We start from the raw sequence: 55,947 nt of genomic DNA on the forward strand, positions 1-55,947 counted from the left end.
GGTCCACCACCGAAGCCCCCACGCGAGCGCGACGACGGCCGCGACGATGCCGACGATGATGACCAAGCGCCGCCGCGAGGGCTTGCCTTGAGTAGCCGAATTGGAATCGCCGCCTTGTGTGGGCGCTGCAACTGCCATGTTTTCTCCGGAGATTCGTGAGCGCGCGCGAAAGGCGGCCCGATGAAAGCGGCGCACGCGATGCGAAGAGGCACGCTGTTGCGCTCGCCAAACTAGACGATGTCGTCTAGTATGCACGAATGTAGACGCGAGCGTCTAGTTTGATCAGATCATGGACACAAGATGACGAAGCAGCGCGACGACCGCGACACCGAAAGCCACGACGCCGGACGCGTCAATGCAGCACGTTCTCCCTTGCAGGCGCGCGGCCGCGCAAGAATCGAGGCCGTCCTGGACGCGACGGCGGAACTGATCGTCGAAAAGGGCTTGCCGGGCGTCACCATGCATGGCGTCGCGCGGCGCGCGCAAACGCCCATCGGCTCGATGTATCACTTCTTTCCGGACCGTGAGAGCCTGTTGAGCGCGCTGTGGGACCGGCACATGGCGGCCACCGGCGAGATCGACGACGAGCTCGGCCAGATCGGTATCGACACGTGGCGCGGGCTGTCGTCCGAGGCGGTGATCGACCGCTTCATGACGCCGTACATCACGTATCTGGAGCAGCACCCCGACTGCCTGATCCTGATGACGGTCATGCCGCACGACGACAACAAAAAGCGTGACGCCGGCACGCTGCGAAAAGTGGTCGATGCGCGCATGCCGCAGGTCAAGCCTGCGGAACGCGCGCTGTACGTGGAGATCTTGCGTGCGCTCGCGAGCGGATCGCTTGCGATCAAGCTGCGGCCCGCAATGGGCGACGTGCAGCTTGCCAAGCGCTATCTGCGTGAGGTGAAGCGGGCGCTGGCCGCGTATCTGGCGTCGGTGGAAGCGTCGGTTCTCAAGTAAAGCGCGACGCTCCCTTTCAATTCGCATAACGACAGACACGAAATCCTTTCGGTCGCTGCAGATACGCAACTCATTCAGATATCCAGGGAGTTCACGCGGTTCAGATAACCGCTCGTTCTATTAACTAAGGCATCCTATCTTGTTAGGCAGCGATCGATTTTCGCGCGTCACTCGTGTAGTCAAATCGTATGTACATCGGGAGAATCGCCATGCGTAAAGTCGCTTGTCACTCGCTGCTTGCCGGACTGTGCATCGCTTTGGTTGCGCCGCTGGCTCACCCTCATTCATACGATAACGACGACGCTCCCTCCGGGCGATGCATCCTTCCTCAAGGCACGGTGTCGCTGGTCGAGAAACAGCTCTATACCGTAGTCAATCTGAGCGATGGCAACGGCGGCATTTTCAAGCCGAATCGCATGTGGGCGGCCGTCGTGGATCGGCAGGGACATCTCTGTTCCGTCATCAAGACCGGAGACGCATGGCCGGGCAGCCGCGCGATTGCGATTGCGAAGGCCTATACCGCGAACGGCTTCAGCAACGACGCGCTCGCGCTATCGACCGCCAATCTGTACGCTCCCACTCAGCCGGGCGGATCGCTGTATGGCCTGAACAATTCGAATCCATTCGATGCGCGCTTTCTCGAGCAGGGCACCGGCATCGGGCGCACGCTCGGAGGCGTCATCACCTTCGGCGGCGGCGTCGCGCTGTATGCGGGCGGCAAGGTGGTCGGCGGCCTGGGCGTGAGCGGCGACAGCGCATGCGCCGATCATGCCATCGCGTACCGCATGCGCAAGCTCGCGGGACTCGGCAGCGTGCCTGCCGGTCAAGGGCCGGGCAATACGGACAACATCGTCTATTCGACGGGCGCATCGCCGATGGGCTTCGAGCATCCGCACTGCTTCCCCACGGACTTGAGCGCGAGCAAGATCGAGTCGGTGCGCTGACTCCAAGGCGCTTGTGGCCGCCCACAGCCGGTAGAATGCCACGCCCGCCGTCATCCGGGCCGCGCCGTGCGCCATCCGCGCACGCCGGCGCCACGGCGGGCATGCGCCCCACGAAGGCAAGCCTTTCGCAGTTCTCTTCGACCGCGAGCCGTAACCATTTCCGGCTCGCGCGTCATCGCACACATCACGACACGACCTCCGAGGAACGCTTCAAATGCTTGCCCGCATCACCCGTCTTTTTCCGCTTTGGGCCGTGGTGGTTTCAGTCGCCGCCTATCTGTCGCCTTCTTCTGTGACCGGCATTGCGCCGCACGTCACGACGCTGCTCACCATCATCATGCTGTCGATGGGCGTCACGCTTTCCATCGACGATTTCCGCCACGTCTTCACGCGCCCCGCCCCGGTCATCGCGGGCATCGTGCTGCATTACCTCGTGATGCCGCTCGCCGCCTGGGTGATTGCGAAGCTGCTGCGCATGCCGCCCGATCTCACGGCGGGCATGGTGCTCGTCGGCAGTGTCGCGAGCGGCACGGCGTCGAACGTAATGATTTACCTCGCACGCGGCGACGTCGCGCTGTCCGTCACGATCAGTGCGTTGTCGACGCTCGTCGGCGTGTTCGCGACGCCGCTGCTCACGCGCCTTTATGTCGATGCGTCGATCGCCGTCGACGTGCACGGCATGCTGATGAGCATTCTTCAGATCGTCGCGCTGCCGATCATCGTCGGGCTGATCGTGAATCGTCTGTTCGGCAAGTTCGTGCGCAAGATCGAGCCCGTGCTGCCGATCATCTCGATGGTGTCGATTCTGCTCATCATCGCGGCGGTGGTCGGCGGGACGCAGAAGAGCATTGCGTCGGTGGGCGCGGTGGTCGCGCTGGGCGTGGTGCTGCATAACGGCATCGGCCTGTTGGGCGGCTATTGGGGCGGCCGTCTGCTCGGTTTCGACGAAGCCGTCTGCCGCACGCTCGCGATCGAAGTGGGCATGCAGAATTCCGGCCTCGCCGCGACGCTCGGCAAGCTGTATTTCACGCCGATCGCCGCGCTGCCCGGCGCGCTGTTCTCCGTGTGGCACAACCTGTCGGGCTCGATGCTGGCGGGCTACTGGGCGGGCCGTCCCGCGAAAGGATCGACGCGCGAGGCGGATGCATCCGGCATCGCGCGGCAGGGCTAGACGGTCAGAGCCGGGCGGATGCGCCCGGCCAGCGCCTCGAGCGCCGCATCGTCGGCGCGCACGCGGCCATGCTGCCTGAGCGGCACATCGCGCCAGCGCGGAATGATGTGAAAGTGGATGTGCGGCACGGTCTGACCGGCCGCCTCTCCGTTGAACTGCGCGATGAGCATGCCATCGGGTTGCAACGCATCGCGCACCGCTGCCGACACGCGCTTCACCTCGCGCATGCATTCGGCGAGCGCGGCATCGGATACCTCGTGGATGGTCGCGGCGGGCTCTTTCGGAATGACGAGCACATGCCCGTCCGATTGCGGCATGACATCCATGAAGGCGAGCGTGTGCTGCGTCTCGCGCAGCTTGATGCACGGCAACTCGCCGCGAAGAATGCGGGCGAAGACGTTGTTCGGGTCGTATTGCATGGGCGGCTCCGTTGATCAGATTGCAGTGTAGAGCGTTCGGCTCGCGGACGATCGCACGGCTTCTCGCGATGACAGGCAAAATACGCGTTCGCACCCGAACGCCGCCTTCATGAACCCTGCCAACCCCGACCGCTCTTTTGCCGCCGCGCGTGAATCGAATTCGCCGCGTTTCCTGCTGTTTCTCGTATGCCTGTTCGCTTCCGCCGGACAGTTCGCCATCGACATCTATGTGCCCGCGCTTCCCGCGATGGCGCGTTACTTCGCCACCTCGCCGCAGGCGATCCAGTCGAGCGTCTCCGGCTACATGGCGGCGTATGCGCTCGGGCAACTCATTTTCGGCCCCGTCGCCGATGCCTATGGCCGCAAGCGCGTGCTCGCGTTCGGGCTGGTGATCTACACGCTCGGCTGCCTGCTTTCGCTCGCCGCGACTAGTCTCGAGACCTTCCTGCTCGCGCGCTGCATGCAGGGCTTCGGCATCGCGACGACCAATCTGCTCGCGAAGACCATCATCACCGATTCCTTCACCGGCCAGGCGCTGATGCACGCGTTCACCTATATGTCGATCGCGTGGGGTCTCGCGCCGATCGTCGCACCGGTGATCGGCGCGCATTTGCAGACGCTGTTCGGCTGGAAGTCGTGCCTCGTGTTCCTGCTGCTTTACTCGATCGTGATGTGGGGCCTCGTCTGGCGCTATCGCGAGACCTTGCCGCGCCCCGTTCATCTCGCGCCGCGCACGTTGCTGACGAACGCGGGGAAGGTGCTGTCGAGCCCGGTGTTCCAGAGCTGTTTTCTCGCGCAAGGCCTCTGCTACAGCATCCTGCTCGTGTTCAATATCGTCGGCCCGTTCATGGTGCAGAACACGCTGCAGAAACCGCCGACTTACTTCGGCTATCTCGCGCTCGGCATCGGCCTGACCTACTTTCTCGGCGGCCTCTCAAACCGCGTGCATGGTCCGCGCTTGCCGAGCGCGGAGCGGCGGCTGCGCATCGGGGCTTGCGGGATGGCGGCGGCATCGCTCGTGATGCTGCTGCTTGCGTTGACCGTCGGCCTGCGCGTATGGACGCTCGCGACGCCCGTGCTCGTGATGGGCTTCTGCGCCGGCGCGATGTATCCGACGCTGATGGCGAAGGGCAATTCGCTGTTCCCGCATATCGCCGGGCTGACGAGCGCGATTCTCGGCTGCGCGCTGCTGCTGGTTTCATCGGCGATGATGGCGCTCGCCGGCTTCGTCTCGGTGCACGTGCTGGCGCCGCTCGCGGTGTTCTTCGTCGCGCTGGCGTTCACCGTCGTATGGATGGTGTCGAAGTTGCTGCGGCATCTGGAGCAGGCGCAAGCGGATGCCGCCGTGCAGCGCGGGGCCTAGATTCAAGGCGTTTTCGTCACCTTCGGCCGGAAGATCGGAAGGAACGCGACGAAGGCGAGCACGTCCAGCAGGGTCCAACCCGCCATGAAGCGGCGCAACAGCTTCAGTTCGGAGCCAGGCGCGGCGCGCGAGCTTAGGCCGCCGCCAGCGCATAGCGCCGGCAGTGCTCCAGATACCCGACTTCGTGACTGCCGACCAGTTCGACAATGCTGCTCCAGAGCCACAACGGCGCATCGATCGAGCGGGTCTTCGCGCGCCGCAATTCGGCGAGCCAGCCGCGACGCGTCGCCTTGTCCATCTGACGCGCGTGCGCCTGACCGACGATGAACCCGAGATAGCGCGCGACTTCCATCGCTTCGGTCTCGCCGATCTGCTCGATTTCCAGCTTGAGGTCTTGCGGCAACAGCTCGCGCAGCACCACGGGCCGTCCCTGCAGCGTCGCGGCCAGCATGCGCTCGCCGAGGTGCGGCGACAAGGCGCGCGCCCCCGCAACGACCCGCTCGGCATGGTCGCGCGGCATCGACACGCCCTGATAACGCGGCGCAGCGGCCTTCACGCCTTCCTTGATGTCGATGAGGCACAGATCGTCGCCCTCGACCACGCCGCCGTCGACATCGAGCAGCACCGCGTAGCGAAGGCGTCCGAGCGAGCTGCATCCCTTGACCCAGAACGCGGCGTCGAGGACGGTGACGTGTCCCGTGTTGGGGCGATGCCGCAGGCTCGTCGCGAGATTCGCGACCGTCGCTTTCTCGAAGAGCGCGTCGATTTCCGCGCGCTCGTCCTTGCTCACCGGCCAGAAGCGGCTGCCGAAGGGAATCGTCGGGCGGGTGTCGTCGAGACGCTCGCGCGCCAGATGCTTCCACGAGCGGCGCACCGCTTCGCGCATCACGACGCGCACCACTTCGGGCTTGCGGCAGTCCTCGGCGGACGCGCGGTCGCGGTCGAACGCCAGCACATAGCCCTGAAACAGCGCTTCGATCATGTTGATGGTCGTGACGCCGGGCAAGGCGGAGCCGCGCGCCGCGGTCGCGAGCGACAGGCCGAGCCGGATCAGATCGTGCACCGGATTGCCGATGACGGTCTGATCCAGATCGCGAATCTGCACTTCGATTCGCCCATGCGCGTCCGCGACCGGCCCCAGATTGCCGGTATGGCAGTCGCCGCAGATCCAGATCGCGGGACCTTCGGGCAGGCTGCGGATGTCGGCCTGTTCGAGCCAGTCGTAAAACTTGGCGGTGTTGCCGCGCACGTAAGCGTGCGTCGAGCGCGCCATTTTGGCGTTGCGCCGCGCAGTCAGGAGTTCCTGTCGTTGGTCGAAACCGGTCAGCTTGGGCCGTGGGGGATTGCGCATGGTGGCGTGTTCTTCATTGGACGTTCGGTTCTAGTCCGATGAACGCACGCCGTGTGCCTGAGTGCGCGGAGGGTAGGCACGCGCTTCGCTGGTCGTGTGAAGTCACATGGGAAGCGCGCTGGAAGTGCTGCACGAAGCCGGCGTGCCGATTTACATGCTGCGGCTCGTCGATCGGCCCAGAGGACCGCCACATCGGCCGCGCGGCCATCGGCGAGCATTGGCGTCACGGGCGAAGCGCCCGAAGCGGCCCTCGCGCGAATCGACATCCGCGCGTGAGCCGCGTCCGTCAATGGAAAAGCTTCACCGCCTGCGTCAGCGTGTTCGTCACGCCCCACGCGAGCGGAATCAGCACATAAAGCCAGAACAGCACCAGCAGTCCCTTGTTCGACGTATTCATTGAAGTCCCCGAGTGTCAGCTGGCAGTCTGCGCCGCCGTGTCCATGTGATGCCTTTCGTTCACGCGCTTGACGAGCAGATTGCAGAAGAAACCGATGACGAGCAGCACCGCCATGATGTGCAGCGTCATCGTGTAGGCATCGGCCTTGGCGACGCCCTGCGCCACTTCGTACGCGCGGATGTAGTTGACGAGCACGGGTCCCGCGATGCCCGCCGCGGCCCATGCGGTCAAGAGCCGTCCATGAATGCCGCCGACGAACGCGGTGCCGAACATGTCCGCGAGATAAGCGGGGATGGTGGCGAAGCCGCCGCCGTACATCGAGAGAATCACGCAGTACGCGGCCACGAAGAGCGCGACATTGCCGGCCCTCGCGAATTGCGGCACGAGATAGTAGAGCACCGCGCCCAGCACGAAGAAGACGAAGTACGTGTTCTTGCGGCCGATCCAGTCCGATGCCGACGCCCACACGAAACGCCCGCCCATGTTGAAGAGCGACAGCAGCCCGACGAAGCCCGCCGCCGCGCCCGCCGTGATCGACGCCTTGAAGCTCTCCTGGATCATCACCGATGCCTGGCCCAGCACGCCGATGCCCGCCGTCACGTTCAGGAACAGCACGAGCCACAGCAGGTAGAACTGCGGCGTCTTGAGCGCCTGGTCGATATGCACGTGGTTCTTCGTGATCATCCGGTTCGCGGTCACGGGCGGCGTCCATCCCGCGGGCTTCCAGTCCGCCGGGGGAATGCGGATGGCGAGCGCGCCGATCGTCATCGAGATGAAATAGAGGACGCCGAGCACGACGAAGGTCTCCGCCACGCCGGTGCTCGTCGCGCTCTTGAAGTAGTTCATCAGCGCGACGGAGCCGGGCGCCGCGATCATCGCGCCGCCGCCGAAGCCCATGATCGCCATGCCCGTCGCCATGCCGCGCCGGTCGGGGAACCAGCGGATCAGCGTCGATACGGGCGATACATAGCCGAGCCCGAGCCCGATGCCGCCGATCACGCCATAGCCGAGATAGAGCAGCGCGATCTGATGCAGATACACGCCGAGCGCGGAGACGAGGAAGCCGCCGCCGAAGCAGCATGCCGCGGTGAACATCGTGCGGCGCGGGCCGACCTTTTCGAGCCACTTGCCCGCGAACGCCGCCGACAGCCCCAGAAACACGATAGCCAGCGAGAAAATCCAGCCGAGCGTGGTGAGCGACCAGTCATCCGGCGCGGACTGCGTGATGCCGATGATCTTCGTCAGCGGCGCATTGAACACCGAGAACGCATACGCCTGCCCGATGCAGAGATGCACGGCGAGCGCGGCGGGCGGCACCATCCAGCGCGAGAAGCCGGGCCGGGCGACGGTCGCTTCCTTCGAAAAGAAGCCATGCGGGCCATGCGCGGCCCCTTGATTGATGCTGGTCATCGTGGTCTCCGTGGCGCGCCGATCGTAATCGAACTGCCGGCGCGCTCATCTTTACTTTGTCGTGGCCGCTGTCGCGTTGCGTCGAACATGCGATGAACCGGCATATGACGGCCGCAACGCATGACGGCTGCGCATGACCTTAGACAAGAGCGATACGCTTTGCAATATGAACCGTGCTGGCATAAGCGTTTGCCCCAGCCCTGTGCCATTGGGCTACAGCGCGAGTTGCACCTGTAGCGAATGTGAACAGCGAGCGTCAGGCGCATATGAGCGCGAACGGAGCGCAAGCGTCCGCCCGTCAATGCTTCGAGCCTTAGCGTACGCAATGGCATGGAACTCGCAGATGCGGTCGCGCTGGCGAAGATGACATCGATCGCGGGCCGTTCATATCGACATGTGAGGAGCACATAAATGAATCATGCAGAGATGCAGTTCCTGAGCACGGAATATCCGTACAAGAAGCAGTACGGCAACTTCATCGGCGGCAAGTGGGCGCCTCCCGCAGGCGGCGAGTACTTCGACAACATCTCGCCGATCACCGGCGAGCCGTTCACGTCGATACCGCGTTCCCGCGAGGCCGATATCGAAGCCGCTCTCGACGCCGCGCATGCCGCGAAGGCGGGATGGGCGAGGACATCGGCGGCCGATCGCGCGAACGTGCTGATGAAGATCGCGGATCGCATGGAAGCGAATCTCGCGCGGCTCGCGGTGGCCGAGTCGATCGACAACGGCAAGCCGCTGCGCGAGACGATGGCTGCGGACATCCCGCTCGCGATCGATCATTTCCGCTACTTCGCGAGCGCCGCGCGTGCGCAGGAAGGCTCCATCTCGCAGATCGACGACGACACCGTCGCCTATCACTTTCACGAACCGCTCGGCGTGGTCGGGCAGATCATCCCGTGGAATTTCCCGATTCTGATGGCGGTATGGAAGCTTGCGCCCGCGCTGGCGGCGGGCAATTGCGTCGTGCTGAAGCCCGCCGAGCAAACGCCGGCGTCGCTGCTCGTGTTGCTCGAAGTCATCGGGGACTTGCTGCCGCCGGGCGTCGTCAACGTGGTGAACGGTTTCGGGCTGGAGGCGGGCAAGCCGCTCGCATCGAACAAGCGCATTGCGAAGATCGCGTTCACGGGCGAGACCACGACGGGCCGCCTCATCATGCAGTACGCGAGCCAGAATCTGATCCCGGTGACGCTCGAACTCGGCGGCAAGAGCCCGAACATCTTTTTCGCCGATGTGCTCAATGCCGACGACAGCTTCTTCGACAAGGCGCTCGAAGGTTTCGCGATGTTCGCGCTGAATCAGGGCGAAGTGTGCACGTGTCCGTCGCGGGCGCTCATCGAGGAATCGATCTATGAGCGCTTCATGGAGCGCGCGTTGAAGCGCGTCGCGGCGATCACGCAGGGTCATCCGCTCGACAACAGGACGATGATTGGCGCGCAGGCATCGCAGGAGCAGCTTGAAAAAATCCTGTCGTATATCGATCTCGGCAAGCAGGAGGGCGCCGAATGCCTGAGCGGCGGCGAGCGCAATGCACTCGATGGCGAACTCGCGAACGGCTACTACGTGAAGCCGACCGTGTTTCGCGGGCACAACAAGATGCGTATCTTCCAGGAGGAAATCTTCGGGCCGGTGGTGTCGGTGACGACTTTCAAGAACGAAGAAGAGGCGCTCGAAATCGCCAACGACACGCTCTACGGCCTCGGCGCGGGCGTATGGACGCGCGACGGCACGCGGGCGTATCGCTTCGGCCGCGCGATCCAGGCGGGGCGCGTGTGGACCAACTGCTATCACGCGTATCCGGCGCACGCGGCGTTCGGCGGCTACAAGCAATCGGGCATCGGACGCGAGAATCACAAGATGATGCTCGACCATTACCAGCAGACGAAGAACCTGCTCGTCAGCTATAGCGACAAGCCGTTGGGCTTCTTCTAAACCTTCGTGAAAGCAGGGCCGCTGCATCGCCGGGCGGCCCGCAGACATGCAATGAACGAAAACAACGAGGACGTGCCGCGCGTGATCGCAACGCCTGCCGCCATCGCGCTGATCGACACGCTCACGGCGCAGCATGGCGCGGTGCTCTTTCATCAATCCGGCGGATGCTGCGACGGCAGCGCGCCGATGTGCTTTCCGGCGGGCGAGTTCATCGTCGGCGGCTCGGACGGTTCCAGCGAGAACATGCCGCCATTGCCCGGCACGCAATCGTGATTCGACGCTCACCAGCGCGGCGGCCGTTTCTCGATGAACGCCTGCGTGCCTTCGAGCGTGGCCTCGTCCATCATGTTGCAGGCCATCGTCTCCGATGCGAGCGCATAAGCCGGTTCGATGCCCGTTTCCAGTTGCCGATAGAAAAGCCGCTTGCCCGCCGCAACCGCTTCGCGCGGCTTGCCCGCGATGCTCGATGCGAGCGCGCGGACGGCATCGTCGAGTTCGCCCGGCGCGGCCACGCGATTCACGAGCCCGCGTTCCTTCGCGGTCTGCGCGTCGATGAAATCGCCCGTGACGAGCATCTCGAATGCCGCCTTGCGCGATACGTTGCGTGAAAGCGCCACGCCCGGCGTCGCGCAGAAAAGTCCCACGTTCACGCCCGATACCGCAAACCGCGCCCCATCCGATGCGACCGCGAGATCGCACATCGCGACGAGCTGACAGCCCGCCGCCGTCGCGATGCCATGCACCCGCGCGATGACCGGCTGCGGCATACGCTGTATCGTCAGCATCATGCGGGAACAACGCGCGAAGAGTTCGCGATAGTAGTCGAGCGCAGGCTCCTGGCGCATCTCCTTCAGATCGTGGCCCGCGCAAAACGCACGCCCTTCGCCGGCAATCACCACGACGCGCGCATCCGATTCGCCGATGCGTTGCAGCTCGCGCTCCATCGCACCGAGCATGGCCTCCGACAGCGCGTTGAACGCACGCGGGCGATTCATCGTGAGCCTGACCGCGCCTTGTACGCCGTATGCGTCGCGTTCCACCAGGACGAGTGCTTCGCTATCGCTCATCGAACAGACTCCTTCAAACGTCGATTGCCGCAACCGAGCCCGCGCGCTTGCGCAGTTCGAACTTTTGAATCTTCCCGGTCGATGTCTTCGGCAACTCGCAGAACTCGACGGCACGCGGCACCTTGAAGCCCGCGAGATGCGCCTTGCAATGCGCAATCAGTTCGTCCGCGCTGACCTGTGCGCCCGCCTTCGTCTCGACGAACGCGCACGGCGTCTCGCCCCAGCGCGCATCGGGCTTTGCGACGACGGCTACCGCCAGCACCGCCGGATGCCGGTACAGCACGTCCTCCACTTCGATGCTCGAGATGTTCTCGCCGCCCGAGATGATGATGTCCTTGCTGCGATCCTTGATGCGGACATAACCATCCGGATACGCGACGGCCAGATCGCCGGTATGGAACCAGCCGCCGCGAAACGCTTCCTCGGTGGCCTTGGTGTTCTTCAGATACCCCTTCATCGCGATGTTGCCGCGAAACATGATCTCGCCGATGGTCTCGCCGTCGCGGGGAACGGGCTGCATGGTGAGCGGATCGAGCACGTTGACTGCATCCTGCAAGTGATAGCGCACGCCCTGACGCGCATTGAGCCGCGCCCGCTCGCCGATATCGAGCGCGCTCCATTCCGCTTGCTGCGCGCAGACGGTCGCGGGGCCGTAGACTTCCGTGAGTCCATACACGTGCGTCAGTTCGAAGCCGAGCCGCTCCATGCCTTCGATCATCGCGGCGGGCGGCGCGGCGCCCGCGACCATCGCATGAACCTTGTGCGCGATGCCCTGCTTCATCTCGTCCGGTGCGTTGACGAGCAGGTTCTGCACGATCGGCGCGCCGCAATAGTGAGTGACGCCCTCGTTGCGGATCAGCTCGAAGATGGTCTTCGCATCGACCTTGCGCAGGCACACGTTCACGCCCGCGCGGGCAGCGACGGTCCAGGGAAAGCACCAGCCGTTGCAATGGAACATCGGCAAGGTCCACAGATACACGGCATGCTTCGGCATGTCCCATTCGAGGATATTGCTCACCGCGTTCGTATAAGCGCCGCGATGGTGATAGACGACGCCCTTCGGATTACCCGTCGTTCCCGATGTGTAGTTGAGGCAGATGGCGTTCCATTCATCCGATGGCGGCGACCATTCATAGGCGGGATCGCCGTCCGCGAGCAACGCTTCATAGTCGATCTCGCCGATGCGCTCGCCGTCGCCCGCATACTGCGAGTCATCGACATCGATCACGAGGACCGGCTGCGGCACCTGTTCGAGCGCCTTCTTCATTACACCGGCGAACTCGCGGTCGACGAGCACCGCTTTTGCTTCGCCGTGCGTCAGCATGAACGCGAGCGTGGCGGCATCGAGCCGCGTGTTGAGCGTGTTGAGCACCGCGCCCGTCATCGGCACGCCGAAGTGCGCTTCCACCATCTCGGGCGTGTTGGAGAGCATGGCCGCGACCGTATCGCCGATGCCGATGCCACGCGCGGCCAGCGCCGATGCCAGCCGCCGCGTTCGCTCATACGTTTCGGCCCACGTGCGCCGTATCTCGCCATGCACGATGGCGGGCCGCGCCGGATATACCGACGCCGCGCGTTCGATGAAAGTCAGCGGCGTCAGCGCCACGAAGTTGGCGACGGTCTTGGGAAGGCCCTCGTCGTACATGTGCGCGGTCATCATCGTCTCCTCGTTGCGTCGGGCTCGAATGCCGCTCATATTACGCGTGCATGATAGCGGCGGCGCGTCAGGACAGGTCGAGTTTCACTTCGAAGCCGCGCTGCACGCCGGGCCTCGCGAACAGCGCTTCGTACCAGCGTTTGACGTTCGGGTAGTCGTCGAGCGAAACCTGATGACGCTCGTGCCGCCACGCCCAGCCGAGAATCGCGAAATCCGCCACCGACAGCGCGCCCGCGACGTATTCGACATCGGCAAGGCGCTTGTCGAGCACGCCATAGAGGCGGCGCGTTTCGTCGGAATAACGCTTGAGGCCGTAACGCCGGTCGCTTTCCGCTTCGACCATGCGGAAGTGATGCACCTGTCCCGGCATCGGGCCGAAGCCGCCCATCTGCCACATCAGCCATTCGAGCACCGGCACGCGATCGCGCAGGCCCGCGGGCAGAAACTGGCCGGTTTTCTCGCCCAGATAGAGCAGGATCGCGCCCGATTCGAAGACGCTGATCGGCTGGCCATCGGGTCCGTCAGGATCGACGATCGCGGGAATGCGGTTGTTCGGGCTGATGCGCAGAAATTCGGGCGCGTGCTGCTCGCCCTTCGTGATGTCGACTGTCTTCACGGTATAAGCTAGTTGCATCTCTTCGAGCGCGACGCTGATCTTGCGCCCGTTCGGCGTGTTCCATGTGTGCAGTTCGATGGTCATGTCCGTATCGGCGATAAATGCGTTCAGGTCAGTTCCGGTGCGACGTAGCGTTGAAACCCCGGGCGCGCCGACTGTTGCGCGTACCAGCGTTCGAGGTCGGGCAGCGCGGGCCGTTCGAGTTCCGCGATGCCATACCAGCGCCGCGCATAAGCCGCAATAACGAGATCCGCCAGCGAAAAGGCATTGCCTTCGACGAACTCGCGGCCCTTCAGGTGCGCGTCGATCACCCGCCATAGCGCCTCCACTTCGCGCGCATCGGCTTCCAGTTGCTTCACATGGCGCTTGGCCTCGGGCGTACGGATATAGCCCCAGAACACCGGGCGTTCCGCAGGCTGGAGCGTGGACAGTGTCCAGTCGAGCCAGCGATCGACGCTCGCGCGCAGCTTCGGATCGGCGGGATAGATGGCGCTGCCTTCGCCGTACTGCATCGCCAGATAGCGGATGATGGCGTTCGATTCCCACAGCACGAAGTCGCCGTCGACGAGCGTGGGCACGCGGCCCATCGGGTTCATCGCGAGATAGTCGGGTTCGTGATTGCGGCCGAACTGCATGCCCGCGTCGATGCGCTCGTATTCCACTCCCAGCTCGTCGCAGCACCACAGTACTTTCTGCACGTTGACCGAATTGGCTCGGCCCCAGATCGTCAGCATGGAATGTCTCCCTCTTTCTGTCTGCGAGTGTGTCGTTTTCTCAAGCATAACGGCTATTAAGCGAGGGCTGCAATCGGGCTTTGCCTTTACGTATGACGTGGCTACTACGTTTGCGCCCGTTCGCACAAGGGTGCAGAAGCAAAGATGGGCCGCGAAGTTTCGCCATACTAACGATCATGCCGCGCTCACTGATCCTCATTGGGGCGGCTTGGAACGCTCGCCGCTTTTGCGCTAAACACAACACCCGTGTCGAGCCGCTTGCCAGAGCCTATGCGCTGCGATATTTGATGTGATAAAAGTCCGCGTGCCCGTTCGTGGCGCGGTCGCGCCGGCGATCCGGAGCCGGCAAAACGAAAGCCGCGCGAATGGGCGCATCTCATCGAACAGCAACAACGCAAAAGCAAACATGAAGACGATCACCTCCCGCGCGGCCACCGCGCTTGCCGTATCCGCCATCGCATGCGCCTGCCAGTCCGCATTCGCGCAAAGCTCCGTGACGCTGTATGGCGTCGCCGACGTCAGCGTGCGGTATCTGACCAACGCGAACGCCAACAACGACGGCAAGCTCTACATGACGAACGGCGCGATCACGAACAGCCGTATCGGCCTCAAGGGAACGGAAGATCTCGGCGGCGGACTGAAGGCGATCTTTCGCCTCGAAGGCGGCGTGGAACTGAACAACGGCCAGTATTCGGATAGCCAGCGCGCCTTCAATCGCGCGGCGTATGTCGGGCTTGCGAACCAGTACGGCGCGCTCACGCTCGGCCGCCAGAAGACGCCTCTTTTCGACATGCTCGGCGATACCTACGATCCGCTCACCGTCGGCAATTACTTCGAGAACGCATGGCTGCCGGTCGCGCTCGGCGCGGGCCTTTACGCGGACAACGCCGTCAAGTACAACGGCACGTTCGCGGGCTTGACCATCGGCGCGATGTACTCGTTCGGCACCAACTACACGTCGACCGGCCCCGGCGGCTTCTCGGGCCAGGTGCCGGGGCATCTCGGCGCGGGCAGCATGTATGGCTTCACGGCGTCGTATGCAATGGGGCCGCTGTCGATCGGCGGCGGCTATCAGCAGAACAGCGACAACGCGAGCAACAAGCAGAAAATCTGGAACGCGAACATCGTCTATACGATCGGGTCCGCGAAGCTGTATGCGGGCTATCTGCATTCGACCGACGACACCGGCTTCGTCGATAGTCTGCTCGCGCAACGCAACCTCGTGTCGGGCGTGGACATTCTCAAGGGTTCGGGCCGGCGCGACGATGGCCCGTTCGCCGGCGTCACGTGGCAAGTCACGCCTGCGCTGCTGCTCACGGGTGCGTTCTACTACGACCACATGAAGAACGCGGCGATCGGCGGCGGCGAGACGGGCAGCGGCAATCGCTACACAGGTGTCGCGCTCGCGGAATATGCGTTGTCAAAACGCACCGAAGTGTATGGCACCGTGGACTTCAACAAGGTCACGGGCGCGGGCTTCGTCGAACTGCCGGGCAGATCGAACCAGACGGGCGTATCGGTCGGACTGCGCAATCTGTTCTGATGATGCCGAGCGTGTCGGCTTTCTCGCGGGCGCGGAATTTGCGGTGCAGCGCGCGTAGACAATATCGAGGAGACGAGGATGTCCGACACTCACAGCACGCCGCAACTCGACCCGTGCAGGCTCGGCGTCGCGTTCATCGACGCGCAACTGCTGTCGCTTTGCACGCACGCCGGCTTGCTGGCCGACTGGATCGAGAACGGCCAGCGCGCGCCGGACTTCAGCGCGCTGGCGCGGCTGGTGGAACATCGGCGCGCGCATCCCGAAGCGCACGCGCATAGCGAAGACGGCATGCCGATGAAAGAGGAGCCGCAGGATGCGCTGCAGCCGTGGCCGACGCTGCCCGACGCATCGCAGCGCATGACGTTCGCGCTGCGTGTGCCGTGCCTGAATGCGATTCTCGCGGTGGCGGACTTCTTCGACGTGCATCGGCTGTCGAGTTCGCGCACGCCCGAAGTGCAATTCCTCATGCGCCTGCGCGATGCCGCCGTGAATGGCGAGCGCTTTCGCATCGGCGCGGACGAGTACGTGCCCCATGCGGCGTACGGCGGTCTCATCATCGACAAGACGCTGGACGGTGCGGAGTTATTCGGCGATGGCGCGGAAACAGGCTTTATCGCATTCGGCGATGTCGTCGGCCTGCTCGGCTATTTGCGCAAGCTCCTGAAGAGCATGCAGGCGGTGATCAGTTCCGGCGATGCCGGCTGAAGCTCGATGAACGCGGCCGCGTACGTGATGTAAGTTGCACGCAGGCGGCCGCGTGCACCCGGTGCCGCGTTACTGCGCCGGCGCCTTCTTCTGATGCTTATGGTGCTTGTGCGTTTTGCTGTACGCGGGGCGCTTCTGATTCGACGGATACTCGGCCGTTGCAAAGGACAGCGTCGGTGCGGCAAACGCCGCCAGCACGAACAACGCGAGGGTCTTCTTGAAGGCAGTTTTCATCGGATGATAGAAGAATGAGTCGTGAATAAAGCGGTGCGAACGATGGTTCGTTCGCGCCAGCGATGTCGGCACTGCGCGTTCAGTGTAACCCTGCAAAATGACAGCGCGTCATTTTCGACCTTCGCGCGTCACGCGTTCGGTCCTTCCGGCAACTTGCGCTGCCACGCGACCGCAATCGCGCTGCCGACGATCAGCGCGATCCCCGCAAGCGATGGCGTCCCGATCGTCTCGCCCCACGCGAGATAGCCGAACAACGCGGCCCACACGATGCTCGTGTAGTTGAACGGCGCGAGCGCGCCCGCGTCGGCGCGGCGATAGGCGACCGTCATCAGCAATTGTCCCGCGGTCGCGAACGCGCCCAGCAGCGCCATGACGGCGAGCGCGTGCAGCGTCGGCGTCTTCCAGCTGAAGGGCAGCGTGCATGCGGTGACGACCGTGCCGACCGCGCTGAAAAAGAACACTGTCGTGCGGGAATCGTCGGTGGCGCGGATACGCTTGATCTGCATGATCGACAACGCGCCGAAGAGCGCGCTCGCAAGCAGCAGCAACGGGCCGAACCAGTTGGCTTCGCCGCCTCCGGGCCGCACGACCAGCAGCACGCCCGCGAAGCCGATGCACGCGGACCACGCGCCGGGCGTCGTCAGCTTCTCCTTGAGGATAAACGGCGCGAGCACGACGACGATCAGCGTCTCCGAATAGGCGATCGCGACCGCTTCCCCGAGCGGGATGAACGGAAGCCCCGCGAAGAAGAAGCCGGATGCGCAGAGCAGCGTCAGCGCGCGCAACGTTTGCCCTTTGACATCGAGCGTCCTGATGCGCTCGGTCAGTGACCGCTTGCCGATGCAGCACATCGCCCACGCGGGGACGAGGCCGAACAGCATGCGAAAGAACGTCACTTCGTTGGGCGGATACTGCATCGCGACGACTTTCGCGAGCGCATCGACGATGGCGAAGCACAGCATCGACGCGAGAATGCAGCCGATGCTCGCAAGCGGCAGCTGCCCGGCGCGTGTGGCGGTGATGGATGGCATGTCAGGCAATCAGTTAGCGGACAGCGTTGTGCCGCGGCGTTTGCGCGGCTTCGGCTCGACGCCCACACGCGGATCGCGGGCGAGCACGAGCGCGGTCAATTGCTCGGCGACCGCTTCGAAGTCGAGGCTCTCCTGTCCGACATACAGCCATTTCCCGAGCACGGGATGCGGCTGCAACGCGGGCATCGCTCCGATCAGCGCGGCGTGGCGTTCCTGCGACGTGCAGACGAGCAGGCCATTCCACGGCTTTTCGCGATCGGCGGCGACGAGGCACAGCGAGCCGTCGATATACGCGGCATCGCAACCGAACATGCGCTTGCGCAGGTAAGTCGCGTCGCGTTCGAAAGCGTCGAAGATCCAGAGCAGCGAATTGCGGATGGAAGAGGGCATCGTTCAACCGGGCTGCTGGCAGTCCGTCTGCAGCCAGCGAGCGATCCGGCGCTGCGCCACCTGGAGATCGTCGGGGTAGTACGGGTCGTACCACTTCGACGGGTCGTAGCCCGCTTTGCGGAGCGCGGTCAGTTCGCTGTTGTTCCGCTCGCGAGTCGGCGGCGCATGATTTTGCAGCGCAAGCAGGTCGCGGCATTCCGTTGCGGACAGATGTCTTGCGTCGACCGGCGGTCCGCTGGCGGCGCAACCGGCCAGCGCCAATGTCAGCGTTGCCGCCAGCGTCGACGCCAGCGCGCATCGCGTCGGCGAACGCATGAAGGCGATGTTCATTTCAGGTCTCGGAGGATTAGCCATACGCGGCTGTTGCATTGTGTCCGATTTCGCGCGATGTCGATTTTCGCGCCGATCCATCGTCGTAGACTGTGTCCAGTTTTTCAACTGAAAGGTGAGCACACCATGACTACCGGCACCGTCCGTCTGCAGCGCGTCTTGCGCGCCACGCCCGAACGCATCTACCGCGCGTTCGTCGAACCCGACGCCATCGCGAAGTGGCTTCCGCCTTACGGCTTCACGTGTCAGGTCCATCATATGGATGCCCGCACGGGCGGCACGCACAAGATGTCGTTCCGCAATTTCAGCACCGGCCACAGCCATTCGTTCGGCGGCGAGTACCTCGAACTCGTGCCGTTCGAGAAGCTGCGCTACACCGATCGTTTCGACGATCCGAACCTTCGCGGCGAGATGCATGTCACCGTGTCGCTGCGGCAGGTGTCGTGCGGAACGGAACTGACCGTCGTGCAGGAGGGCATCCCCGAAGTCATTCCGGTGGAAATGTGCTATCTCGGCTGGCAGGAATCGCTGCTGCAACTGGCCAGACTGGTCGAGCCGGACATCGCGGAGTGATTCGACGCGGCCCTGAACGCCCGAAGCGTTCAGGGCCGCGCCGCGACTTCATCCAGATGCGCGAGCAAGTCGGCCGGATCTTCGTACACCCGCAACGCGCCGGCACGCTCCAGTTCGTCGCTGCCATAGCCGCCCGATAGCAGGCCCACGCCGAGCGAGCGGCAACGGCGCGCCGCGAGCATGTCCCAGATGCTGTCGCCGACGACGACCGTATGCTCGATCGGCACGTTCAGGCGCGCGGCGGCGGCGAGGAACAGATCGGGGTCGGGCTTCGCATACTTGACGTCGTCGCGCGTGATGACGACCTGCTTCGACGCATCGACGCCCAGCGCTTCGAGATTGACCGCCGCCGTCTCCATGCGTCCGCTCGTCGCGATGGCCCAGCGCGTGCCCGCGTCCGTCAGCGCGGCGAGCAATTCGCGCGCACCGGGCAGCGGACAGACCTGCGCGCGCAGCCGCTTGTACGCTTCGGCATGCAACTGACGCAGGCGCTCGACGCGTTCCGCGCTGATCTCGCCGTGCGTCTCTCGTAGCAACTGATTCGTGAAGAGCCCGCCGCTCATCCCGATCTTGCGATGGATGCGCCACACCGACAACTCGATGCCCTCCGCATCCAGCGCTTCCTTCCAGGCCAGCACGTGCTGATAGACGCTATCGACGAGCGTGCCGTCCAGGTCGAAGAGAAACGATGTTTCGATCCGCATGTTCTGCTCCCTAAGAGTCACTCCATGATACGCACGATCCCTCTCGCCAGGGCCAGCGCACCGCAACGATGCGATAATCGATGTTCGCGCCGATTGGCCGCAATGACGCGGTAAATCCGCATCGAATTCCACTCTCTCGCATTCATAACGCACGACGGAGCCCATTTTGAGCCGCATCGACAACCCCGCTCGCGATCAGGAGGCCGGCGTGGCCGACTCCACGCAAGATACGACCCGCATCGACGACACGCGCATCGGCGCGGTGCGTCCGCTGATTTCGCCGGCGCTGCTGCTCGACGAACTGCCGGTCACGTCCGAGGTGCAATCGCTCGTGGAGCGAAGCCGCGCGGGCATCGCGAACATCCTGCATGGCCGCGATGACCGGCTCGTGGTCGTCGTGGGACCGTGTTCCATCCACGACCACGATCAGGCGATGCAGTACGCGCGGACGCTGAAGACCGTCGCCGAGCGCCTCAGCGACGATCTGCTCATCGTGATGCGGGTGTACTTCGAAAAGCCGCGCACGACGGTCGGCTGGAAGGGCTATATCAACGATCCGCGCCTGGACGGCAGCTTCCGCATCAATGAAGGCCTGCGCCGCGCGCGCGAGCTTCTGCTCGAAATCAGCGGCCTCGGCTTGCCGACCGCCACCGAGTTTCTCGACCTGCTGAGTCCGCAGTACATCGCAGACCTGATCGCGTGGGGCGCGATTGGCGCGCGCACGACGGAGAGCCAGAGTCATCGGCAGCTTGCATCGGGGCTGTCATGTCCGATTGGCTTCAAGAACGGCACCGATGGCGGCGTGCAGGTAGCCGCCGACGCGATCGTCGCGGCGAGCGCGAGCCATGCGTTCATGGGCATGACGAAGATGGGCATGGCGGCAATCTTCGAAACGCGCGGCAATGCGGACTGTCACGTGATTCTGCGCGGCGGCAAGAAAGGCCCGAATTACGATGCCCAGAGCGTGAACGCAAGCTGCGCGGCGCTGGCGGCGCTCGGTCAGCGCGAGCAGGTGATGATCGATTGTTCGCACGCGAACTCGAACAAGTCGCATCTGCGTCAGGTCGAAGTCGCCGAGGACATCGCGCGGCAATTGTCGGCGGGTGAAAAGCGCATCACGGGCGTGATGATCGAGAGTCACCTCGAAGAAGGGCGGCAGGACCTGAAGCCCGGCGTGCCGTTGAAGCTCGGAGTTTCAATTACCGATGCGTGCCTCGGATGGACGCAGACGGAACCGGCGCTGGAGTTGCTGGCCGAGGCGGTGCGCCGACGCAGGGCCGGGTAAGCAGGTGCAACGATAGCTGCCGCACTCAGGCGGCAGCCGCCGCGTTCACCGCGTTGAGCAGCGCGTCCGGATCGTACGGCTTGCGCAAGTGGATCGCTCCGGGAAGCGCATCGCGTTCATCGTCGCTCAACGCAAGCTCGTAGCCCGTCACGAACACCACGCCGAGCGCCGGTGCTTCGCGGCGCGCGGCCATCGCCAGTTCGACGCCCGATTCCCCCGCAAGATTCACGTCCGTCAGCAAGACTTGGAAGCGATGCTCGCGCAACAGCGTCATCGCTTCATCGACGCTCGCCGCTTCGGTCAGGTCCAGCCCCATCGTGCGCAGCAGTTCCGCACTGCTCGTGCGCACCATTTCGTTGTCTTCGACGAAGAGCACGCGTCTGGGTGCGCCTTCGGCCGGCCCGGCGGGAACATCCGCGGTCTCACGCCCGTTGCGCCCGAGCACGAGCCGGACCTTGCGCGCGAGCGCCTCATGCGTATAAGGCTTGCTCAACAGGTCGATGCCTTCATCCAGCCGCCCGGCGTGGACGATCGCGTTATCGGTATAGCCCGACGTGAACAGCACCGCGATGCCCGGCACGCGCTCTCGCGCCTTGCGCGCAAGCTCGGTGCTGCGAAGCGGCCCCGGCATCACGACATCGGTGAAGATCATGTCGATGGGCGCGCCGCTTTCGACGATGGCGAGCGCGCTTTGCGCGTCCTTCGCGCGCAGCACGCGATAGCCGAGATCGGCGAGCAGGTCGACGACGGTCGCGCGCACTTCCTCATCGTCCTCGACGACGAGAATGGTTTCGCTGCCGCCCTTGGCCGGCCCCGCTTCCGTGTTCGTTTCGAGGTCTTCTTCCTCGCGCGCACGCGGCAAGTAGATGCGGACCGTCGTGCCGTGGCCTTCCTCGCTGTACACCTTCACGTGCCCGCCCGACTGCTTGACGAAGCCGTACACCATCGACAGTCCCAGACCCGTGCCTTGTCCTTCGCGCTTGGTCGTGAAGAACGGCTCGAACGCGCGCTCCTGCACTTCGGGCGACATGCCCGATCCGGTATCGGTGACGGCGACCATGACGTACTGGCCGGGCGACACGTCGGCGTTGCGCATCGCGTAGGTCTCATCGAGCGATGCATTGCCCGCCTCGATGGTCAGCTTGCCGTGCCCGTTCATCGCGTCGCGAGCGTTGATCGCGAGATTGAGCAGCGCGTTCTCCACTTGAAACGGATCGACGAGCGTGTTCCACAAGCCGCCCGACACGATCGTCTCGATCTCGATGCCATCGCCGAGCGCGCGGCGGAACATGTCGTCGAGGCCGCGCACGAAACGCCCCAGATTGACGACCTTCGGCGCAAGCGGCTGGCGCCGGCCGAACGCGAGCAGTTGCGAGGCGAGATTCGCGCCGCGCGCCACGCCGGCGAGCGCGCTGCGCACGCGCTGCTCGGCCTTGTCGTGGCCCGCGACGTCTTTCGCGAGCAGTTGCAGATTGCCGCCGACCACTTGCAGCAGGTTGTTGAAGTCGTGCGCGACGCCGCCCGTCAGCTTGCCGATGGCCTCCATCTTCTGCGCCATGCGCAGCGCTTCTTCGGCCTGACGCAGCGCGTCGGCGGTTTCGCGGTCGGCGGTCACGTCGCGGCCCACGCCGTGGATGCGCCGCGTGCGCGGATCGAGCGACAGCGTCCAGGCGATCCAGCGCCATCCGCCATCGATGCGCGCGAGCCGGCATTCATAACGCACCGGCGCGCCGGTCGCGCGCAGCCGGTCGATTTCGAGCGTGACGGAGGACGCGTCGTCGGGATGAACCAGTTCGAGCATCGTGCGCGCGTGCAGGCGTTGCCCGTCCATCCCGAGCACCGACGACCACGACGGACTCACGCGCAACAGCGCGCCTTCGAAGCTCGCGATCACGAACAGGTCTTCGCTCAGTTCCCACAGCCGGTCGCGGTCCGCGACGACTTCGGTCACGCGCCGCTCGAGCGTCTCGTTCAGATCGCGCAGCGCGGACTGCGCCCGGGTGCGCTCGGCGATTTCATCCTGCGCCGCCTGAAAGAGCCGCGCATTGTCGATGGCAATCGACGCCTGCGCCGCGATGCCGCCGAGAATGTGCTCGGCGCGCTCGTCGAAAATGTTCGGCTCGGGATGCCCGAAGAACAGACCGCCGAGCACTTCGCCGGTACGCGAGATGACCGGCGCGGCGAGATAGCTGCACACCGCGAGATGGCCTTTCGGCATGCCGTGATGCGGCGCGTTGTGGCCGTAGCGCGGGTCTTTGGTGATATCGGCTGAACGGACGATGCCCTCGCCGCGAAACGTCGGCCCGAACACGCTCGTGTTGCGCGGCATCGGAAACTTGGCGAAGGCGTCCTTCGGCACGCCCGAGAGCGCGTAGAGCGTGTAGCTGCCGCCTTCGTTGTCGAGCACGTTGTAGAAGAACGAACCGAACGCCGCGCCGGTCAGTTCGGTGGCCGCGTCGGTCACCACTTGCACGACGCGCGCAAGATCGAGTTCGCCCGCGACCGTTGTGCCGACGCGGTTCAGCACTTCCAGCACGCGCGATTCCTCGCGCAGACGCTGTTCGGTCTCGCGACGCAGCCGCGCGAGCCGCAGATTGCTCGCCACGCGCGCGAGCAGCTCGCGAGAGGAGAAAGGTTTGGTCAGGTAATCGTCGGCGCCGGCGTCGAGGCCGCCCACGCGCGCTTCCTCGCCCGCCCGCGCCGACAGCAGCACGACCGGCGTGTCGCGCAAGGTCTCGTCTTCGCGCAGTGCGCGCAGCATGCCGAAGCCGTCGACGCGCGGCATCATCACATCGGACACGATCACGTCGGGGCGCAGCGCGCGGGCGGCATCGAGCGCGGCGGCGCCATCGGCGGCCACGTCGACGTCGTGGCCCGCTGCGGCCAGCATGCGGCGCATGTAGTCGCGCAAGTCGGCGTTATCGTCGACGACGAGCACGCGGCCCGTCGCCGCGGGCGATGCAGTTTCCGCGTCGGCCGGCGCGAGCGGCCCGTCGAACGCGGGAACGAGACCGCCGATATCGCTGATGTCACTCACGATTTCGTCCGACGCATCGGGGTTCCAGCGCAGCGCCGCATCCACATAGGAACGCGCGCCGCTGCTCGCTTCGGCGCGCGCAGCGGACTCGCGCGGAACGGACGCCTGCTGCGCGGCGGGCAGCGCGACGCGAAAGCACGCGCCTTCGCCGGGCCGGCTCTCGACGCCGATGCGCCCGCCATGCAGCTTGACCAGCTCCTGCACCATCGCAAGACCAATGCCGCTGCCTTCTACCGAGCGCCCCGTCGCGCCCGCGACACGATGAAAGCGCTCGAAGACGCGTTCCAGTTCGGCGTGCGGAATGCCGATGCCCGTGTCGCGCACGCACATCTCGATTTCGCGATCAGCGGTCGTGCGCAGCGACACGTCGATCGCGCCATCGAACGTGAACTTGAACGCGTTCGACAGCAGGTTCATGACGACTTTCTCCCACATGTCGCGGTCGATGTCCGCGAGGAGGGGCGTACGCGGAACATCGATGCGCAGCTCGACGCCGGCCGATTCGATGGCCGAGCGGAACAGCGACGCGAGTTCGACGGTGAACGCGGCGATATCCGTCGTCTGCCGATGCATCTCGATGCGGCCCGCCTCGATGCGCGAGAAGTCCAGCAGCGCGTTGACGAGCTTCAGCAGCCGCAAGCCATTGCGATGCATCATCTCGACGAGCCGCACCTCGGCGGGCGCGACGCGCTCGCGGTTCGCGAGCATCTCTTCGAGCGGGCCGAGCATCAGCGTGAGCGGCGTGCGGAATTCGTGGCTGATGTTCGAGAAAAACGTCGTCTTCGCGCGATCGATTTCCGCGAGTGCTTCGGCGCGGCGGCGTTCTTCGTCGTAGGCATGGGCGTAGCCGATCGCCGCGCTGATCTGCCCGGCGACGAGATTCATAAAGGCGCGATACCCCTCGTCGAACAGGCGATACGGATTGAGCGCGACGACGAGCACGCCCGCGTGACCGGTATCGCCGGTCGGCGCGATCGGCAGCAGCAAGGCGCGCGTGGGCGCCGCGTTCCATGCGCCGCTCGGCAACGCGGCGTCGAAATGCTCCTGCAGGTTCGTCACGAGCCGCGCCTCGTTCTCGCGCAGGACATCGTGAACGGGCCATGCGCCGGGCTGCCCTGCATGCAGCGTTTCGGGCGCGGCGGGATGCCCCGGCGCGATGCCGCACGCGCCGACGAGCGTCGCCGTCTGGTTGGTGGGCTCCGCTGCGTAGAGCAGCGCGAAGGGCATGTCGCGCGGGGCGTCACGGAGCGCCTTCATCGAACGTTCGCAGGCCTCGCGCCACGTGCGCGCATCGGCGGCGGACGTGGCGAGTTCGCGCAGCACGAGGAGTTGGCGTTCGCCGAGCACGCGTTGCGTATCGTCGCTGTTCGCGCAGATGATGCCGCCGGCGCCGCCGCGATCGTCGGGAATCGGGCTATAGGAGAACGTGTAGTACGTTTCCTCTGGGAAGCCGTTGCGCTCCATGATGAGCAGCTTCTGTTCGACGAACGTGCCTTCGACGCCCGCGAGCGCGGTGTCCAGCAGCGGTCCGATGTCGTTCCAGATTTCGCGCCACACGACGGACGTTGGCTGGCCGAGCGCCTGCGGATGCTTGCCGCCGATGATCGGCTTGTAGGCGTCGTTATAGAAGAACAGAAGCTCGCGGCCCCAGCCGATCCAGATGGGCTGGCGCGAGGTCAGCATGATGCGGATGGCCGTCTTGAGGCTTTGCGGCCAGTGCGCCGGTTCGCCGAGCGAGGTCTGGGTCCAATCGAAGCCACGGATGAGCACGCCCATCTCGCCGCCGCCGAGCAGGAAGCTCGGTTCGACGCCGTCTGCTGTCGTATCCGGGATCAGGTTATTGGACTTCATCGACGCTGAATCTCCTCGCTGGTCTTGTGATGCGGCGGCACGGCTCGCAAAAGCGACGTTCTGGGGATGTGGCTAGGTGAATGAGCCACGCGATTTTCGCATGGAACACGCGGTTTCCCGACATCGGCAAGCGGGGCAGCGACGGCGAATCCGGGTGCGCTCCGGCCAATAGCAAGTATCGTGACCCGCGCGCATTAACTCCTTCCGAAAAGCGGGCAATCTTGCTGGAAAGTCACGTGTAAGGATTGCTTCTTGCTTGGACAAAAGTTATGAGAAGGGAGAACTTTATGCAGACCAGACAGCAGGCATCGACCGACCAACTCGACACCATTCCCGACACCACCAGCCCCGCTTATGCGAAGGCGAACCCGGTGATGCGGGCATTCGACAGCTTCGCGAGTCTCGTCACGCGCTGGGCCGGATCGCCTTATGCGTTCGGCTTCGCGGTGACGAGCATCGTCGTATGGATCGTCACCGGGCCGATCTTTCACTACTCGGACGGCTGGCAGCTCGTCATCAATACCGGCACGACGATCGTCACGTTCCTGATGGTGTTCCTGATCCAGCAAAGCCAGAACAAGGACAGCGTCGCGCTGCATCTGAAACTGAACGAACTGCTCGCGACGCACCGAAGGGCGAGCAATCAGCTGATCGGCATCGAGGATGCAAGCGAGGAAGAACTGCGCAGGCTCGCCGCCGCCTATCTGCGTCTGGCCGCCGAGGGCGATGCAAACGCGGAAAGAGGGCCGTCGCCGGCGTGTGACGTCGCTGCCGCCGCCGATGCCGAAACCGAAGCGGAAGGCGCAGGCGGGCGGTCGCGAGGCAACGGCGCGCGCTGAAGGCCGCGCCCTCGCGCTACTTGTCCTTGTGCCCCGGCAGGACTGCGCCGAGCACCTGCTTCGCGGTATCGACGATTACGTTGCCTTGATCGGGATCGCCTTCGAACAGCGTCGTCGCGAACGCCTTCGCCTGTTGCAGCGTGAAGTGCGGCGGCAGCGGCGGCACGTTCGGGTCGGTCTTCACTTCGATCACGACAGGACGGTCCGACGCGAGCGCTTCATCCCACACCGCGGCCATGCGCTCGGCATCGTCGACATAAAAGCCGCGCAAGCCGATCAGTTCCGCGAAGCGGTGATACGGCACCGACGGAATCTGCTGCGACGCTTCGAACTTCGGATCGCCGTTCATCACGCGCTGTTCCCACGTGACCTGATTCAGGTCCTCGTTGTTGAGCACCATGCAGATCCAGCGCGGATCGGACCACTGCTTCCAGTATTTCGATACCGTGATGAGCTCGGCCATGTTGCTCATCTGCATCGCGCCATCGCCGACGAGCGCGATCACCGGCCGCTCGGGATGCGCGAACTTCGCGGCGATCGCATAAGGGACCGCTGCGCCCATCGATGCCAGGCCGCCGGACAGCGAGCACATCATGCCGCGCTTCACTTTGAGATCGCGTGCGTACCAGTTCGCGCACGAACCGGAATCGCTGGTGACGATCGCGTTCGACGGCACACGCGGCGACAGTTCCCATACCGTGCGTTGCGGATTCACGCCGCTTTGCGCGGTTTCGAGCGCGCGCTTTTCGAGCTTTTTCCACCAGTCTTCCATCCAGCCTTCGATGTCCTTGCGCCATCCACGATCCGTCTTCTCTTGGAGCAGCGGCAACAGCGCGCGCAAGGTTTCGGCGCTATCGCCGACGAGGTTGACTTCCATCGGATAGCGGATCGACAGCATGTCCGCCTTGATGTCGATCTGCACGCCGCGCGCCGCGCCTTCCTTCGGCAGAAACTCGGAGTAGGGGAAGCCCGAGCCGATCATCAGCAGCGTGTCGCAGCCGGTCATCAGCTTGTAGCTGGGTTCGGTGCCGAGCAGGCCGATCGAGCCGGTGACGAAAGGCAGATCGTCGGGCAACGCGGCCTTGCCGAGCAGCGCCTTCGCGACGCCCGCGCCGAGCTTCTCGGCGACGGCGATCACTTCGTCGGTGGCCTGGAGCGCGCCCGCGCCGACGAGGATCGCGACCTTCTCGCCCGCGTTGAGCACAGCGGCGGCGCGTTGCAGATCGTCGGCATAAGGGACGATCTTCGGCGCGTTATAACCGACGCCCGAATGCACCGTCCCATGCTTGCGGCCGGGCGGCTCGTAGTCCATGTCCTGAAGATCGTTCGGCAGGATCAGCGCGGTGACCCTGCGTTCGCCGAGCGCCGTGCGGACCGCGCGATCGATGAGATGCCGAATCTGCGACGGCACGCTTGCCTGCTGCACGAAGGCGCCGGCGACGTCCTTGAACATGGCCGACAGATCGAGTTCCTGCTGATAGTGTCCGCCGAGCGCGGCCCGCGCCTGCTGGCCTGCAATGGCGAGCACCGGGACGTGATCGAGCCTGGCGTCGTAAAGACCGGTCAGCAGATGCGAAGCGCCCGGCCCCGAAGTTGCAATGCACACGCCGAGTTCGCCCGTGAACTTCGCATGCGCGGAGGCCATGAACGCGGCCATTTCCTCATGCCGCGCCTGAATGAATTCGATCTTGCCGTTCGCGCGATTGAGCGCGCCGAACACGCCGTTGATGCCATCGCCGGGATAGCCGAAGATGCGGCGCACGCCCCAGGCGTACAGGCGGTCGACCAGAAAATCGCCGACGGTGGTTGACATGGTGATTGCCTCCGAAATGCATGCGGGATGAATGCAGCAACGAGAGGCAGCCAGCAAGGCACATGCCGAATGCGTTGAATCGCGATGTCAGCTCAATGCGCGATTTTCGCGGGCGTCGCCCTGCGTTTCAGCACGCGCGCCTGCAACACGATGACGAGCAACAGGAACAGGCCGCGAATCACCGACTGCCAGTACGCGGACAAGCTGATATAGCCCAAGCCGTTCTCGAAGTTCAGCAGGTTGAACACGAGCCCGAGCAGGGCGACGCCTGCGATCGTCATCGCGATGGAGCCTTCGCCGCCCGTCAGCCGCGTGCCGCCGAGCACGACCGCCGAGATCGCGAACAGCTCCCAGCCGACGCCTTCATTCGGCTGTCCCGCGCCGAATTGCGCGGCCAGAATCGCGCCGGCGATGCCCGCGAGCAGCCCGCTCACCGCGTAGACCGCGACGAGCGTGCGATCCACGTTCAGCCCCATCAGCCGCGATGCCTCTTCGCTGCCGCCGATGGCGAGTGCATGCCGCCCGAAGCGCGAACTGCGCAGCGCGATCCACCCGGCGACAGCCGCGATCAGCGACACGATGCCCGGCACGGGTAAGCCGAGGAAATCGCCCTGGCCGAACGCGGCGAAGTTCGTGTCCGATGAGATCGCCACCGCATCGTTATGACCGAGCAACAGCGCGAGGCCGTGCGCGCCGAGACTCGTCGCGAGCGTGACGATGAACGGCAGAATCCGCATATGCGTGATGACCATGCCGTTCAGCACGCCCACGGCCAGCCCCGCGAACGATCCGGCGAGCACGCCCGCCACCGCGCCGTGCGGGCTCGCCAGCGCCGAAACGACGCTCGCCAGCGCGGCCACCGCGCCCACGGACAAGTCGATACCGCCCGTGATGATGACGAACGCCATGCCGATGGAGATCAGCGCGAACATCGAGTTGTATCGCCAGAAAGACGTCACGTTGTAAGCCGACGCGAAATGCTCGTAGCGCACGAGGCCGAGCACGACCAAGGCCACGAGTGAGATCAGGATCGGAAGGTTCTTCTTCATGTCATGAGCCCCGGCGACGCTGCACGTAGACGGCGGCGATGATGATCGCGGCCTTGAGCACGAGCGCGGCGGCATCCGGAATGCCGTGCGCGAGCAGCGTGTAACGCAATAGCTGAATGATGAGCGCGCCAATCAGCGTGCCCGTGATATACGCCCTGCCGCCCGTCAGCGCGGTGCCGCCGACAGCCACGGCCGCGATCGCATCGAGTTCGACGCCGAGCCCGACCACGTTCGCATCCGAAGACGAATTCACCGAGATCGAAATCAGTCCCGCGAGGCCCGCGAGCGCCGCGCAGAGAGTATAGGCGATGAGTTTCACGCGGGCGGTCGGAATGCCGCACAGATAGGCCGCATCTTCGTTGCCGCCGGTGACGAGCAGGTATTTGCCGAAGAGCGTCTTGCGCACGATCCACGTGAAGATCGCGACGAGCGCGAGCATCAGCAGAATCTGGAACGGCACGCCTGCGACCTTGCCGAGCGCAATCCACTGGAACGCGGGATTGTTGAACGCCTGAAGGCTGCCGTCGGTGACGACCTGCGCGATGCCGCGTCCCGCGATGAACAGCACGAGCGTCGCGACGATCGGCTGCACATTAAGCCTCGTCACGAGCAGTCCGTTGAACACGCCGCATAGCGCGGCGGCCAGTACCGGAAGCGTGAACGCGAGCAGAATGCCGAGCGGCCCGTCGATGTTCATGAAGAGCATCGGCGCGAGCGCGCCTGCAATCGCCATCGAAGCGCCCACGGACAGATCGATGCCGCCCGTCGCCACGACGAGCGTCATGCCGATGCCGACGATCACGATCGTCACCACCTGCGTGAGATTCACGTTGAAGGTCTGCAGCGACCAGAAGTGGTCCGTGAAGATCAGGTTGAACACGATCATCGCGACGAGCACGACGATTTCACGCTGTATCGCGATGCCGCGCTTCTTTCTCGGCGGCGCGGCTTGCGCGTCGGCGGCGAGCGGTGCGGCGGGTTGCGTCTTGTCGATCATGCTTCGTTTCCTTGCGCGGCGCTCGCTTGCGCCAGCGTCGATTCCTCGCCCGAGCCGTAGGCGATCGCATCCATGATCGACGCCTCGGTCATCTGCGCGCCATCGAGTTGCGCGACCGTTTCGCCATCGCGGATCACGACCGCGCGGTCGGCCACGGCGGTCAGCTCTTCCAGTTCGGATGCCGATAACAGCACGGCCATCCCCGCGTCGCGCAACTCGCGCACGATCTTCGCGACATCCGCTTTCGCGCCGACGTCGATGCCGCGCGTCGGTTCGTCGAGCAGCAGCAGGCGCGGGTGAGTTGCAAGCCAGCGTGCGAGCAGCACTTTCTGCTGATTGCCGCCCGACAGTTCGCGCACCGGCTGGTCCGGCGAACGCAGCTTGATGCCGAGCGATGCAATAAAGCCATCGACGATCTCGCGCTGCTTCGCCACATCGACGATGCCGCGTTTCGTCAGCGCGGGCAGGCAGACGAGCGTGAGGTTGTCGCGCACCGAAAGGTCCGGGACGATGCCTTCGGCCTTGCGGTCCTCGGTGAGATACGCGATGCCGCGAGCGATGGCGTCTTTCGGAGACCGGAACGACACGTCATCGCCGCCGACCGCGAGCCTGCCTTGCGACGGGCGGTCCGCGCCGAACAGCAGGCGCATCGTCTCCGTGCGTCCCGAGCCGAGCAGCCCCGCGAGACCGACGGCTTCGCCCGCGTGGACGTCGAGCGATACGTTCGCGACTTTCGCGCCGGCCGCAAGCGACTGCGCGCTCAACGCGACCGCGCCGCGCTTTTCGAGATTCGCCTGCTTCACCGCGCTGTCTTCGTGCACGACGGCGGCGAGCGTGCGGCCGAGCATCGTCGTGACGAGTCTGAGTTTGTCCATCTCCTGCATCGTGCTTTCGGCGACGGTCTGGCCGTCGCGCATCACGGTGACGCGGTCGCATAGCGCGTACAGTTCGTCGAGCCGATGCGACACGAAAATCACCGCGCGTCCGTCGTCACGCAGACGGCGAACCACGGTGAACAGCAATTCGACTTCGCGTTCGTCGAGCGAGGAAGTCGATTCGTCCATGATGACCATCTTCGCATCCGACGACACGGCGCGCGCCAGCGCGACCATTTGCTGTATCGCGGTCGAATAGTCGCGTACGGGCTTTCTGACATCGATATGCAATCCGAACGATTCGAGCAAGTCGGATGCCCGACGCTGCACCGTCTTCCAGTCGATCAGGCCGAAACGGCGCGGCTCGCGTCCGAGAAAGATGTTCTCCGCGACCGAGCGGAACGGCACGAGGTTGATCTCCTGATAGATCGTGCTGATGCCGGATTCGCGCGCCTCCTTTGGCGTGCGGAAATCGGCTTCGCGGCCATCGAAGCGAATCGTGCCGCCGCTCTTGCGATACGCGCCCGTCAGAATCTTGATGAGCGTGGACTTGCCCGCGCCGTTCTGACCGATGAGCGCGTGCACTTCGCCCGCCGCCACGGTGAGCCGCGCACGCTTCAACGCCGCGACGCCGCCGAACGCGATTTCGATGTCCTGCATGTCGAGTAGGGGAGTCTGAGCCATGCGTGTTGTCCGTCGATTGAGAAAGGCGGGCACGACTGCTCGCGCGCCCGCAACGCACACACGCTTGCTTCAGTACCCGTACTGCATGCTCTGATCGACGTTGCTCTTGTCGTAGAAGCGGTCGGACACTTTGACCCACGGCGGAATGGTCTCGCCCTTCGCATACTTCTGCGCGACATCGCACGCGAGCGGCCCGAAGAACGGGCTCGACTGCACGCTTGCGCCGAGCTCGCCCGCCTTGATGGCTTCCAGCCCGCCCTTCGTGCCGTCGATCGTCACGAGGATGATGTCCTTGCCCGGCTGCTTGCCGGCGGCCTTGATCGCGGCGATCGCACCGAGCGCCATTTCGTCGTTGTGCGCGTAGACGGCGGTCACGTCGGGATGCGCCTGTAACAGCGTTTCCATGACCTGGCGGCCCTTGTCGCGAGCGAAGTCACCGCTTTGCGACGCGACGATCTTCATGCCCGGATTCTTCGCGATGACTTCATCGAATCCCTTCTTGCGATCGTTCGCCGCCGATGCGCCCGTCGAGCCTTCCAGTTCGATGATCGTCGCCTTGCCGCTGGTCGCCTTCACGAGCCAGTCGGCGGCGCGGTGTCCCTGATCGATGAAATCCGAGCCGATGAACGTGAGGTAGTCGCGGCCGGCTTTCGCCATCGACTGATCGATGTTGCGGTCGACGAGAATCACCGGAATGCCCGCCTTCTTCGCCTGCATGACGACCGGCACGAGCGGTTTCTCTTCGCGCGGCGGGAACACGAGCAGGTCGACGCGCTGCGCGATCATGCTCTGGATATCCGACACCTGCTTCGCTGCGGAGCTGTTCGCATCCGTCATGACCATCTGCCAGCCGCACTTCGCGGCGATGTCCTTGAAGCTCTTCGTCTCGGCGAGCCGCCACGGGTTGTTGCTCTCGGTCTGCGCGAAGCCCACGCGCAGCGGCTTCTTGTTCGGAATCTTGGGCAGGGCGTCGTCGGCGGCGTGCGCGGCGGTGAAGCCTGCGCAAAGCGTCAGCGCGGCGACGGCGCTCAGTGCGGCGGCGAGCGGGCGCATGCCCGGGCGTGATTGCTTCTCTAGCGACAGCATGTCTTCCTCCGATAAGGATGCTTCTCTTGTGGTGATGCCGATGCTTGTTGTTGCCCGGTCGATCTGCTGCGAGAGTGGCTTGCCGTTGCTGCTTTTATCGTTATGTGCGGCGGGTCAGCGCCGTCAATCGCTGCTGTGATGGATGGCGAGTTGCCTGACTTCATTGACGACCCTGACCGATCCGCGTTCGATCAGCGGACCGTCCAGCTTCACGGTGCGGCGGCGCACCGGCGCGCCCGCCGCGCGATTGTGTTCTTCCTGCAGAAGCGTTTCGACGGCCCAGCGGCCGAGATCGTAGTTCGGCAGCACGACCGTCGTCAGCGGCGGATGCGTGTGCCGCGCAATCTCCTGATCGTCATAACCGACGACGGAAACATCGTCCGGCACACGCAGGCCGAGTTGCTTGAGCGCCTCGATCGCGCCGAGCGCCATCAGGTCGTTCGCGCAAAAGATCGCGGTCGGCGGATTGGCTTCGCGCATCAGCGAAAGGGTCTGCTCGAAGCCCGTGCCCGAACTCCAGTCGCCTTCGCGCACGAGTTCCGGCGCGAACGGCAGATCCGCTGTCGCGAGCGCGGTGCGATATCCCTTCAGGCGTTCGCGCGCCGCGTCCTGCCACGGCTCGCCATTGATGTACCCGATCCGCCGATGCCCCGCCGCCAGCAGATGATCCGTCGCCGTGTGCCCGCCCGCGACCTCCGCCGGCACCACCGACGACACGTTCGCCTCGCTCGCGTAGCAGTTGAGCAGGACGGTCGGCACCTGCGCGAGCGAGGCGGGCAGCGTGACGCGGCGCGTGTACACCGTCGCGTAGATCACGCCAAAGACATTCGGATTGCCGAGCGTCGAATCCAGCACGCGCTGCTCGATCTCCGCGTTGCCGTGCGTCGAATAGACGGCGAGCATGCGGCCGTGCGCGAACGCGGTTTCGCGCGCCCCGTCGATGCTTACGACCGGATGCGGGCTCGTCGAGATTTCGTCGGCGAGATACACGATCAGATTGCGCTCGCTTTGCGCGCCGAGCGTATCGATGGCTTCCAGGCTCGCCGATTCGCGCGGCGTCATGCGATAGCCGAGTTCCTGCGCAACCTTCAACACCTTGTCGCGCGTGGCGTCTGAAAACTTCGCGCCGCTCGCATTGTTGAGCACGAGCGATACCGTCGATTGCGAGACTCCGGTGAGCTTCGCGATGTCGGTCATCGTCGGACGGCGGGGCGTGGTTTTCTTCATCGTGCGGCAGCGCAAGTCATGGAGCGAATGAAACTTACCACTAATATTAGTGATGAACAACGCGGGAAGCCCCTAGCCAAATGGTGAGCTAGTACGGGGTTTTCCCGATCCATTACTAATAATATTGACGGCCCGATTGCACGCATGCCATCCTGTTTTCGATCGAACGATGACCGAAACAACGGAGGAGACGATGGGCCGGTATGACGAAAGCACGAGAGATGCGCTCGCTCGAGCGTTCGAGAAAGATGGCTTCGTACTGCTGCGGGATCACTTTGACCACGCGAAGCTCGCAACATGGCGCGATGCGTTTGCGCCGCTCTTCGCACCGCATGTCGAGGCGGCGCGTGAAGCGTCCGCCAGCGGCAATCGCGGGCCGGGGCGCTACTACGTGACGCTGCCGTTCGAGGGCGAATTCGCGGACCCGGCTATCTTCTGCGACGAAGACATCGTCGGCATTGTCGAGCGTGTGGCCGGGCCGGACCCGGTGATGTGCCAGCTCGCCACCGATACGCCGGTGCGGGGCTCGGACTTCCAGGACTGGCATCGCGACACGCCGCCGCTCTTCGACGACGCGCCGGAAACGCCGTCGTTTCAGCTTGCGGTGAACTTTCCGCTCGTCGATGTCGACGACCGTAACGGCTCACTCGAAACGACGCGCGGCACGCATCGCATCTCACGCGAAGAAGCGCTCGCCGGTCTCGCCGATGGCCGCTTTCCGCCCGAGCGCGTGCCGATGCGCCTTGGCGACGTGATGATCCGCGACGTGCGCGGGCTGCATCGCGGCACGCCGAATCTCACCGACGAACCGCGTCCAATGGTCGTGATCGGCTACAGCCGCGCGTGGTATTTCCGGCCCGAAGTGCATATCGACGTGCCGCGCGCCGTGTTCGCCGATTTACCGCCGCGTGCGAAGCGTCTGTTGCGCTACAACCCGGTGGTCGAGCAAACCGCGCGCATCTTCGACGAAAACTACCGGCAGTTCGCATATTGAGCGCCGATCACATCGAGAGCGCGGACGACGCGCTCGTTACTTTGCGTCATGGCGCGCGGCGCGTGGTGCTTGCGCCGCATATCGGCGGGGCGATCGCAGCGTTCTTCGACGCGCACGCGGACGGCGAGCGTCACTGGCTGCGTCCCGCCACGCCCGATGCGCTCGCCGCGCGCAATCCACTTGGCATGGCGAGCTTTCCGCTGGCGCCGTACTGCAACCGCATCCGCGATGCGCGCTTTACGTTCGACGGCGCGCTCGTCGATCTGTCCGGCGACGGCAATCTGTTTCCACACGCGCTGCACGGCAACGCGTGGCGGCTGCCGTGGCGCGTCGAGGCGTTATCGGAGGCGAGCGCGCGGCTCACGCTCAGTCACGCGCCATCGATGGAAGCCGCGCATCACTGGCCGTTCGCGTATGAGGCGGCGCAGGACATCGCGCTGGACGGGACATCGCTGACGGTCACGATGTCGCTGCGCAATTTGTCCGATCGGCGTATGCCGTTCGGCATCGGCCATCATCCGTACTTTCCGCGCACGTCGAACACGCGGGTGCATGCGCGGGTTTCGTCGATGTGGCACACGACGCCCGATCCGCTGCCGACGCACATCGGGCCGCATCCGAGCGTGGACGCGCTGGCGTCGCCCGAAGGCATGTCCGCCGATGCGTTCGATCTCGACAACAACTTCGCGGGCTGGACGCGCACGGCGTCGATCGCGTGGCCGGACGAGCATCGCGCGGTGACGCTCGACGCCGACGCGCCGTTCGACTTCATGGTGATCTATGCGCCGGCGGATTTTCCGTCGCTGTTGTGCGTCGAGCCGGTGAGCAACGTGGCGGACTGGGTGAACCTCGATGTCGATCACGCGCTGAAGGGCGGCGGCCTGCTGGAACCGGGCGACGCGACGAGCGTCGCGTTCAGACTGACGCCGCGGACGGATTAGCGCCGGCGGCGTCGGCGCGGGCTTCAGTGCCCGAAGAACACGGTGCAGGCGGGCGCCCATGCGCAACTTTCGGCGCTGCGTCCGCTCGCCGATACGCCCGCGTTGCCAGTCGCGCCGCCATAGGCGCGGTCGTCGCCGGCGTCGGACTTGACGTTCGCATCGCGTTCCGGCGCGCCGTTGTGCGGCTGCATTGGACGCATCGTCTGCACGAGTTGTTGCGCGGACTCGGGCATGCCTTCGGCGCGCGCGTTGCCGACGCTCGCGGTCACTGCACAGGCGGCCATCATCGCGACGACTTTCAGGTTCAGGCTCGGCTTCATGTTCCAGCTCCTTGTAACGAATGCTCAAGCAGCCGGAAACGAATTTCGCGGACTCCTTGCAGCGTTAGGGCAAAGTCGCGCGATGAATGAATCCGGGCAAACGCGCGAACGATACGAGCACGCGGTGCATTCACCACGGTGCTGTTTCGAGCGCGAGAAACATCGCGCAGGCATACGTTACGGATTCGGGAGAGGACGCGAAATCCCTATGTCGAAGGGATGCGTTCGGAGGGATCGGCCACGACTTGCGACCGCTTATCGTGACGACGCCAGAAACAAAAAGGCCGCGCATCGAACGCGGCCTGCACACTCGTCAGACGAAGTGCCTTAGTTCGTCTTGCTGCCGCTGCTCGAGCCGCTCTTCTTGTTCATATGGCTGCTGGAGCCCGTCGATCCGCTCGAGCCGCCCGACGAATCCATCGTGCTCGAGCCCGATGCGCCGGACGTGGCGCCCGTCGTGCCATGCGCGTTCGGCGTGCTCATGCCGGTGCCGCCCTGACCCGCGCCGTTGCCGCCCGCCGTGCCGCCGCCCGCACCGCCTGCTCCTCCGCCTGCACCGCCGCCCGCGCCCTGCGCGAACACAGCGCCCGACAGGCTCAACACTAGCGCGGACACGAGCAAACTCTTCTTAGCGATCTTCATGGTGCCTCCCTTGATGGTGGTTTAAGCGCGCCGCTTTGCGTTGACCGCGCGGCGTCGCGGCTTACATACCGCAATCGCTGTGCCGCGCGATGAAAGCCTCGCTTAGGGCGACCACGCCAGGAAGCCGAGAGTGCGTCAGGCGAGCGCCTCGTCGCACCATTCGATTGCCCATGCCCGCGCGCAATGTAAGGCGTCCCATTCATTGGCGAATGAGTCGAGATCGCCGGAGTCGTGGACTTCGAGATTGGGCGTGTATTCATTGGGCGCGCTCGTGATTCGGGCGTGCGCGTAGAAGCTGCCGTCTTCGTCGTGACGGGCGGTGCAGTCGATATGGAAGTTCTTGTAGTCGAAACGCATTCGGGAAGTCTCCGCTAATGAAGTCATCAACTCGGTTGAGGCAAGGCGATGTCACAGGAGCGATGTTTGCTCGATCGATATGACGCGATACCAGGGGCAAACTCGTGACCAAAGCCAACGCGCATGGACAATCGACGGACGAAGAAGACAAGGCCGCTTTCGAAGAGTTCAAGACGCTCGTGAACATGACGGCGCATCAACTCGACAAATGGCTCGCGACGGGAGAGTCCCGCGCAGTCGGCCAGAAAGACGGCGATGCGGAGTCCGTGGGCCACAAGTCGGGCAGACGCATCATCGAATTGCTTGGCGCAAAGAAGAGCGACTTGCATGCCGACGACTACGCCCACATGCGCAAGGTAGCCGGCTATGTGAAGCGCCATTTGGCGCAGCGTCCGCACGGCGATATCGAGCATACGAACTGGCGTTATTCGCTGATGAACTGGGGACATGATCCGTTGAAGTAGAACGCCCTTTGACCTCGCACGACACCGATAGCATACTGTATAAACATACAGTATCATAGCCAAGATGGAACTGTCAGAAAAGCTCGAAATTCTCGCGGATGCCGCCAAGTACGACGCCTCGTGCGCGAGCGGCGGCGCGCCGAAACGCGAGTCGCGCGGCGTGGACGGCCTCGGCGCGAGCACGGGTTCGGGCATCTGCCACAGCTTCACGCCGGATGGCCGCTGCGTGTCCTTGCTGAAGATCCTGCTGACCAACTTTTGCCTGTACGACTGCCGCTATTGCATCAACCGCCGGTCGAGCAACGTGCCGCGCGCGCGCTTCACGCCGGAAGAAGTCGTCACGCTGACGGTGGATTTTTATCGCCGCAATTACATCGACGGTCTGTTTCTCAGTTCCGGCGTCATTCGCTCGTCGAATTACACGATGGAGCAACTCGTTCTCGTCGCCAAGACGTTGCGCGAGAAGCATCAGTTTCGCGGCTACATCCATCTGAAAACCATACCGGATGCCGATCCCGAAATCATCGCGCAGGCGGGGCGGTATGCGGACCGGCTGAGCGTGAATATCGAGCTACCGACCGAGATCAGCCTCGAACGTCTCGCGCCGGAGAAAAGCGGGCGAACCATCAAGCTCGCGATGGGCAACATCCGCGTGGCGCGAGAAGAATCCGAAGCGGAGCCACGCGCGCCACGTTTCGCGCCGGCGGGGCAGAGCACGCAGATGATCGTCGGCGCGGACGAAACGGACGACCGCACCATCCTCGGCACCGCCGAAACGCTGTACGGTTCCTATCAACTGAAGCGCGTCTACTATTCCGCGTTCAGCCCGATTCCGGACAGCCCGACCGGCGTGCCGTCGAAAGCGCCGCCGCTGTTGCGGGAGCATCGGCTGTATCAGGCGGACTTTTTGATGCGTGGTTATGGCTTCAATGCAGCCGAGCTTCTCGGCGATGCCGGCAACCTGCCGCTCGATGTCGATCCGAAGCTTGCCTGGGCGCTTGCTCACCGCGAGCGCTTTCCGGTCGACCTGAACGCCGCGCCGGCGCGCATGATTGCGCGTGTGCCGGGCATCGGCATGCGCAACGCGAAGCGCATCGTCGAATTGCGCCGGACACGGCGCGTGCGCTATCACGACCTCGTGCGGCTTCGCTGCAGCATGGACAAGGTGAAGCCGTTCGTGGTCACCGAAGATTATCGGCCGCCGCTCGTCGAGGCATCGTCGGAAAATTTGCGGCGGGCGCTCGCGACGCAGCCAGTGCAGTTGTCGCTTCTCTAGCGTCGAAATGCAGGCCATTACCATCGACGACGATTTCGACGCCTGGCGCAGCGCGGCGCTGAACGCGCTGTCGCTCGGACTCGCGCCCGAAGCGATCGACTGGCGCACGCGCCAGAGCGAAGCGCCCGCGTTGTTCGAAGCGAACGCCGATGCCGCCGCGCCTTCGGGCCAGCCGCAACAGGTGCGCGTCTCGCGCGAACTCGCCGCGCTGCTGAAAGACGCCGCGCATTTCCGCGATGCGCATCGCTGGGGCTTTCTGTATCGCGTGTTATGGCGATGGACCCACGGCGATCGCTCGGCCGCTTCTCCCGCCGACGAAGACGGCGCGCGCCTCTACAAGATGGCGAAGGCCGTGCGGCGCGCGCAGCAAGACATGATCGCCTACGTGCGTTTCCGTCAGCGCGACGCGTCGCTCGGGCCGCCCGAATACGTCGCGTGGTACGAGCCGGACCACGATGTCCTCGCGTGGGGCGCGGATCACTTCGCCGCGCGCATGGGCCGCTCGACGTGGCTCATCACGACGCCCGACGGCGCGGCGATGTGGAACGGCGAGCGCCTGCAGATCGAGCGCCGCCGCGCGCTGGCGTCCGACCATGCGACGGATACGCCCGACGCCGCCGAAGACCTCTGGATGACTTACTACCGCAGCATCTTCAATCCGGCGCGTCTCAATGAATCTGCGCTCGAACAGCACATGCCAGTGCGGTTCTGGAAGGGCTTGCCCGAAGGCGCGCTGATCCCCCAGATGCTGAGCGATGCGCGCGGCGGCGCGCGGCGCGTCGCGCAGGCAAGAACGGTCGGCGCGCTCGGCGGCAAGACGGTGCAGGTCGAGGCGGAAGATGCGCAGCCGGAACGCGACGCGCCCACCTCGCTCGATACCTGCCGCCGTTGCGATCTCTGGCGCAACGCGACGCAGGCGGTGCACGGCGCGGGGCCGCCGGATGCGCGCATCATGCTGCTCGGCGAACAGCCCGGCGATCAGGAAGACCTGAAGGGCGAGCCGTTCGTCGGACCGGCCGGACAATTGCTCGACGATGCGATGCGCCGCGCCGGTGTGCCGCGCGAACAGGTGTATCTGACCAACGCGGTGAAGCATTTCAAGTGGGAGCCGCGCGGCAAGCGGCGTCTGCACAAGACGCCCGCGCAGCAGGAAGTCGAAGCGTGTTCGTACTGGCTGGAACGCGAACTGAACGATACCGATGCGCGCGTCATCGTCACGCTGGGCGCGACGGCGCTCACTGCGCTGCTCGGCAAGCGCGCGACCTTGCGCGAGCACGTCGGACGCGTGGTGCCGTTCGGTGACAAGGTGATCATCGCGACGTATCACCCGTCATACGCGCTTAGGCAGCAGGATGAAACGGCGCGCGAAAAGACCGTCTCCGATATCACCGATGCGCTCGCCAAGGCCCACGCGTTGAGCGCGGGCCCGGGCACGCGCTAGAAGGCCGCGCGCACGACTCCGCCGTCCGCGCGCAACGCCGCGCCGTTCGTCGCCGATGACAACTCCGAGCACACATACACGACCATGCTCGCGATCTCTTCCGGCTCAATGAAGCGCTTGAGCAGCGAGCTTGGCCGCGCCTCGGCGAAGAACGACTTCTCCGCTTCCTCGAAGCTCTTGCCGCCCGAGAGCTTGTCGACGAACTCGGTCACGCCTTCGGAGCTCGTTGGGCCGGGCAGCACCGCGTTGACCGTCACGCCCGTGCCGGCGCAGGTTTCGGCGAGGCCACGCGAGAGCGCGAGTTGCGCGGTCTTGGTCAGTCCGTAGTGGATCATTTCGACGGGAATCTGAATGCCGCTCTCGCTGCTGATGAATACGACGCGTCCCCAGTTCTTCGCCTTCATCTTCGGCAAATAGGCACGCGACAGCCGCACGCCCGACATCACGTTGGCGTTGAAGAAGCGCAGCCAGTCGTCGTCGGAGATGTCTTCGAACGGCTTCGGTTCGAAGATGCCCATATTGTTCACGAGAATCTCGACGTCGGGGAAGCGTTGCACCAGCGCGTCCACTTGCGCGGCGTCGGAGACATCGCCGGCGAAGCCTTCCACTTGCGCATTCGGCACGGCCTGGCGCAGCTTGTCGAGCGCGGCATCGACGGACGTTTGCGAGCGTCCATTGACGATCACGCGCGCCCCTTCACGCGCGAGCCCCACTGCGATGGCATGGCCGATTCCTTTCGTCGATCCCGAAACGAACGCGAGTTTGCTGCCGATCTTGAGGTCCATTCCTGACTCCGTGGTTGGTGGCGGTTCGTGTATCCGGTGCATGGTAGCGACGTCCGCGCAATCGCGCTGAAGCGCCGCGCAGCGGGCTCTTCCCGTGGATGAAACTTCGCGACATAAATGTTCGATGGCCCAGGCGGCGGGCCTCGTCCATAGTTGCGTCTGAAGCGAACCACCCAGCCAACGATTCATCAAGCCGAGCCGCCACCATGTCCAAGCCGATCCGTTCTTCCTCGCTCGATTCCATCCTGAAGCATGCGCGCCGCGTCGTGATCGCGGGCGTGATGACCAGCAGCGCGTTGTTCGCCGGCTGCGCGCAAGCCGGCCAATATCCGAACGCGACGACAGTCGCCGCGGCGCCCGCGACGCGTCCTGACGCAATCTACGTCTACGCGTTCGACAGCAACGCAGGCGACGTCAAGCTCGACGATCACGGTATCGCATCGAAGCTGAAGGCCTCGATGTCCGGCGCTTCGCCCGCACAACAGCAATCGCAGGAAGCGGTCGAAGCAGGCGAGGCGGTCGCCAACGAAATCGTCGCGAAGCTGCAGTCGATGGGCTTGCCCGCGATCCGCGCCGATGTCCCGCCGCCGGACGATCGGAGCGTTCTGGTCGTCGCGGGCAGCATCGACAAGATCGACGCCGGTAACCGCCGCCGCCGCGTGCTGATCGGCCTCGGCGCGGGCGAAAGCAAGGTGGGTGCGACGGTGCAGCTCCTCTACAAGCCGGCGCACGGCGTGCCGCAACTCGTCGAGCAGTTCGACGCGAGCGCGGACAGCGGCCACGCGCCTGGCGTCGCGGAGATGGCGGGCGTCGGAGCGGCGGCGGGCCATGCGATGAGTTCGCTGGCGGTATCGGGCGGGCTGCACGGGGTATCGGAAACGAAGCGGGCGGGCGTTTCGTCCGATGAAAAGCGCCTTGGTGATGCGATCGCGGTGCAGATCGGTAAAAGCGGCCCGGCGCAGGGATGGATGCCGGCCAGGAGTTGAGCGCGGACTCAAGAATGCCGGGGCGCGCGCCGATAAGACGCAGACGCAAACAAGCATCTTGAACCCGGCACCCTATGCACGGCACATACAACTTCTGGCTCGTCGCGGCGTCGGTCGTCGTGGCGACGCTCGCCTCGTTCACGGCGCTCGACATCTCCGGCCGCATCGCGGCGCTGTCCCGCTCGCGCATGCGCCACGTGTGGCTCGCGGGCGGCGCGGCATCGATGGGCACCGGCATCTGGTCGATGCATTTCATCGGCGTGCTCGCCTTCGCGCTGCCGATCCCGCTCGGCTATGACCTGAGCATCACGGCGGCGTCGCTCGGTGTTGCGATACTCGTCTCCTTCTTCGCGCTGTCGGTCATCAACGGCGCGCGGCTCACCATCGCGCGGCTCGTTGTCAGCAGCGTGCTGATGGGCGCGGGTATCGCGACGATGCACTACATGGGCGATGCCGCGATGCGCATGCAACCGGCCATCGTCTACGATCCCGCGCTGTTCGCAGCGTCGATTGCGATTGCGGTGACCGCATCCGGCGCGGCGCTGTGGATTGCACGCGCGCTGTCCGACGCGAGCCAGTCGAACTTGATCATCAAGCGCGTTGCGTCGGCGCTGGTGATGGGCATCGCGATCACCGGCATGCACTATACGGGCAATGCCGCCGCGAACTTTCCGCTCGGCGCGGTCTGCGGCGCGGCCAACGATGTCGACGTGCACTGGCTCGGCACGACCGTCACGCTCTTCACGCTGACGATCCTCGTCATCACGCTCGTGCTGTCGCGTTTCGACGCGCATAACGCGATGCTTGCCGGCTCCGTGACGAAGTTGCACGGACAGATCGTCCATATGGCGACGTTCGACACGCTCACGGATTTGCCGAACCGCCGCACGATGACCGAGCGCATCGAGCTGGCGGTGCGCCACGCGACGCACGGCGGCACGCGCTTCGCGATTCTTTTCATGGACCTCGACGGCTTCAAGACCATCAACGATTCGCTCGGCCACTCGACCGGCGACGAAGTGCTGAAGGCGTTCGCGCGACGCCTGCTGCAATGCGTGCGCGGCGGCGATACGGTCGCGCGGCTCGGCGGCGACGAGTTCGTCGTGCTGCTGGAGAACATGAAAGCGCATGGCGACGCGGAGCGGCTCGCCGAACGCATCCTCGATACGATGAGGAAGGGACTCGTGATCGGCGAGCATCCGTTGCAGGTGATGCCGAGCATCGGCATTGCGCTGTTTCCCGACGATGGCGAGAGCGTCGAAGCGCTGCTCAAGCATGCGGATGTCGCGATGTACGAGGCGAAGCGCGGCGGACGCAGCACGTATCGCTTCTTCGAGGCGAGCATGAACGAAGCGGCGGTGCGCACGCTGAAGATTCAGCAGGCGTTGCACGAAGCGCTGGACGCGGGCTATTTCTTTCTGCTGTTTCAGCCGAAGTTTCGCGGCGGCGGCGAGCTTGCCGGTGCCGAGGCGCTGATCCGGCTCGATCATCCGCAGAGCGGATTGCTGACGCCGATGGAGTTCATTCCGATTGCGGAGCGTTCGGGGCAGATTGTCGAGATCGGCTATTGGGTCGTGCGCGAGACCTGCCGGCAGATGGTGCGATGGCGCGACGCGGGACGTCCTCCGGTGAAGGTGGCGATCAACCTGTCGCCGCGGCAGATGAACGAGACGGATCTCGTGGCTCGCATCCTGGCGATACTGCGCGAGGAAGGCGTGGCGAGCGAGCAGTTGATGTTCGAAATCACCGAGACGGTGGCGATGCAGGACGCGCCGCGCACCATCGACATGATTCGCGCGTTTCAGGACAATGGCTTCGAGATTGCCATCGACGATTTCGGTACGGGGTATTCGAGTCTCGCTTATTTGCAGCGTTTTCGTGCGAAGCAATTGAAGATCGACCGGTTCTTCACGAACGGGCTGGATGAGAACGGCCAGGAAGGGCGCGCGATCGTATCGGCGATTATTGCGCTCGCGCATTCGCTCGATATGGACGTGGTCGCGGAAGGGGTGGAGACGGGGACGCAGCGCGATCGGCTGCGCGATCTCATGTGTGACGAGATGCAGGGGTTCTTGTTGGCGAAGCCGCTTTCGGCGCAGGCGTTCGAGGCGTTGCTGGAGGAGGGGGCGGTGGGGGTTTGAGCGGAGATGCCGCACGGTGCCGGAAGCGTGCTCAATATGACGGGCAGCACGCGGCCTGAATAATCGCGAGTTGACTCGTTGCGTATGGGATCACTTTTTGCTCGGGCATCCGCAATCGCCACTTCTTCGGAGCCCCCACATGCTCACTTTCCGCACTGCACCGCTCGCTGTCATTGCCTTGTCGGTGGCCGCGCTCATCACCGTACCGGCGACACCCGCGCACGCTCAAGACTCCGCCGCCTCAACGCCGAAGCAGGTCAAGAAAGCCGAACGCAAAGCTGCACGCGCCAAGAAGAATGCCGAACTGAGCGAGCTTGAAAAGAACGGCTACAACCCGTCCGGCCAGCAGACCGACTATCCGCGCAACCTGCAAAACGCCCAGCAGCGCATCAACGCGCAAAAGGCCGGGCAGCCCGCGCCAGCATCGGCTCCATGATCAAGGCTTGACGCGCGATGCGCCTTCCATGAGCGCATCGCACGAAGCCGTCATCAAGCCGCGTTCGCAAACCGCACCTCTGTCGCGACGCTACCCGGCATCGACGCTCTCACGCCCGGAACATTGTCCATCCCGAACACAGGCCGGGCAAGATAGAAGCCCTGCGCAAGCACATGCGGCCATTGCGCGAGCCATTGCGCCTGCGCCAGTGTCTCCACACCCTCGACGACGATCTTGACGTTGAGCCGCGTCAGCAGCGCAAGCACCGACGAAAATACTGTTCGCGCGTTCGGACAACGCGGCGCTTCCGACAGCAGTTCCTTCGCGATCTTCACGGTCCCAAAGTCGATCGGCCCAAGCGCCGCAAGACAGGCGAAGCCCGTGCCGAAATCGTCCATCGCCACGTTCACGCCACAATCGCGCAGCCGTTGCACCACCCTCGACATGCAAGGAAAGCGAGCGAGATCCTGGCTCTCCGAGAGTTCGATTTCGATCAGATCAGGCGGGATGCCATGCGCATCGCAAACGGTTTGAAGCCGCTCGCTGAACTCATCCAACGATGCGAGCGAAGGCGGGACGTTGATCGCTACCGGATAACACACGCCCGTCGCCTGCAGCGCCGCGATATCGCGCGATACGGTGTTCATCACGAAGTCCGTCAACTCGACGATGACTTCTTCATCTTCGAGCGCCTCGAAGAAACTTCCTGGCAACAACACACCGAACTCCGGATGACGCCACCGGATGAGCGCTTCCATCTGCGCGAGCTCGCTGTTATCGACCCGGTAGATGCCCTGATACGCGACGCAAAACTCGCCGGTTCTCAAACCCTGAAGCACCCGGCACTTCAGCGCGTGACCGGCAGCCGGTGCGGCGTTCGAAAGCCGCGAGCGAAGTGTTGTTGCGTTCATGCTGTGCCGCCCGTTGATTGGATCAGGCGCTTAATTGCATGACTCATGCCCGTTTCAGCATTGATCGGGCGAAAGCGCCATTGGTCGGGGGAAAACCCTTAGGCATGCATCATTGCAGGGCATCGTTGCGTAACGAGCAACCGCCGTCGAGCGTAAAGGTGGGAGCATTAGGCGTCGTCGCCGGTAACACTGACGGCTCCGGCGAACGATCGTACGAGAAACGTTTGCAGCAAACGCTGCAGTTTCTTCGATGTTTTGTAATACGGACTAACGCGTCGCCAGCCCTTTCGATCAGACGATAGCCGCCTCCGCGACCGGCCGCATCCTTTCTAGCGCGCTGCCATCTTCACGGAACAAATGCACGTGTCGGATGCGGAAGCCGACGTTGAGCCGTTGACCATCGACCGCGGTCGACTCCCCCGAACCCTTCACGTTGATCACGAGATCGTTCGGCAAGCGAATATGCAGAAGCGTTTCTCCGCCCAGATGCTCGATGACCATGACCTCGCCAGTCAGACCGCTGTCGATATCCCGGCTGCCCGACTCGATGAAATGCTCAGGGCGTATTCCGAGCGTAAGGCTTTCTCCCGGCTTGATCGACGCCGCAGCGAACGGCAGCGTCAACGGTTCGCCTCCGGGCAGTTCAATGGTCACGCCCGTGGCATCGACACGCAGCACGCGGACATCGATGAAGTTCATCTTCGGCGAGCCGATAAAGCCCGCGACGAAACGATTATGAGGCGTCCGATACAACTCCAGCGGCGAACCGATCTGCTCCACACGTCCATGATTCAACACGACGATGCGGTCGGCCATGGTCATGGCTTCGGTCTGGTCGTGCGTGACGTAGATCATCGTCGCGTTGAGCTGCTTGTGCAGCTTGATGAGCTCGAGGCGCATCTGTACGCGCAACGCTGCATCGAGATTGGATAGCGGTTCGTCGAACAGAAAGACCTTCGGTTCCCGAACGATTGATCGCCCGATGGCCACACGTTGCCGTTGCCCGCCCGACAGCGCGCGAGGACGCCTTTCGAGCAACTGGCCGATCTGCAGTATCTCCGCCGCGCGATTGACGCGCTCCTTGATCTGCGCTTCGGGCAACTTCAGCATGCGCAGGCCGAACGCGATGTTCTCGTACACCGACATGTGCGGATAGAGCGCATACGACTGGAACACCATCGCGACGCCGCGTTGCGACGGCTCGAGATCCGTCACGTCTTCGCCGCCGATCAGCACTTGTCCCGAATCGGATTGCTCGAGTCCGGCAATGCTGCGAAGCAGAGTGGACTTTCCGCATCCCGATGGTCCGACGAAGACCATGAACTCGCGGTCGGCCACTTCGATATCGACGCCCTTCAACACTTCGGTGCCTGCAAAGGCCTTGCGAATCTGCTGCAAATGGACTGCGCTCATGCGTGTCTCCATCTAAGCCGGTTTCATCGCCGCACTGCGCAGGAAGTATCGCAGTGCAGCATCGAATGCCTTGACTCACATTGTTCTTGACAACCTGTTCGGGCCCAAATATACAATTGTAAAACCGAAATTACAAGTGAAACGACACGGCTCCCTACCGTGCTTTTTCGCTCCGCTGCGCAGGGAAGGACGCACGACACGAACGTATCCGCTCGAGAAAACAGAAAGGAGACAAGGCATGAAAAAGCGCATCACGCAGGGCATACAGTCCCGTCCGTTGAAGCACATCGCGGCAGTCGCGCTGTTAGCGGCAAGCGCGACGTTCACTGCATCCGGTGCGCAAGCCTGGACGCTCAAGGAAGCGGCGCAGCCGTACTCCGGCACTACCATCAAGGCTATATTTCTCGATCGCCCCGGATACAAGGCCGCACAAACCCTGATTCCTCAGTTCGAGAAAGAGACGGGCATCAAGGTGCGCTGGGAAGTCATTCCCTACGAGAACACGCGCGAGAAGGAAGTGCTCAACTTCGTCGGCGGCGGGGACCAGGACATCGTGCTCGTCGACGTCGTGTGGATCGGCGAATTCGCGAGCAACAAGTGGCTCGTGCCGATCAAGAAGTTCACCGACGATCCGAAGCTCGCGGACCCGAGCCTCAATTTGCAGGGCTTCTTCCCGATCCTGCTCGATTCGTTCGGCACTTGGGACAAGGTCACGTATGGCCTGCCGTTCGATAACTACTCGGGCCTCATGTTCTACAACAAGTGCATGTTGAAGGACGCGGGTTTCGACGCGCCGCCAAAAACGTGGGACGAGCTGCTCAACACGTATGCGCCGAAGCTCACGAAGGGCGACAAGTTCGCATTCGCGCTTCAGTCGCGGCGCGGCGAAACGCAGTCGGCGGACAGCTTCATGCGCGTGCTCTGGCCCAACGGCGGCTCGCTGCTGGATGCGAAGTTCAAGTCGAACCTCATGTCGCCGCAATCGCAAGCGGGACTCGAATATCGGCAGAAGCTGATGAAGTACATGCCGCCGGGCATCGTCGACTTCGATCACGCCGAAGCGGTGAACGCGCTTGCGCAAGGCCAGGTCGCGATGATCACCGAATGGTCCGCGTTCTACCCGACGCTCACCGATCCCAGCAAATCGAAGATCGGCAACTGTCTTGCGATCACCACCGAACCGAAGGGTGCAGCGGGCCTCAAGCCCGCGCTCGGCGGCTTCTCGCTTGCGGTCAACGCGAAGTCGAATGCGAAGAAGCAGGCCGCGTCGTGGCTCTTCATTCAGTGGATCACCTCTGAAGCGATGGCCAAGCCGTATCTCGAAGCGGGCGGCGTGCCGGCGCGTACGGCGGTGTACAAGGATGCGGCCGTGCAGGACAAGTATCCGTTCGTGAAACCAATGGTCGAATCGTGGCAGGGCGGCGTGCCGGATTATCGTCCGCGCTTCCCTGAATGGCCTGCGGTGTCGGAAGTCATCGGCGAATGGGGCAGCAAGATGATGCTCGGTCAGGTCACGGTGAAAGAGGGCGCGCAGACCATCGGCCAGAAAACCGAGGACATCCTGAAGAAAGCAGGCTATTACGACGGCAAGAAGCCATTGCTGAAGTAAGCGCGATTCACGCAGTCATCCTAAGGAACCGGAGGCGATTCAATGGCGAACGGCACTGTAGCATCCGCGACACAGCCAAGGAGGCCGCGCAAGCACGCGCGCCGCTTCGGCATACTGCCGCGCTCGCCCGCCTTCTGGTTCCTGTTTCCTGCGATCTTCGCGCTGGCGGTCATCGGCATCTATCCGCTGCTGCTTGCGCTCTACAACTCGTTCCATCAATACAAACTGGCCGATCTCGCATCGGGCACGCCGTTCGTCGGCGTCGATAATTACATCGCGACGCTATCCGATCCCTCGTTCTGGGGCGCGCTCGGCCGCACCGCGCTGTTCCTGTGCCTTACGCTGCCCATCGAAATCGCGCTCGGCCTTTTTGCCGCCCTGATGCTGCATCGCATGGACTTGCGCTTCATGCGTGCCGCCGCACGCGTGAGCCTCGTCATTCCGATGGCCACGACTTACGCGGTCGTCGGTCTGATCGGCCGGCTGATCTTCAATCGCCAGTTCGGCGTGGCGAACTATCTGACCGGTCTCTTCGGCATTCCGCCGCAAGACTGGCTTGCCGATCCTACTCTCGCGTTCGTGTCCGTGATGATCATGGATATCTGGCAATGGACGCCGTTCTGCGCGCTCATCATGCTTGCCGGTCTCTCGATGGTGCCCAAGGAAGCCGAAGAAGCCGCGCGCCTCGAAACGCCGAAGTGGAGCATGATCTTGTGGCACTTGCAGCGGCCTTATCTGCTGCCGGGCCTGACCGCGATCCTGATTCTCCGCTCCGCCGACATGCTCAAGATGTTCGACGCCGTCTTCACGATGACGCGCGGCGGCCCTGGCGCCGCGACCGAGTTCATCAGTGTCTATATTCAGCGCGTGGGCTTCCGGCTCTTCGATCAGGGCATGGCATCGGCGCAAGCGATCATCCTGCTGATCCTGACCATTGTGTTGTCGCGACTGTATATTCGCTTCGTTTATCGGGAGGCCGCGTGAGCACAACTGTTAATCAAGCCGCGAACGGCGGCGTCGCTCAACGCGGCAAGCGTGCGCGCGCAGCACGCAGGCGCGCGACCGTATGGCATTTCATTGGCCTGCTCGTCGTGTTTCTCTCGTCGGTGTTTCCGTTCTACTGGATGGTCACGACGAGCCTCAAGAGTCAGTCCGACGCGCTCGCGTATCCACCGAAATGGCTCTTCAGTCCGACGTTCCATCACTATTCGGCCGCGCTCTTCGAACATGATGTGGCGGGCAGCCTGCTCAATTCGCTCATCATCGCGAGTTCAACCACCGTGCTTGCCATCCTGCTCGGCACGCCCGCCGCGTACGCACTCGCACGCTACGAGTTCCGGGGCAAGGAAGACCTGTGGTTCTGGTTCATCTCGAACCGCATGGTGAGTCCGGTGGTGCTCGCGGTGCCGTTCTTTCTGATCGCGACGAAGCTCGATATCGTCGATACGCATATCGTGCTGATCCTGCTGTACCTGACGTTCTCGCTGCCGATCGTCGTGTGGATATGCACCGACCAGTTCCGCAACATACCGGTCGAACTCGACGAAGCCGCGCGGCTCGACGGCGCATCGCCGTGGCGCGTGTTCTGGCGCATTAATTTGCCGCTCGCGATGCCGGGCATCGTCGTGTCCGCGATCTTCGCGTTCATCTTCTCGTGGAACGATCTGCTCTATGCGCTCGTGCTGACACGTACGGAAGCCATCACATCGCCCGTTGCCGCGACGAGTTACATGAGCGGCTATGAACTGCCCTGGGGCGAAATCATGGCGACCGGCACGCTGATCGTCTTGCCGATGGTGGTCTTCGCGCTGCTCGTATCGGGCCGGCTCGTACAAGGGCTCACGATGGGCGCGGTGAAGTAGACTCGCGCAGCCCTTCATTGCGACTACACAGAGAACATGAGCAAGACAGCCCCGCCGATTGCCATCGCGGTAACGGACGAATCGATCGACTCGGAAGAGGAGTTGCAGGCCCGCGTCGCGTGGCACTACTACGTCGGCAATCTGACGCAGCAGGAGATCGCCCAGCGCATCGGCAGCAATCGCGTGCGCGTGAACCGGCTGCTGGCCGCGAGCCGCGAATCGGGCCTCGTGCAGATCACCATCAACAGCAAGATCGCGCCATGCGTGGCGCTCGAAGAAGCGCTGGTCAGGCGCTTCGGGCTGGAAAGCGCGGTGGTCGTGCCGAGCGGCGCGAACACCGAAGCGAACAACGCCGCGCTCGGCATAGGAGCGGCGAGTTACTTCGCGAAGCAGATCGTCGCGGGACTGACAATCGGGCTCGGATGGGGCCGCACGATACGCGCGGTGTTGCGAGCGATGCCGCAGCGCTCGTATGGCGCGGTGTCGGCCGTATCGCTGCAAGGCGGGCTGTCGCATTGCCCGAGCATCAATACGTTCGATCTGGTGTCGGACTTCGCGGACATCTGCCGCGCCGATGGTTATATCTTCGCTGCGCCGATCTACGTCAGCAGCCAGAAGGCGCGCGATGTGATCCTGCAGGAAGGCACGGTGCGCGAGACCTACGAGCTTGCGCGCAACGCCGATCTCGCGCTGCTGACGTGCGGCGATCTGACGGAATCGCTCGTCGTGACGTATGGCATCGACAATCCCGAGCAATTGCGCACGCTCGAAAAAGCGGGCGCGGTGGGCGACATGCTCGGCCACTTCATGGATGAAGACGGCGAGCTGATCGATCATCCGCTGAATCGACGCACGGTCGCGATCACGCTCGAAGATTTGCGCAAGATACGTCGCGTGATACTGGTGAGCGGCGGACCGAAAAAGTTTCATGTGACACGTGCCGCGTTGCGGGGCCGCTATCCGTCGGTGCTCGTCACCGATGAAGACACCGCCCGACGCCTATGTGAAGAGCCTTGATCGAGACATGACCACTATCGACCGGAATCGTGAATTCGAAGGCAAGACCGTGCTTGTAACGGGTGCGGGCAAGGGCATCGGTCATGCGACGGTGCATCTGCTGATCGAACGAGGCGCGCGTGTTATCGCACTGAGCCGCAGCGCGGACGATCTCGCGTTGCTGGCGAACGAAACGGGCTGCGAGACGATCGCAGTCGATCTCGCCGATGCCGACGCCGCACGCGAAGCGGCCCGCGCCGCGCAGCCGGTCGACCTGCTCGTCAACTGCGCGGGCCTCGTCGAGCTGCAGCCGTTCCTCGACACCACCGCCGATGCCTTCGATCTCACGATGAACGTCAATGTGCGCGCCGCGATGATCGTCGCTCAGGCTTGCGCGCGAAGCATGATCGAGCGTGGCAAGGGCGGGGCGATCGTCAACGTGTCGAGCATATCGGCGGCGGTCGGCTTGCCGCTGCATGCATCGTATTGTGCATCGAAGGGCGCGCTCGATGCGATGACGCGCGTGATGGCCGTCGAGCTTGGTCCCCATGGCATACGCGTGAACGCGGTGAATCCCGTGGTCACGATGACGCCAATGGCCGAGAAAGCGTGGAGCGACCCCGCGAAATCCGGCCCGATGCTCGCGCGCATCCCGATGAATCGCTTCGTGCAGCCGGTAGAGGTCGCACGCACCATTGCTTACTTGCTGAGCGACGATTCGAGCATGGTAAGCGGCGTGAGCCTCGCAGTCGATGGCGGCTTTCAGGCGGGATGACAAGGATTCTTCATTCAAACGCGAAGGAACGACGATGGAAGCACTGGTTCTCGAAGAAGCACGGCGCATCAGCTTGCGTCCGTTCAGCTTGCCGCAGGTCGTGGGTCCGCACGATGTGCGGATACGCATCCATACGGTCGGCATTTGCGGCAGCGATGTCCACTATTACCAGCATGGACGCATCGGGCCATTCGTCGTCAATGAGCCGATGGTGCTCGGGCACGAAGCATCGGGCACCGTTGTCGAAACGGGCGAGGAAGTGACGCATCTGAAAGCGGGCGACCGCGTGTGCATGGAGCCGGGCGTGCCGGACATGCAATCGCGTGCATCGCGTGAAGGCATGTATAACCTCGATCCCAAAGTGCGCTTCTGGGCGACGCCGCCGGTGCATGGCTGCCTCGCGCCGTTCGTCGTGCATCCGGCCGCGTTCACCTACAAGCTGCCCGACAACGTGAGCTTCGCGGAAGGGGCAATCGTCGAGCCGCTGTCCATCGGCTTGCAGGCGGCGAAGAAAGCGGCCATCCAGCCGGGCGATGTCGCTGTCGTGCTGGGCGCGGGCACCATCGGCATGATGTGTGCGCTGTCCGCGCTCGCGGGCGGATGCAGCCGCGCGATCGTCTGCGATCTCGTGCAGGAAAAGCTCGATCTGATCGGCGCGGTGCAGGGCGTCACCGCAGTGAACATTCGCGAGCAGCGCGTGCAGGACGTCATCGCGGAACTGACGGACGGCTGGGGCGCGAACATCGTGTTCGAAGCAAGCGGCAACGAGAAGGCGTTCGAGGGCATCGTCGACTTGCTGTGTCCCGGCGGATGTCTCGTGCTCGTCGGCATGCCGCAACGCCCGGTTCCGCTCGATGTCGTCGCGGTGCAGATCAAGGAAGCGCGTATCGAATCCGTGTTCCGCTACGCCAATATCTTTCCGCGTGCGATCCAGTTGATCGCATCCGGCAAGCTGGATGTCAAGCCTTTCATCTCGCGCACGTTCCCCTTCGCCGAAGGCATCAAGGCCTTCGAGGAAGCGGCGAGCGGCGTGCCGACGGATGTGAAAGTGCAGATCGTCATGGAATGACGCGATAACGACCGGGAGACGCGATCATGGAGAACACCGACAACGCGGAGATGACGGCCATCGTCTGCCGCGCGCCCAAGGACTATCGCGTCGAGCGCGTGCAGCGCCCGCGTGCCGGGCCGAACGAGCTGGTGATTCGCATCGCCGCATGCGGCATCTGCGCGAGCGACTGCAAGTGCTGGTCGGGCGCGAAGATGTTCTGGGGCGGGCCGAATCCGTGGGTCAAAGCGCCGGTCATCCCGGGGCACGAATTCTTCGGTTACGTCGAGGAACTCGGCGACGGCGCGGCGGAACATTTCGGCGTGCAGAAGGGCGATCGCGTGATCGCGGAGCAGATCGTGCCTTGTGCGAAGTGCCGCTATTGCAGGTCGGGGCAGTACTGGATGTGCGAAGTGCACAACATCTTCGGCTTTCAGCGCGAGGTCGCGGACGGCGGCATGGCGGAATACATGCGCTTTCCGCCCACCGCGATCGTTCACAAGATTCCCGATGGCATCTCGCTCGAAGACGCCGCGATCATCGAACCGCTGGCATGCGCCATCCATACCGTGAATCGCGGTGACATTCAGTTGAGCGATGTCGTCGTGATTGCAGGCGCGGGACCGCTTGGCCTGATGATGGTGCAGGTCGCGCATCTGAAGACGCCAAAGAAGCTCGTCGTGATCGATCTCGTCGACGAGCGTCTCGAACTCGCCCGCGAATACGGCGCGGATATCACGATCAATCCAAAGACGGACAACGCGCTCGAAGCCATCCGCGCGATCACCGATCAATACGGCTGCGACGTATATATCGAAACGACGGGTTCGCCGGCGGGCGTGACGCAAGGACTCGAATTGATACGCAAGCTCGGGCGCTTCGTGGAATTCTCCGTGTTCGGCAGCGATACGACGGTCGACTGGTCGATCATCGGCGATCGCAAGGAACTCGACGTGCGCGGCGCGCATCTCGGACCGTACTGCTATCCGATCGCGATCGATCTGCTCGCGCGCGGTCTCGTGACTTCGAAGGGAATCGTCACGCACGGCTTCACGCTGGAAGAGTGGGACGATGCGATCGAAGTGGCGAATTCGCTCGACTCGATCAAGGTGCTGCTGCGGCCGAAGTAAGCGCGGCGCACATTAAAAAAAGGCGGAACGCGCCTGCGTTCCGCCTTTTTTTTTACTTCGATGCCGCTACCGCCGCCTTGACCGTCGAATAGACCGCCTTGTTCGATCCGCCATTGGTGAGGATGCCGAACTCGCCGCTAGGATCGTCATACAGCTCGTACCAGTTGAAGCCGATCACGTTGTACGTGCTTCGCGCCGCGTAAAGCTCCGGAATCGTCTTCGAGATATAAGCCTGCGCCTTGGCCGTCGAGAAGTCCGCGTTGATGCCGATTTCGGTGAACATGATCGGCAGGTTGTACGCGTCGTGCAGGATCTTGAGCACGTTGTAGTTGGTGCCGTCCTTGCCCCACGTGTTCACCGGATCCAGACCGTCCGAGTACCAGTGCAACTGGATGATGTCCGTCGGCACCTTCGGATGGCCCGTCGAGCCGTCCGGCTGCGTGCCGGTCAGCATGCCCTTGTACCAGCCGAGGTTCAGGAAGCCCGTCGACGCCGTATTGATGATCTTCGTCTGCCCGGACTTGTCGACGGAGCGCCAGCCGTCATAGGAGCCGCGCATCGTGCCGCGCCAGATCGGCCACGTGTTGTTGTCGTAGTCGGAGACGTTCACGCCGTCGTTCGCGATGCGCTGGTTGTGCTCGTCGATATCGTATTCGTTGCCGAACTCCACGACCGGCACGCCCTTGAAGCGCGTCGCCGCGTAAGCCGCCATGTTATAGGCATACGTGTAGGCCGACGCTTCGGTCGGCGTGCGGCCGTTCAGCGTCGGGTCCATCCACGGATGCGGAATGACCAGCGGCATGACGTTGACCTTCGAGCCGACGTTGGGCATGACCTTGTCGGCGAGGATATCGATCTGCGCGTTGCTGTAGACGTCCTGACGCACGCTGGTCAGGCCGAGGTCGACCATCGTCGCGGACTGGGTCGCGAGCGGAATCGACGAGTAGACGCCGCCCTGGATGTAGTGAGCATTGACGCCGAAGAACGGGATCGCGGTCGAAGTCGAAGCCGACGCGGCGGTGGCGGTGCGCGGGTCGCTCGACGTCGCCCACGTGTTGTTCTGCCACACCCACCACAGCTTGTTCACGTTCTGCTGGTAGATCTTGCCGCCGTACCACAGCAGTTGAATGACGGCCTGCGAGA

General features: G+C 63.9%; 53 protein-coding genes and 1 pseudogene (2 of these 54 cut by a window edge). 26 read left to right on the plus strand and 28 right to left on the minus strand.

What is annotated here, in order from left to right:
* Positions 1-138: the beginning of an HlyD family secretion protein gene (locus LDZ21_RS24970; protein WP_244796786.1), read on the minus strand. The gene continues 990 nt to the left of window position 1, outside the view; only the first 138 of its 1,128 coding nucleotides appear in the window; its start codon is at positions 136-138; the stop codon falls past the left edge of the window.
* Positions 139-300: 162 nt separating this feature from the next.
* On the opposite strand from LDZ21_RS24970, the gene LDZ21_RS24975 reads away from it, so the two are divergent.
* From LDZ21_RS24975 to panS, 3 genes are all read left to right on the plus strand, one after another.
* A complete protein-coding gene (locus LDZ21_RS24975; RefSeq protein ID WP_244796788.1) occupies positions 301-963 on the plus strand; it encodes a TetR/AcrR family transcriptional regulator in 663 nt (220 codons plus the stop codon).
* 209 nt (positions 964-1,172) lie between these two features.
* Positions 1,173-1,907, plus strand: a complete 735-nt coding sequence (locus LDZ21_RS24980) for a GlcG/HbpS family heme-binding protein (protein WP_244796790.1) — start codon at positions 1,173-1,175, stop codon at positions 1,905-1,907.
* Between the two features lie 214 nt (positions 1,908-2,121).
* Positions 2,122-3,078 carry a ketopantoate/pantoate/pantothenate transporter PanS gene (gene panS / locus LDZ21_RS24985; protein ID WP_244796791.1) on the plus strand — a complete coding sequence of 319 codons (957 nt, stop codon included), beginning with the start codon at positions 2,122-2,124 and terminating at the stop codon, positions 3,076-3,078.
* Here the strand turns inward: panS and LDZ21_RS24990 are convergent.
* Complete coding sequence (locus tag LDZ21_RS24990) at positions 3,075-3,497, minus strand: HIT family protein (protein WP_244796792.1); 423 nt, start codon at positions 3,495-3,497, stop codon at positions 3,075-3,077. The genes panS and LDZ21_RS24990 overlap by 4 nt on opposite strands.
* Before the next feature lie 109 nt (positions 3,498-3,606).
* Here LDZ21_RS24990 and LDZ21_RS24995 point away from each other — a divergent pair, with 109 nt between their 5' ends.
* Positions 3,607-4,860, plus strand: coding sequence for a multidrug effflux MFS transporter (locus tag LDZ21_RS24995; protein ID WP_244796793.1), 1,254 nt, complete (start codon positions 3,607-3,609; stop codon positions 4,858-4,860).
* Between the two features lie 133 nt (positions 4,861-4,993).
* Here LDZ21_RS24995 and LDZ21_RS25000 read toward each other — a convergent pair whose 3' ends face one another.
* The 3 genes from LDZ21_RS25000 to LDZ21_RS25010 form a co-directional block, all read right to left on the minus strand.
* Entirely contained in the window at positions 4,994-6,211 is a 1,218-nt protein-coding gene (locus LDZ21_RS25000) for a DUF2252 domain-containing protein (protein WP_244796794.1), read from the minus strand.
* 286 nt (positions 6,212-6,497) lie between these two features.
* Positions 6,498-6,608: an MFS transporter small subunit gene (locus LDZ21_RS25005; RefSeq protein WP_035965334.1), complete on the minus strand. Its 111-nt coding sequence runs from the start codon at positions 6,606-6,608 to the stop codon at positions 6,498-6,500.
* Positions 6,609-6,623: 15 nt separating this feature from the next.
* The gene (locus tag LDZ21_RS25010; protein WP_244796795.1) at positions 6,624-8,018 is read right to left on the minus strand and encodes an L-lactate MFS transporter; all 1,395 of its coding nucleotides are present in this window, start codon (positions 8,016-8,018) and stop codon (positions 6,624-6,626) included.
* A gap of 411 nt (positions 8,019-8,429) precedes the next feature.
* Between LDZ21_RS25010 and adh the strand changes: the two genes are divergently transcribed.
* Both adh and LDZ21_RS25020 read left to right on the plus strand, forming a co-directional pair.
* Complete coding sequence (adh, locus tag LDZ21_RS25015) at positions 8,430-9,950, plus strand: aldehyde dehydrogenase (RefSeq protein ID WP_244796796.1); 1,521 nt, start codon at positions 8,430-8,432, stop codon at positions 9,948-9,950.
* Between the two features lie 51 nt (positions 9,951-10,001).
* A pseudogene (locus LDZ21_RS25020) lies at positions 10,002-10,178 on the plus strand (DUF779 domain-containing protein); the annotation flags it as partial.
* Positions 10,179-10,231: 53 nt separating this feature from the next.
* Here the strand turns inward: LDZ21_RS25020 and LDZ21_RS25025 are convergent.
* From LDZ21_RS25025 to LDZ21_RS25040, 4 genes are all read right to left on the minus strand, one after another.
* Positions 10,232-11,017: an enoyl-CoA hydratase gene (locus LDZ21_RS25025; RefSeq protein WP_244796797.1), complete on the minus strand. Its 786-nt coding sequence runs from the start codon at positions 11,015-11,017 to the stop codon at positions 10,232-10,234.
* Between the two features lie 13 nt (positions 11,018-11,030).
* Positions 11,031-12,674: an acyl-CoA synthetase gene (locus LDZ21_RS25030; protein ID WP_244797295.1), complete on the minus strand. Its 1,644-nt coding sequence runs from the start codon at positions 12,672-12,674 to the stop codon at positions 11,031-11,033.
* A 67-nt stretch (positions 12,675-12,741) separates the two neighbouring features.
* On the minus strand, positions 12,742-13,374 hold the full coding sequence (locus tag LDZ21_RS25035) for a glutathione S-transferase family protein (protein ID WP_244796799.1): 633 nt from the start codon (positions 13,372-13,374) through the stop codon (positions 12,742-12,744).
* A gap of 23 nt (positions 13,375-13,397) precedes the next feature.
* Positions 13,398-14,024, minus strand: coding sequence for a glutathione S-transferase family protein (locus LDZ21_RS25040; protein WP_244796801.1), 627 nt, complete (start codon positions 14,022-14,024; stop codon positions 13,398-13,400).
* A 406-nt stretch (positions 14,025-14,430) separates the two neighbouring features.
* Between LDZ21_RS25040 and LDZ21_RS25045 the strand changes: the two genes are divergently transcribed.
* Both LDZ21_RS25045 and LDZ21_RS25050 read left to right on the plus strand, forming a co-directional pair.
* Positions 14,431-15,567 (plus strand): porin, encoded by a 1,137-nt coding sequence (locus LDZ21_RS25045; RefSeq protein ID WP_244796802.1) that lies wholly within the window; start codon positions 14,431-14,433, stop codon positions 15,565-15,567.
* 78 nt (positions 15,568-15,645) lie between these two features.
* Positions 15,646-16,272: a hypothetical protein gene (locus tag LDZ21_RS25050; RefSeq protein ID WP_244796804.1), complete on the plus strand. Its 627-nt coding sequence runs from the start codon at positions 15,646-15,648 to the stop codon at positions 16,270-16,272.
* A 69-nt stretch (positions 16,273-16,341) separates the two neighbouring features.
* Here LDZ21_RS25050 and LDZ21_RS25055 read toward each other — a convergent pair whose 3' ends face one another.
* From LDZ21_RS25055 to LDZ21_RS25070, 4 genes are all read right to left on the minus strand, one after another.
* Complete coding sequence (locus tag LDZ21_RS25055) at positions 16,342-16,506, minus strand: hypothetical protein (protein ID WP_160174735.1); 165 nt, start codon at positions 16,504-16,506, stop codon at positions 16,342-16,344.
* Positions 16,507-16,634: 128 nt separating this feature from the next.
* Positions 16,635-17,537, minus strand: a complete 903-nt coding sequence (locus LDZ21_RS25060; protein WP_244796806.1) for a DMT family transporter — start codon at positions 17,535-17,537, stop codon at positions 16,635-16,637.
* 9 nt (positions 17,538-17,546) lie between these two features.
* Positions 17,547-17,927, minus strand: coding sequence for a hypothetical protein (locus LDZ21_RS25065; RefSeq protein ID WP_244796808.1), 381 nt, complete (start codon positions 17,925-17,927; stop codon positions 17,547-17,549).
* Positions 17,928-17,930: 3 nt separating this feature from the next.
* On the minus strand, positions 17,931-18,257 hold the full coding sequence (locus LDZ21_RS25070) for a DUF4148 domain-containing protein (protein WP_404980589.1): 327 nt from the start codon (positions 18,255-18,257) through the stop codon (positions 17,931-17,933).
* A gap of 126 nt (positions 18,258-18,383) precedes the next feature.
* On the opposite strand from LDZ21_RS25070, the gene LDZ21_RS25075 reads away from it, so the two are divergent.
* Positions 18,384-18,830 (plus strand): SRPBCC family protein, encoded by a 447-nt coding sequence (locus tag LDZ21_RS25075; RefSeq protein ID WP_244796810.1) that lies wholly within the window; start codon positions 18,384-18,386, stop codon positions 18,828-18,830.
* 29 nt (positions 18,831-18,859) lie between these two features.
* On the opposite strand, the gene LDZ21_RS25080 is transcribed toward LDZ21_RS25075, so the two are convergent.
* Positions 18,860-19,534 (minus strand): HAD family hydrolase, encoded by a 675-nt coding sequence (locus LDZ21_RS25080; protein ID WP_244796812.1) that lies wholly within the window; start codon positions 19,532-19,534, stop codon positions 18,860-18,862.
* A 166-nt stretch (positions 19,535-19,700) separates the two neighbouring features.
* Between LDZ21_RS25080 and LDZ21_RS25085 the strand changes: the two genes are divergently transcribed.
* Positions 19,701-20,819, plus strand: a complete 1,119-nt coding sequence (locus LDZ21_RS25085; RefSeq protein WP_280519442.1) for a 3-deoxy-7-phosphoheptulonate synthase — start codon at positions 19,701-19,703, stop codon at positions 20,817-20,819.
* A gap of 25 nt (positions 20,820-20,844) precedes the next feature.
* Here the strand turns inward: LDZ21_RS25085 and LDZ21_RS25090 are convergent, their stop codons facing one another.
* Positions 20,845-25,707: a response regulator gene (locus LDZ21_RS25090; RefSeq protein ID WP_244796813.1), complete on the minus strand. Its 4,863-nt coding sequence runs from the start codon at positions 25,705-25,707 to the stop codon at positions 20,845-20,847.
* Between the two features lie 287 nt (positions 25,708-25,994).
* Between LDZ21_RS25090 and LDZ21_RS25095 the strand changes: the two genes are divergently transcribed.
* On the plus strand, positions 25,995-26,546 hold the full coding sequence (locus tag LDZ21_RS25095; protein WP_244796814.1) for a low affinity iron permease family protein: 552 nt from the start codon (positions 25,995-25,997) through the stop codon (positions 26,544-26,546).
* Between the two features lie 16 nt (positions 26,547-26,562).
* Here LDZ21_RS25095 and LDZ21_RS25100 read toward each other — a convergent pair whose 3' ends face one another.
* The 6 genes from LDZ21_RS25100 to LDZ21_RS25125 form a co-directional block, all read right to left on the minus strand.
* Entirely contained in the window at positions 26,563-28,359 is a 1,797-nt protein-coding gene (locus tag LDZ21_RS25100; protein ID WP_244796815.1) for a thiamine pyrophosphate-requiring protein, read from the minus strand.
* Positions 28,360-28,451: 92 nt separating this feature from the next.
* Positions 28,452-29,408: an ABC transporter permease gene (locus tag LDZ21_RS25105; protein ID WP_244796816.1), complete on the minus strand. Its 957-nt coding sequence runs from the start codon at positions 29,406-29,408 to the stop codon at positions 28,452-28,454.
* Position 29,409: 1 nt separating this feature from the next.
* Positions 29,410-30,405, minus strand: a complete 996-nt coding sequence (locus LDZ21_RS25110; protein ID WP_244796817.1) for an ABC transporter permease — start codon at positions 30,403-30,405, stop codon at positions 29,410-29,412.
* On the minus strand, positions 30,402-31,964 hold the full coding sequence (locus LDZ21_RS25115; RefSeq protein ID WP_244796818.1) for a sugar ABC transporter ATP-binding protein: 1,563 nt from the start codon (positions 31,962-31,964) through the stop codon (positions 30,402-30,404). The genes LDZ21_RS25110 and LDZ21_RS25115 overlap by 4 nt, the downstream gene beginning before the upstream one ends.
* A 69-nt stretch (positions 31,965-32,033) precedes the next feature.
* The gene (locus tag LDZ21_RS25120) at positions 32,034-33,050 is read right to left on the minus strand and encodes an ABC transporter substrate-binding protein (protein WP_244796819.1); all 1,017 of its coding nucleotides are present in this window, start codon (positions 33,048-33,050) and stop codon (positions 32,034-32,036) included.
* A gap of 123 nt (positions 33,051-33,173) precedes the next feature.
* Positions 33,174-34,277 carry a LacI family DNA-binding transcriptional regulator gene (locus LDZ21_RS25125; protein ID WP_244796820.1) on the minus strand — a complete coding sequence of 368 codons (1,104 nt, stop codon included), beginning with the start codon at positions 34,275-34,277 and terminating at the stop codon, positions 33,174-33,176.
* Between the two features lie 193 nt (positions 34,278-34,470).
* Between LDZ21_RS25125 and LDZ21_RS25130 the strand changes: the two genes are divergently transcribed.
* Together LDZ21_RS25130 and LDZ21_RS25135 are read left to right on the plus strand one after the other, a co-directional pair.
* Positions 34,471-35,271: a phytanoyl-CoA dioxygenase family protein gene (locus tag LDZ21_RS25130; protein WP_404980718.1), complete on the plus strand. Its 801-nt coding sequence runs from the start codon at positions 34,471-34,473 to the stop codon at positions 35,269-35,271.
* Positions 35,268-36,212, plus strand: a complete 945-nt coding sequence (locus LDZ21_RS25135; RefSeq protein WP_244796824.1) for an aldose 1-epimerase — start codon at positions 35,268-35,270, stop codon at positions 36,210-36,212. The genes LDZ21_RS25130 and LDZ21_RS25135 overlap by 4 nt, the downstream gene beginning before the upstream one ends.
* A 23-nt stretch (positions 36,213-36,235) precedes the next feature.
* Here LDZ21_RS25135 and LDZ21_RS25140 read toward each other — a convergent pair whose 3' ends face one another.
* From LDZ21_RS25140 to LDZ21_RS25150, 3 genes are all read right to left on the minus strand, one after another.
* Positions 36,236-36,532, minus strand: a complete 297-nt coding sequence (locus LDZ21_RS25140; protein WP_244796825.1) for a hypothetical protein — start codon at positions 36,530-36,532, stop codon at positions 36,236-36,238.
* Positions 36,533-36,859: 327 nt separating this feature from the next.
* A complete protein-coding gene (locus tag LDZ21_RS25145) occupies positions 36,860-37,174 on the minus strand; it encodes a hypothetical protein (RefSeq protein ID WP_280519443.1) in 315 nt (104 codons plus the stop codon).
* Positions 37,175-37,309: 135 nt separating this feature from the next.
* The gene (locus tag LDZ21_RS25150; protein ID WP_035965233.1) at positions 37,310-37,531 is read right to left on the minus strand and encodes a hypothetical protein; all 222 of its coding nucleotides are present in this window, start codon (positions 37,529-37,531) and stop codon (positions 37,310-37,312) included.
* Between the two features lie 104 nt (positions 37,532-37,635).
* Here LDZ21_RS25150 and LDZ21_RS25155 point away from each other — a divergent pair, with 104 nt between their 5' ends.
* From LDZ21_RS25155 to LDZ21_RS25165, 3 genes are all read left to right on the plus strand, one after another.
* On the plus strand, positions 37,636-37,995 hold the full coding sequence (locus tag LDZ21_RS25155; RefSeq protein ID WP_244796827.1) for a DUF3140 domain-containing protein: 360 nt from the start codon (positions 37,636-37,638) through the stop codon (positions 37,993-37,995).
* 64 nt (positions 37,996-38,059) lie between these two features.
* Positions 38,060-39,271: a putative DNA modification/repair radical SAM protein gene (locus LDZ21_RS25160; protein ID WP_035965222.1), complete on the plus strand. Its 1,212-nt coding sequence runs from the start codon at positions 38,060-38,062 to the stop codon at positions 39,269-39,271.
* 7 nt (positions 39,272-39,278) lie between these two features.
* Complete coding sequence (locus LDZ21_RS25165) at positions 39,279-40,712, plus strand: UdgX family uracil-DNA binding protein (RefSeq protein ID WP_244796828.1); 1,434 nt, start codon at positions 39,279-39,281, stop codon at positions 40,710-40,712.
* Here the strand turns inward: LDZ21_RS25165 and LDZ21_RS25170 are convergent.
* Positions 40,709-41,497, minus strand: a complete 789-nt coding sequence (locus LDZ21_RS25170; protein WP_244796830.1) for an SDR family NAD(P)-dependent oxidoreductase — start codon at positions 41,495-41,497, stop codon at positions 40,709-40,711. The two genes, LDZ21_RS25165 and LDZ21_RS25170, sit on opposite strands and share 4 nt — an antisense overlap.
* Positions 41,498-41,703: 206 nt before the next feature.
* Here LDZ21_RS25170 and LDZ21_RS25175 point away from each other — a divergent pair, with 206 nt between their 5' ends.
* The 3 genes from LDZ21_RS25175 (at position 41,704) to LDZ21_RS25185 (ending at position 45,060) form a co-directional block, all read left to right on the plus strand.
* A complete protein-coding gene (locus tag LDZ21_RS25175) occupies positions 41,704-42,483 on the plus strand; it encodes a DUF4410 domain-containing protein (protein ID WP_244796831.1) in 780 nt (259 codons plus the stop codon).
* A 74-nt stretch (positions 42,484-42,557) separates the two neighbouring features.
* Positions 42,558-44,624, plus strand: coding sequence for a putative bifunctional diguanylate cyclase/phosphodiesterase (locus LDZ21_RS25180; RefSeq protein ID WP_244796833.1), 2,067 nt, complete (start codon positions 42,558-42,560; stop codon positions 44,622-44,624).
* Positions 44,625-44,763: 139 nt separating this feature from the next.
* A complete protein-coding gene (locus LDZ21_RS25185; protein WP_244796835.1) occupies positions 44,764-45,060 on the plus strand; it encodes a DUF4148 domain-containing protein in 297 nt (98 codons plus the stop codon).
* A gap of 53 nt (positions 45,061-45,113) precedes the next feature.
* Here LDZ21_RS25185 and LDZ21_RS25190 read toward each other — a convergent pair whose 3' ends face one another.
* Both LDZ21_RS25190 and LDZ21_RS25195 read right to left on the minus strand, forming a co-directional pair.
* Positions 45,114-45,971, minus strand: coding sequence for an EAL domain-containing protein (locus LDZ21_RS25190; RefSeq protein WP_244796836.1), 858 nt, complete (start codon positions 45,969-45,971; stop codon positions 45,114-45,116).
* A 291-nt stretch (positions 45,972-46,262) separates the two neighbouring features.
* On the minus strand, positions 46,263-47,384 hold the full coding sequence (locus LDZ21_RS25195) for an ABC transporter ATP-binding protein (RefSeq protein ID WP_244796838.1): 1,122 nt from the start codon (positions 47,382-47,384) through the stop codon (positions 46,263-46,265).
* 238 nt (positions 47,385-47,622) lie between these two features.
* Between LDZ21_RS25195 and LDZ21_RS25200 the strand changes: the two genes are divergently transcribed.
* Genes LDZ21_RS25200 through LDZ21_RS25230 form a run of 7 tightly spaced genes read left to right on the plus strand, consistent with a single transcriptional unit; the run spans position 47,623 to position 54,804 of the window.
* Positions 47,623-48,993: an ABC transporter substrate-binding protein gene (locus tag LDZ21_RS25200; protein ID WP_244796840.1), complete on the plus strand. Its 1,371-nt coding sequence runs from the start codon at positions 47,623-47,625 to the stop codon at positions 48,991-48,993.
* Between the two features lie 42 nt (positions 48,994-49,035).
* Positions 49,036-49,977, plus strand: a complete 942-nt coding sequence (locus LDZ21_RS25205; protein WP_035965170.1) for a carbohydrate ABC transporter permease — start codon at positions 49,036-49,038, stop codon at positions 49,975-49,977.
* Positions 49,974-50,855 carry a carbohydrate ABC transporter permease gene (locus LDZ21_RS25210; RefSeq protein ID WP_244796842.1) on the plus strand — a complete coding sequence of 294 codons (882 nt, stop codon included), beginning with the start codon at positions 49,974-49,976 and terminating at the stop codon, positions 50,853-50,855. Before LDZ21_RS25205 ends, LDZ21_RS25210 begins: the two co-directional genes overlap by 4 nt.
* 36 nt (positions 50,856-50,891) lie before the next feature.
* Positions 50,892-51,872 carry a sugar-binding transcriptional regulator gene (locus LDZ21_RS25215; RefSeq protein WP_244796843.1) on the plus strand — a complete coding sequence of 327 codons (981 nt, stop codon included), beginning with the start codon at positions 50,892-50,894 and terminating at the stop codon, positions 51,870-51,872.
* Positions 51,873-51,879: 7 nt separating this feature from the next.
* Entirely contained in the window at positions 51,880-52,626 is a 747-nt protein-coding gene (locus LDZ21_RS25220; RefSeq protein ID WP_244796844.1) for an SDR family oxidoreductase, read from the plus strand.
* A gap of 34 nt (positions 52,627-52,660) precedes the next feature.
* The gene (locus LDZ21_RS25225) at positions 52,661-53,695 is read left to right on the plus strand and encodes an NAD(P)-dependent alcohol dehydrogenase (RefSeq protein WP_035965754.1); all 1,035 of its coding nucleotides are present in this window, start codon (positions 52,661-52,663) and stop codon (positions 53,693-53,695) included.
* Positions 53,696-53,721: 26 nt separating this feature from the next.
* Positions 53,722-54,804: an alcohol dehydrogenase catalytic domain-containing protein gene (locus tag LDZ21_RS25230; protein WP_244796845.1), complete on the plus strand. Its 1,083-nt coding sequence runs from the start codon at positions 53,722-53,724 to the stop codon at positions 54,802-54,804.
* Positions 54,805-54,856: 52 nt separating this feature from the next.
* Here the strand turns inward: LDZ21_RS25230 and LDZ21_RS25235 are convergent, their stop codons facing one another.
* Positions 54,857-55,947: the 3' portion of a beta-glucosidase gene (locus LDZ21_RS25235; protein WP_244796846.1), read on the minus strand. 259 nt of this gene lie beyond the right edge of the window; the window shows 1,091 of its 1,350 coding nt (coding positions 260-1,350); the start codon falls outside the window, past its right edge; the stop codon is at positions 54,857-54,859.

Source organism: Caballeronia grimmiae, assembly GCF_022879615.1.
GTDB classification, from domain to species: domain Bacteria; phylum Pseudomonadota; class Gammaproteobacteria; order Burkholderiales; family Burkholderiaceae; genus Caballeronia; species Caballeronia grimmiae.

Bases quoted from the DNA above. Each gene is read 5' to 3' on its own strand.
- LDZ21_RS25120 (WP_244796819.1), bottom strand. From the start codon at position 33,050: ATGCTGTCGCTAGAGAAGCAATCACGCCCGGGCATGCGCCCGCTCGCC.
- LDZ21_RS25000 (WP_244796794.1), bottom strand. From the start codon at position 6,211: ATGCGCAATCCCCCACGGCCCAAGCTGACCGGTTTCGACCAACGACAG.
- LDZ21_RS25175 (WP_244796831.1), top strand. From the start codon at position 41,704: ATGTCCAAGCCGATCCGTTCTTCCTCGCTCGATTCCATCCTGAAGCAT.
- LDZ21_RS25045 (WP_244796802.1), top strand. From the start codon at position 14,431: ATGAAGACGATCACCTCCCGCGCGGCCACCGCGCTTGCCGTATCCGCC.
- LDZ21_RS25145 (WP_280519443.1), bottom strand. From the start codon at position 37,174: ATGAAGATCGCTAAGAAGAGTTTGCTCGTGTCCGCGCTAGTGTTGAGC.
- LDZ21_RS25080 (WP_244796812.1), bottom strand. From the start codon at position 19,534: ATGCGGATCGAAACATCGTTTCTCTTCGACCTGGACGGCACGCTCGTC.
- LDZ21_RS24980 (WP_244796790.1), top strand. From the start codon at position 1,173: ATGCGTAAAGTCGCTTGTCACTCGCTGCTTGCCGGACTGTGCATCGCT.
- LDZ21_RS25230 (WP_244796845.1), top strand. From the start codon at position 53,722: ATGGAGAACACCGACAACGCGGAGATGACGGCCATCGTCTGCCGCGCG.
- LDZ21_RS25110 (WP_244796817.1), bottom strand. From the start codon at position 30,405: ATGATCGACAAGACGCAACCCGCCGCACCGCTCGCCGCCGACGCGCAA.
- LDZ21_RS25050 (WP_244796804.1), top strand. From the start codon at position 15,646: ATGTCCGACACTCACAGCACGCCGCAACTCGACCCGTGCAGGCTCGGC.
- LDZ21_RS25200 (WP_244796840.1), top strand. From the start codon at position 47,623: ATGAAAAAGCGCATCACGCAGGGCATACAGTCCCGTCCGTTGAAGCAC.
- LDZ21_RS25090 (WP_244796813.1), bottom strand. From the start codon at position 25,707: ATGAAGTCCAATAACCTGATCCCGGATACGACAGCAGACGGCGTCGAA.
- LDZ21_RS25010 (WP_244796795.1), bottom strand. From the start codon at position 8,018: ATGACCAGCATCAATCAAGGGGCCGCGCATGGCCCGCATGGCTTCTTT.
- LDZ21_RS24975 (WP_244796788.1), top strand. From the start codon at position 301: ATGACGAAGCAGCGCGACGACCGCGACACCGAAAGCCACGACGCCGGA.
- LDZ21_RS25040 (WP_244796801.1), bottom strand. From the start codon at position 14,024: ATGCTGACGATCTGGGGCCGAGCCAATTCGGTCAACGTGCAGAAAGTA.
- LDZ21_RS25225 (WP_035965754.1), top strand. From the start codon at position 52,661: ATGGAAGCACTGGTTCTCGAAGAAGCACGGCGCATCAGCTTGCGTCCG.
- LDZ21_RS25160 (WP_035965222.1), top strand. From the start codon at position 38,060: ATGGAACTGTCAGAAAAGCTCGAAATTCTCGCGGATGCCGCCAAGTAC.
- LDZ21_RS25170 (WP_244796830.1), bottom strand. From the start codon at position 41,497: ATGGACCTCAAGATCGGCAGCAAACTCGCGTTCGTTTCGGGATCGACG.
- LDZ21_RS25060 (WP_244796806.1), bottom strand. From the start codon at position 17,537: ATGCCATCCATCACCGCCACACGCGCCGGGCAGCTGCCGCTTGCGAGC.
- LDZ21_RS25215 (WP_244796843.1), top strand. From the start codon at position 50,892: ATGAGCAAGACAGCCCCGCCGATTGCCATCGCGGTAACGGACGAATCG.
- LDZ21_RS25055 (WP_160174735.1), bottom strand. From the start codon at position 16,506: ATGAAAACTGCCTTCAAGAAGACCCTCGCGTTGTTCGTGCTGGCGGCG.
- LDZ21_RS25150 (WP_035965233.1), bottom strand. From the start codon at position 37,531: ATGCGTTTCGACTACAAGAACTTCCATATCGACTGCACCGCCCGTCAC.
- LDZ21_RS25075 (WP_244796810.1), top strand. From the start codon at position 18,384: ATGACTACCGGCACCGTCCGTCTGCAGCGCGTCTTGCGCGCCACGCCC.
- LDZ21_RS25130 (WP_404980718.1), top strand. From the start codon at position 34,471: ATGGGCCGGTATGACGAAAGCACGAGAGATGCGCTCGCTCGAGCGTTC.
- LDZ21_RS25140 (WP_244796825.1), bottom strand. From the start codon at position 36,532: ATGAAGCCGAGCCTGAACCTGAAAGTCGTCGCGATGATGGCCGCCTGT.
- LDZ21_RS25100 (WP_244796815.1), bottom strand. From the start codon at position 28,359: ATGTCAACCACCGTCGGCGATTTTCTGGTCGACCGCCTGTACGCCTGG.
- LDZ21_RS25095 (WP_244796814.1), top strand. From the start codon at position 25,995: ATGCAGACCAGACAGCAGGCATCGACCGACCAACTCGACACCATTCCC.
- LDZ21_RS25125 (WP_244796820.1), bottom strand. From the start codon at position 34,277: ATGAAGAAAACCACGCCCCGCCGTCCGACGATGACCGACATCGCGAAG.
- LDZ21_RS25185 (WP_244796835.1), top strand. From the start codon at position 44,764: ATGCTCACTTTCCGCACTGCACCGCTCGCTGTCATTGCCTTGTCGGTG.
- LDZ21_RS25065 (WP_244796808.1), bottom strand. From the start codon at position 17,927: ATGCCCTCTTCCATCCGCAATTCGCTGCTCTGGATCTTCGACGCTTTC.
- LDZ21_RS25115 (WP_244796818.1), bottom strand. From the start codon at position 31,964: ATGGCTCAGACTCCCCTACTCGACATGCAGGACATCGAAATCGCGTTC.
- LDZ21_RS25105 (WP_244796816.1), bottom strand. From the start codon at position 29,408: ATGAAGAAGAACCTTCCGATCCTGATCTCACTCGTGGCCTTGGTCGTG.
- LDZ21_RS25005 (WP_035965334.1), bottom strand. From the start codon at position 6,608: ATGAATACGTCGAACAAGGGACTGCTGGTGCTGTTCTGGCTTTATGTG.
- LDZ21_RS25030 (WP_244797295.1), bottom strand. From the start codon at position 12,674: ATGACCGCGCACATGTACGACGAGGGCCTTCCCAAGACCGTCGCCAAC.
- LDZ21_RS24995 (WP_244796793.1), top strand. From the start codon at position 3,607: ATGAACCCTGCCAACCCCGACCGCTCTTTTGCCGCCGCGCGTGAATCG.
- LDZ21_RS24990 (WP_244796792.1), bottom strand. From the start codon at position 3,497: ATGCAATACGACCCGAACAACGTCTTCGCCCGCATTCTTCGCGGCGAG.
- LDZ21_RS25190 (WP_244796836.1), bottom strand. From the start codon at position 45,971: ATGAACGCAACAACACTTCGCTCGCGGCTTTCGAACGCCGCACCGGCT.
- LDZ21_RS25025 (WP_244796797.1), bottom strand. From the start codon at position 11,017: ATGAGCGATAGCGAAGCACTCGTCCTGGTGGAACGCGACGCATACGGC.
- LDZ21_RS25070 (WP_404980589.1), bottom strand. From the start codon at position 18,257: ATGAACATCGCCTTCATGCGTTCGCCGACGCGATGCGCGCTGGCGTCG.
- LDZ21_RS25220 (WP_244796844.1), top strand. From the start codon at position 51,880: ATGACCACTATCGACCGGAATCGTGAATTCGAAGGCAAGACCGTGCTT.
- LDZ21_RS25180 (WP_244796833.1), top strand. From the start codon at position 42,558: ATGCACGGCACATACAACTTCTGGCTCGTCGCGGCGTCGGTCGTCGTG.
- LDZ21_RS25165 (WP_244796828.1), top strand. From the start codon at position 39,279: ATGCAGGCCATTACCATCGACGACGATTTCGACGCCTGGCGCAGCGCG.
- LDZ21_RS25195 (WP_244796838.1), bottom strand. From the start codon at position 47,384: ATGAGCGCAGTCCATTTGCAGCAGATTCGCAAGGCCTTTGCAGGCACC.
- LDZ21_RS25035 (WP_244796799.1), bottom strand. From the start codon at position 13,374: ATGACCATCGAACTGCACACATGGAACACGCCGAACGGGCGCAAGATC.
- adh (WP_244796796.1), top strand. From the start codon at position 8,430: ATGAATCATGCAGAGATGCAGTTCCTGAGCACGGAATATCCGTACAAG.
- LDZ21_RS25205 (WP_035965170.1), top strand. From the start codon at position 49,036: ATGGCGAACGGCACTGTAGCATCCGCGACACAGCCAAGGAGGCCGCGC.
- panS (WP_244796791.1), top strand. From the start codon at position 2,122: ATGCTTGCCCGCATCACCCGTCTTTTTCCGCTTTGGGCCGTGGTGGTT.